Source organism: Streptomyces sp. NPDC006384 (assembly GCF_042870695.1).
Taxonomy (GTDB): domain Bacteria; phylum Actinomycetota; class Actinomycetes; order Streptomycetales; family Streptomycetaceae; genus Streptomyces.
The window spans coordinates 13,984-69,679 of sequence record NZ_JBIAHR010000020.1 but is presented as its reverse complement, the minus strand read 5'-3'; the positions used below and the strand labels follow the sequence as shown (position 1 = coordinate 69,679).

Annotated in this window: 49 protein-coding genes and 1 riboswitch (1 of these 50 cut by a window edge); of the genes, 20 read left to right on the top strand and 29 right to left on the bottom strand. The window is 72.2% G+C overall.

All coding sequences use genetic code 11. The features are described 5' to 3' along the window. Both ACFYOJ_RS25365 and ACFYOJ_RS25360 read right to left on the bottom strand, forming a co-directional pair. Positions 1–327, bottom strand: partial view of a GNAT family N-acetyltransferase gene (locus tag ACFYOJ_RS25365; RefSeq protein WP_356554192.1) — the 5' portion only. It extends 126 nt beyond the left edge of the window; only the first 327 of its 453 coding nucleotides appear in the window; its start codon is at positions 325–327; its stop codon lies off the left edge, out of view. A 54-nt stretch (positions 328–381) separates the two neighbouring features. Further along, positions 382–846: a MarR family transcriptional regulator gene (locus tag ACFYOJ_RS25360; RefSeq protein WP_356554190.1), complete on the bottom strand. Its 465-nt coding sequence runs from the start codon at positions 844–846 to the stop codon at positions 382–384. 137 nt (positions 847–983) lie between these two features. Here ACFYOJ_RS25360 and ACFYOJ_RS25355 point away from each other — a divergent pair, with 137 nt between their 5' ends. Both ACFYOJ_RS25355 and ACFYOJ_RS25350 read left to right on the top strand, forming a co-directional pair. Beyond that, positions 984–2,192, top strand: a complete 1,209-nt coding sequence (locus ACFYOJ_RS25355; RefSeq protein ID WP_356554189.1) for an MFS transporter — start codon at positions 984–986, stop codon at positions 2,190–2,192. Between the two features lie 154 nt (positions 2,193–2,346). Then, positions 2,347–2,769 carry a heme-binding protein gene (locus ACFYOJ_RS25350; RefSeq protein WP_356554187.1) on the top strand — a complete coding sequence of 141 codons (423 nt, stop codon included), beginning with the start codon at positions 2,347–2,349 and terminating at the stop codon, positions 2,767–2,769. 76 nt (positions 2,770–2,845) lie between these two features. On the opposite strand, the gene ACFYOJ_RS25345 is transcribed toward ACFYOJ_RS25350, so the two are convergent. The 6 genes from ACFYOJ_RS25345 to ACFYOJ_RS25320 form a co-directional block, all read right to left on the bottom strand. Next, entirely contained in the window at positions 2,846–3,712 is an 867-nt protein-coding gene (locus tag ACFYOJ_RS25345; protein WP_356554185.1) for a GNAT family N-acetyltransferase, read from the bottom strand. A gap of 148 nt (positions 3,713–3,860) precedes the next feature. Further along, positions 3,861–4,343 carry an NUDIX hydrolase gene (locus tag ACFYOJ_RS25340; RefSeq protein ID WP_356554183.1) on the bottom strand — a complete coding sequence of 161 codons (483 nt, stop codon included), beginning with the start codon at positions 4,341–4,343 and terminating at the stop codon, positions 3,861–3,863. A 57-nt stretch (positions 4,344–4,400) separates the two neighbouring features. Further along, positions 4,401–5,306, bottom strand: a complete 906-nt coding sequence (locus ACFYOJ_RS25335; RefSeq protein WP_356554181.1) for a LysR family transcriptional regulator — start codon at positions 5,304–5,306, stop codon at positions 4,401–4,403. 229 nt (positions 5,307–5,535) lie between these two features. Beyond that, a complete protein-coding gene (locus tag ACFYOJ_RS25330; protein ID WP_356554179.1) occupies positions 5,536–6,711 on the bottom strand; it encodes a cystathionine gamma-lyase in 1,176 nt (391 codons plus the stop codon). Beyond that, positions 6,708–7,202: a low molecular weight protein-tyrosine-phosphatase gene (locus tag ACFYOJ_RS25325; RefSeq protein ID WP_356554177.1), complete on the bottom strand. Its 495-nt coding sequence runs from the start codon at positions 7,200–7,202 to the stop codon at positions 6,708–6,710. Before ACFYOJ_RS25325 ends, ACFYOJ_RS25330 begins: the two co-directional genes overlap by 4 nt. After that, a complete protein-coding gene (locus tag ACFYOJ_RS25320) occupies positions 7,199–7,585 on the bottom strand; it encodes a phage holin family protein (protein ID WP_356554175.1) in 387 nt (128 codons plus the stop codon). Before ACFYOJ_RS25320 ends, ACFYOJ_RS25325 begins: the two co-directional genes overlap by 4 nt. Before the next feature lie 59 nt (positions 7,586–7,644). Between ACFYOJ_RS25320 and ACFYOJ_RS25315 the strand changes: the two genes are divergently transcribed. From ACFYOJ_RS25315 to ACFYOJ_RS25300, 4 genes are all read left to right on the top strand, one after another. Further along, a complete protein-coding gene (locus ACFYOJ_RS25315) occupies positions 7,645–7,962 on the top strand; it encodes a cupin domain-containing protein (RefSeq protein WP_356198997.1) in 318 nt (105 codons plus the stop codon). Positions 7,963–8,137: 175 nt separating this feature from the next. Continuing rightward, entirely contained in the window at positions 8,138–8,350 is a 213-nt protein-coding gene (locus ACFYOJ_RS25310) for a DUF5326 family protein (protein ID WP_356554173.1), read from the top strand. A 328-nt stretch (positions 8,351–8,678) separates the two neighbouring features. Further along, entirely contained in the window at positions 8,679–9,404 is a 726-nt protein-coding gene (locus ACFYOJ_RS25305) for a helix-turn-helix domain-containing protein (RefSeq protein WP_356554316.1), read from the top strand. Positions 9,405–9,503: 99 nt separating this feature from the next. Beyond that, entirely contained in the window at positions 9,504–9,941 is a 438-nt protein-coding gene (locus tag ACFYOJ_RS25300) for an SsgA family sporulation/cell division regulator (protein ID WP_356554171.1), read from the top strand. 136 nt (positions 9,942–10,077) lie between these two features. On the opposite strand, the gene ACFYOJ_RS25295 is transcribed toward ACFYOJ_RS25300, so the two are convergent. After that, positions 10,078–11,625, bottom strand: coding sequence for a YibE/F family protein (locus ACFYOJ_RS25295; RefSeq protein ID WP_356554169.1), 1,548 nt, complete (start codon positions 11,623–11,625; stop codon positions 10,078–10,080). Between the two features lie 71 nt (positions 11,626–11,696). Beyond that, positions 11,697–11,886: riboswitch (TPP riboswitch) on the top strand. Here ACFYOJ_RS25295 and thiC point away from each other — a divergent pair. Beyond that, positions 11,879–13,699 carry a phosphomethylpyrimidine synthase ThiC gene (thiC, locus tag ACFYOJ_RS25290; protein WP_356554167.1) on the top strand — a complete coding sequence of 607 codons (1,821 nt, stop codon included), beginning with the start codon at positions 11,879–11,881 and terminating at the stop codon, positions 13,697–13,699. It overlaps the preceding riboswitch by 8 nt. A gap of 72 nt (positions 13,700–13,771) precedes the next feature. Here the strand turns inward: thiC and ACFYOJ_RS25285 are convergent, their stop codons facing one another. The 3 genes from ACFYOJ_RS25285 to ACFYOJ_RS25275 all read right to left on the bottom strand — a co-directional run bounded on the left by ACFYOJ_RS25285 (position 13,772) and on the right by ACFYOJ_RS25275 (position 17,287). Beyond that, positions 13,772–14,632 (bottom strand): hypothetical protein, encoded by an 861-nt coding sequence (locus ACFYOJ_RS25285; protein ID WP_356554165.1) that lies wholly within the window; start codon positions 14,630–14,632, stop codon positions 13,772–13,774. A gap of 182 nt (positions 14,633–14,814) precedes the next feature. Further along, positions 14,815–15,915, bottom strand: a complete 1,101-nt coding sequence (locus tag ACFYOJ_RS25280) for a metallophosphoesterase (protein WP_356554164.1) — start codon at positions 15,913–15,915, stop codon at positions 14,815–14,817. Positions 15,916–16,174: 259 nt separating this feature from the next. Next, positions 16,175–17,287 (bottom strand): LacI family DNA-binding transcriptional regulator, encoded by a 1,113-nt coding sequence (locus ACFYOJ_RS25275; protein WP_356554163.1) that lies wholly within the window; start codon positions 17,285–17,287, stop codon positions 16,175–16,177. 411 nt (positions 17,288–17,698) lie between these two features. Here ACFYOJ_RS25275 and hisC point away from each other — a divergent pair, with 411 nt between their 5' ends. From hisC to ACFYOJ_RS25245, 6 genes are all read left to right on the top strand, one after another. Then, positions 17,699–18,778, top strand: coding sequence for a histidinol-phosphate transaminase (gene hisC, locus ACFYOJ_RS25270; protein WP_356554161.1), 1,080 nt, complete (start codon positions 17,699–17,701; stop codon positions 18,776–18,778). 225 nt (positions 18,779–19,003) lie between these two features. Beyond that, the gene (locus ACFYOJ_RS25265) at positions 19,004–20,509 is read left to right on the top strand and encodes a cytochrome ubiquinol oxidase subunit I (RefSeq protein ID WP_356554160.1); all 1,506 of its coding nucleotides are present in this window, start codon (positions 19,004–19,006) and stop codon (positions 20,507–20,509) included. Between the two features lie 20 nt (positions 20,510–20,529). Beyond that, positions 20,530–21,534, top strand: a complete 1,005-nt coding sequence (gene cydB, locus ACFYOJ_RS25260; protein ID WP_356554158.1) for a cytochrome d ubiquinol oxidase subunit II — start codon at positions 20,530–20,532, stop codon at positions 21,532–21,534. Positions 21,535–21,554: 20 nt separating this feature from the next. Beyond that, positions 21,555–25,064, top strand: a complete 3,510-nt coding sequence (gene cydD, locus ACFYOJ_RS25255; RefSeq protein ID WP_356554156.1) for a thiol reductant ABC exporter subunit CydD — start codon at positions 21,555–21,557, stop codon at positions 25,062–25,064. 75 nt (positions 25,065–25,139) lie between these two features. Further along, a complete protein-coding gene (locus tag ACFYOJ_RS25250) occupies positions 25,140–26,819 on the top strand; it encodes a GAF domain-containing protein (RefSeq protein ID WP_356554155.1) in 1,680 nt (559 codons plus the stop codon). 123 nt (positions 26,820–26,942) lie between these two features. Then, entirely contained in the window at positions 26,943–27,989 is a 1,047-nt protein-coding gene (locus ACFYOJ_RS25245) for a peptidoglycan DD-metalloendopeptidase family protein (RefSeq protein WP_356554153.1), read from the top strand. A gap of 55 nt (positions 27,990–28,044) precedes the next feature. On the opposite strand, the gene ACFYOJ_RS25240 is transcribed toward ACFYOJ_RS25245, so the two are convergent. The 3 genes from ACFYOJ_RS25240 to ACFYOJ_RS25230 form a co-directional block, all read right to left on the bottom strand. Next, positions 28,045–28,932: a Cof-type HAD-IIB family hydrolase gene (locus ACFYOJ_RS25240; protein ID WP_356554151.1), complete on the bottom strand. Its 888-nt coding sequence runs from the start codon at positions 28,930–28,932 to the stop codon at positions 28,045–28,047. A 93-nt stretch (positions 28,933–29,025) separates the two neighbouring features. Next, a complete protein-coding gene (locus ACFYOJ_RS25235; RefSeq protein WP_356554149.1) occupies positions 29,026–29,928 on the bottom strand; it encodes an LLM class flavin-dependent oxidoreductase in 903 nt (300 codons plus the stop codon). A gap of 99 nt (positions 29,929–30,027) precedes the next feature. Continuing rightward, positions 30,028–31,803, bottom strand: coding sequence for an SDR family oxidoreductase (locus ACFYOJ_RS25230; RefSeq protein ID WP_356554148.1), 1,776 nt, complete (start codon positions 31,801–31,803; stop codon positions 30,028–30,030). 202 nt (positions 31,804–32,005) lie between these two features. Between ACFYOJ_RS25230 and ACFYOJ_RS25225 the strand changes: the two genes are divergently transcribed. From ACFYOJ_RS25225 to ACFYOJ_RS25210, 4 genes are read left to right on the top strand one after another with little or no spacing between them, the layout of a single operon-like run. Further along, positions 32,006–32,968 carry an ABC transporter ATP-binding protein gene (locus ACFYOJ_RS25225; RefSeq protein ID WP_356554315.1) on the top strand — a complete coding sequence of 321 codons (963 nt, stop codon included), beginning with the start codon at positions 32,006–32,008 and terminating at the stop codon, positions 32,966–32,968. Beyond that, positions 32,958–33,875: an ABC transporter permease gene (locus ACFYOJ_RS25220; protein WP_356554146.1), complete on the top strand. Its 918-nt coding sequence runs from the start codon at positions 32,958–32,960 to the stop codon at positions 33,873–33,875. Before ACFYOJ_RS25225 ends, ACFYOJ_RS25220 begins: the two co-directional genes overlap by 11 nt. Positions 33,876–33,927: 52 nt before the next feature. After that, positions 33,928–34,839 carry an ABC transporter ATP-binding protein gene (locus ACFYOJ_RS25215; protein WP_356554145.1) on the top strand — a complete coding sequence of 304 codons (912 nt, stop codon included), beginning with the start codon at positions 33,928–33,930 and terminating at the stop codon, positions 34,837–34,839. Positions 34,840–34,850: 11 nt separating this feature from the next. Continuing rightward, entirely contained in the window at positions 34,851–35,570 is a 720-nt protein-coding gene (locus tag ACFYOJ_RS25210; protein WP_356554143.1) for an ABC transporter permease, read from the top strand. A 235-nt stretch (positions 35,571–35,805) separates the two neighbouring features. Here the strand turns inward: ACFYOJ_RS25210 and ACFYOJ_RS25205 are convergent, their stop codons facing one another. The 9 genes from ACFYOJ_RS25205 to ACFYOJ_RS25165 all read right to left on the bottom strand — a co-directional run bounded on the left by ACFYOJ_RS25205 (position 35,806) and on the right by ACFYOJ_RS25165 (position 45,749). Continuing rightward, positions 35,806–36,648 (bottom strand): HAD family hydrolase, encoded by an 843-nt coding sequence (locus ACFYOJ_RS25205; protein ID WP_356554141.1) that lies wholly within the window; start codon positions 36,646–36,648, stop codon positions 35,806–35,808. Next, positions 36,645–37,922, bottom strand: a complete 1,278-nt coding sequence (gene serS / locus ACFYOJ_RS25200; protein WP_356554140.1) for a serine--tRNA ligase — start codon at positions 37,920–37,922, stop codon at positions 36,645–36,647. Before serS ends, ACFYOJ_RS25205 begins: the two co-directional genes overlap by 4 nt. A 570-nt stretch (positions 37,923–38,492) precedes the next feature. Continuing rightward, the gene (gene pheA, locus ACFYOJ_RS25195; RefSeq protein WP_356554138.1) at positions 38,493–39,425 is read right to left on the bottom strand and encodes a prephenate dehydratase; all 933 of its coding nucleotides are present in this window, start codon (positions 39,423–39,425) and stop codon (positions 38,493–38,495) included. A gap of 123 nt (positions 39,426–39,548) precedes the next feature. Then, on the bottom strand, positions 39,549–40,862 hold the full coding sequence (gene efeB, locus ACFYOJ_RS25190; protein WP_356554136.1) for an iron uptake transporter deferrochelatase/peroxidase subunit: 1,314 nt from the start codon (positions 40,860–40,862) through the stop codon (positions 39,549–39,551). Between the two features lie 8 nt (positions 40,863–40,870). Next, a complete protein-coding gene (locus ACFYOJ_RS25185) occupies positions 40,871–42,799 on the bottom strand; it encodes a copper resistance protein CopC (RefSeq protein WP_356554135.1) in 1,929 nt (642 codons plus the stop codon). Positions 42,800–42,812: 13 nt separating this feature from the next. Next, a complete protein-coding gene (locus ACFYOJ_RS25180) occupies positions 42,813–43,283 on the bottom strand; it encodes a copper chaperone PCu(A)C (RefSeq protein ID WP_356554133.1) in 471 nt (156 codons plus the stop codon). After that, positions 43,280–43,930, bottom strand: a complete 651-nt coding sequence (locus tag ACFYOJ_RS25175; RefSeq protein WP_356554131.1) for an SCO family protein — start codon at positions 43,928–43,930, stop codon at positions 43,280–43,282. Before ACFYOJ_RS25175 ends, ACFYOJ_RS25180 begins: the two co-directional genes overlap by 4 nt. Before the next feature lie 81 nt (positions 43,931–44,011). Further along, complete coding sequence (locus tag ACFYOJ_RS25170; RefSeq protein WP_356554130.1) at positions 44,012–44,761, bottom strand: YcnI family protein; 750 nt, start codon at positions 44,759–44,761, stop codon at positions 44,012–44,014. A 151-nt stretch (positions 44,762–44,912) separates the two neighbouring features. Then, positions 44,913–45,749 (bottom strand): hypothetical protein, encoded by an 837-nt coding sequence (locus tag ACFYOJ_RS25165; RefSeq protein WP_356554128.1) that lies wholly within the window; start codon positions 45,747–45,749, stop codon positions 44,913–44,915. 281 nt (positions 45,750–46,030) lie between these two features. Here ACFYOJ_RS25165 and ACFYOJ_RS25160 point away from each other — a divergent pair, with 281 nt between their 5' ends. Next, positions 46,031–46,495: an ATP-binding protein gene (locus ACFYOJ_RS25160; protein ID WP_356554126.1), complete on the top strand. Its 465-nt coding sequence runs from the start codon at positions 46,031–46,033 to the stop codon at positions 46,493–46,495. 86 nt (positions 46,496–46,581) lie between these two features. Here the strand turns inward: ACFYOJ_RS25160 and ACFYOJ_RS25155 are convergent, their stop codons facing one another. Then, positions 46,582–48,069 carry an aminopeptidase P family protein gene (locus ACFYOJ_RS25155; protein WP_356554124.1) on the bottom strand — a complete coding sequence of 496 codons (1,488 nt, stop codon included), beginning with the start codon at positions 48,067–48,069 and terminating at the stop codon, positions 46,582–46,584. Positions 48,070–48,168: 99 nt separating this feature from the next. Beyond that, entirely contained in the window at positions 48,169–49,572 is a 1,404-nt protein-coding gene (locus ACFYOJ_RS25150) for a PP2C family protein-serine/threonine phosphatase (RefSeq protein ID WP_356554123.1), read from the bottom strand. A 617-nt stretch (positions 49,573–50,189) separates the two neighbouring features. Here ACFYOJ_RS25150 and ACFYOJ_RS25145 point away from each other — a divergent pair. After that, a complete protein-coding gene (locus ACFYOJ_RS25145) occupies positions 50,190–50,855 on the top strand; it encodes a bifunctional DNA primase/polymerase (RefSeq protein ID WP_356554121.1) in 666 nt (221 codons plus the stop codon). A 321-nt stretch (positions 50,856–51,176) separates the two neighbouring features. Here ACFYOJ_RS25145 and ACFYOJ_RS25140 read toward each other — a convergent pair whose 3' ends face one another. The 3 genes from ACFYOJ_RS25140 to ACFYOJ_RS25130 all read right to left on the bottom strand — a co-directional run bounded on the left by ACFYOJ_RS25140 (position 51,177) and on the right by ACFYOJ_RS25130 (position 53,966). After that, positions 51,177–52,166: a DUF5926 family protein gene (locus ACFYOJ_RS25140; RefSeq protein ID WP_356554120.1), complete on the bottom strand. Its 990-nt coding sequence runs from the start codon at positions 52,164–52,166 to the stop codon at positions 51,177–51,179. 207 nt (positions 52,167–52,373) lie between these two features. Beyond that, positions 52,374–52,925 carry an ATP-binding protein gene (locus tag ACFYOJ_RS25135; RefSeq protein ID WP_356554118.1) on the bottom strand — a complete coding sequence of 184 codons (552 nt, stop codon included), beginning with the start codon at positions 52,923–52,925 and terminating at the stop codon, positions 52,374–52,376. A gap of 213 nt (positions 52,926–53,138) precedes the next feature. Beyond that, complete coding sequence (locus ACFYOJ_RS25130; protein ID WP_356554116.1) at positions 53,139–53,966, bottom strand: glycerophosphodiester phosphodiesterase; 828 nt, start codon at positions 53,964–53,966, stop codon at positions 53,139–53,141. Positions 53,967–54,262: 296 nt separating this feature from the next. Between ACFYOJ_RS25130 and ACFYOJ_RS25125 the strand changes: the two genes are divergently transcribed. Next, on the top strand, positions 54,263–55,609 hold the full coding sequence (locus ACFYOJ_RS25125; protein ID WP_356554114.1) for a trypsin-like peptidase domain-containing protein: 1,347 nt from the start codon (positions 54,263–54,265) through the stop codon (positions 55,607–55,609). Positions 55,610–55,696 lie beyond the last annotated feature (87 nt).

Here is a 55,696-nt window from a genome sequence, read left to right as displayed (position 1 = left end):
GGCGACGGCCCATTCGATGAGCCGGGTGCCCAGGCCGCTGCCGCGCTCGTCGGCGTGGATGCGGACGCCTTCGATGACGGACCGCGTCGCCCCGCGCCGGGAGAGTCCGGGAACGACCGTCAGCTGAAGCGTGCCGACGACACGGTCCTCGCGGACGACGACGACCAGGTGCTGGTTCGGGTCGTTCCGGATGTCTTCGAAGGCGGACATGTAGGGGCTCATGTCCTCCAATGACTCGCGCTGTGCGCCCAGCGGGTCGTCGGCCAGCATCGCGACGACGGCGGGTATGTCGGCAACGGTGGCCGGGCGTATCTCAAGATCTTCCATGGCACGCACCCTACGCAGCCGGGAGCGGTGCGCATGGGGTCCGCACCGGCTCGGTCATGCCGGGACCGGTGCCTTGAGCGTCTCCACGGCCCGTACCAGCGGGGCCAGTTCGGGATTCCGGGCCGCCTCGTCGAGAGCCTCGCGCAGGGCCGCGTCATTGGTGGGGCGCGCTTCGTCCAGCAACTTCAGGCCGGCGGCCGTGACGTTGGTGTAGATGCCGCGCCGGTCCGTGGGGCACAGGTAACGCTCGAGCAGCCCGCGGTCCTCGAGACGGGTGACCAGGCGGGTGGTGGCGCTCTGGCTCAGGACGACGGCATCGGCGACCTGCTTCATCTGCAGGTGGCCGCCCTCACCGTCGTGCTGCCGGCTGAGCACGTCCAGCAGGGAGTACTCGCGCACGCTCAGGTCGTGCCCGGACTGCAGGGCGCGCTCGATGTGGGCCTCGATCCTTCCGTGCAGAAGGGAGAGGGCGCACCAGCCCTGGGAGAGGGCGGTGAGCGCGGGGTCCGTCGCTGTCATGTGGTTCCTCCGTCCCGGAGCGGCTGTCCCCAGGGTAGACCAGTGCCGCGATTGTCAGCGGTTGCATATAACCCGCGTGTGCAACTATTGTCAGTGACGGAAAAGCGCTCCTGCAATCGTCTGGGAAGGTTCACCCCATGCCTCTCGCGCTTCTGGCCCTCGCGATCGGGGCCTTCGGAATCGGGACGACCGAGTTCGTGATCATGGGCTTGCTGCCCGAGGTCGCGGGAGACTACGGGGTCTCCATCCCCACGGCCGGCTACCTCGTGACCGGCTACGCGCTCGGCGTGATGTTCGGCGCCCCGCTGATGACCGTGCTCGGCACCAGGGTCCCGCGCAAGCGGATGCTGATGCTGCTGATGGGCCTCTTCATCGCCGGCAACCTGCTCTCCGCCCTGGCCCCCGCGTTCTCCGTCATGCTGATCGGACGTGTGGTCGCGTCCCTCGCCCACGGCGCCTTCTTCGGCATCGGCTCGGTCGTCGCGGCCGATCTGGTCGCCCCGCACAAGAAGGCCGGGGCGATCGCGATGATGTTCACCGGTCTCACCGTCGCGAACGTCGTGGGCGTTCCGCTGGGCACGCTGGTCGGGCAGTCGGTCGGCTGGCGTGTCACCTTCGCCCTGGTCGCCGCGCTCGGTGTCGTCGGACTGGCAGGTGTCGCCAAGCTGGTCCCCGACATGCCCAAGCCGGAGGGCGTGCGGCTGCGGCACGAACTGGCCGCGTTCAAGAACGTCCAGGTGCTTCTCGCGATGGCGATGACCGTCCTCGGCTTCGGCGGCGTCTTCGCGGCCATCACCTACATCGCCCCGATGATGACGCACGTCGCGGGCTTCGCCGACGGCTCGGTCACCTGGCTGCTGGTCCTCTTCGGTCTCGGCATGGTCGGCGGGAACCTCGTCGGCGGCCGGTTCGCCGACCGCGCAGTGATGCCCATGCTGTACGTCTCTCTGGGCGCCCTGGCCGTGGTGCTCGCCCTGTTCACGCTCACCGCGCACAACAAGATCGCGGCGTCCGTGACGATCGTCCTGATCGGCGCCCTGGGCTTCGCCACCGTCCCGCCCCTGCAGAAGCGCGTCCTGGACCACGCGCACGGCGCCCCGACGCTGGCCTCTGCCGTGAACATCGGCGCCTTCAACCTGGGCAACGCGCTGTCCGCCTGGCTCGGCGGCATCGTCATCGCCGCGGGCCTCGGTTACACCGCGCCCAACTGGGTCGGCGCCGCTCTCGCCGCCGCGGCGCTGGTCCTCGCACTCCTCTCGGCCGCGCTCGAAAGGCGCGAGAGTACGCCGAGCACGGTCGTCGCGGGCTCCGCGCCCACCGAGCAGCGGACCGCCGTGTCCCACTGAGCCGTCGCCCCCGCCGCGCTCCGGGGCAACGACCCCGGAGCGCCGGCCCCCGGCAGTGAGTCACGAGGACGGGGACGGCCCCGCACACGCAGCCCCTCCCGCCTCGGCCACCCGAGGCACAGCACCATCAGTTGTCGCAGCAAGGAGAATTTCCATGAGCACCACCGCCGTCGCCCCCCTGTCCGTCCAGGACGCCGAAAAGCTCGTCACGGCAGCCCGCCTCGCCGCCGAGGCCGAGGGGGTAGCCGTCAGCGTCACCGTCCTCGACGCCGGCGGCCACCTGCTCGCCTTCCGACGGGACGACCGCGCCGTGCTGATCTCCGGCGAGACCAGCACCCGCAAGGCCTACACGGCGCTGCAACTGAACGCCCCCACCGCCGGCCTCGTGGACGCCGTGCAGCCCGGGGGCGTCTTCCACACCCTGCCCACCGCGCTCGACCGGCCGCTGCTGTTCATCGCGGGCGGGATCCCGGTGCACCGGGACGGCCGGCTCGTCGGCGCTGTCGGAGTCGGTGGCGGGGCGCCGGAGCAGGACCACGCCTTCGCAACCGCCGCCCTGGAGGCCCTTGCCGCCTGAGAACAGGCACGGCCCGTACGACGACGCCGGCCCCCGGGAGTCCCGGGGGCCGGCGTCGTCGTACGCCACGCAGGGGTCAGCCCGCGGCCACGGTCAGGGGTGCGAACCGCCGGGTCCGGTCCCCGGGCAGCTCCGTGATCCCGTACGTCATGACCGTGTTGGCGGCGAGCGGGGCGAGGCCATGCTCCTTCGCCCAGGTCAGCAACTCTTCGTGCCGGACGTCGATGTCGGTGCGCAGCGGCCGGTCGGTACGGGTGGCGAGCGAGGCGACGAGTGCCTTGGCCGTCTCGGTGTCGCGGGCGATCAACGGGCCCACGACATGGGTGTCCATGTTGGGCCAGGCGGCGGCGTACCCGATGAGACGGCCGTTCTCCTCGGCCACGCGCAGCTGGTCGGCGAAGGCGGGCAGCCGTGTGATGACGGGGGTGCGGTCGACGCCGAACACCTCCTCGTCGAGCCCGACGATCGCGGGGAGGTCCTCGGCGGTGGCCGCCCGTGTCGCGACCCGGGACTCGGCCCCGTCCGGGACGAACCGCCCGCGCACCATCTCCGCCCGGCCCGTGGCCTTGAAGCCGAGTGCTTCGTAGAGCGGCCGGCCGTGGGGTGTGGCGTGCAGGGTGAGGGGCGTGGTGCCCTGCGCCGCGACGACGTGACGCATCAGCCGGCGCCCGACACCCCGGCGGGCGTGCCGCTCGGCGACCAGCACCATGCCGATGGCCGCGAGGGAGGGCCGTTCGCGGGGGCCGTACGCGGTGACGGTGCAGGCGCCGACGAGGCCGCCGGCGGGGTCGTCGATGCCATACCCCGTGCCGGCCGTGAGGAGGAGACCCCACTTGTGCTCTTCACGCGGCCACCCCCGGTCCTCGGACAAGTCGGCGCAGGCGGTGAGGTCGCGCAGCGTCAGACGGCGGATCGGCAAAGAGGAGAGGGAGAGAGTCGACACGCAGGTCAGGCTGGCCGACAGGGGCCGCCCGCGTCCACCTCTTTGTGACAGGAGGCACGGTCTTTCGGACAGTGCCGCGGTGGGGCACACGGACAGCGGGCCCTGACGGGCGGTCGTATCGCCACCGTCGTTCCCGCCGCGGTGGGCGTCAACCGAGGTCGGGGGCGTGCAGTGCGAGAACGCCCTCGATGTTGCCGTCGAGGTAGTGCCGCAACGACAGGGGGACGAGATGGACGGAGGCGATGCCGACCCGGGTGAACGGCACCCGGACGATCTCGTACTCGCCGGCGGGCTCGTCGACCTCGGGGCCGTGCCGCAGGGCCGGGTCCATCGACTCCAGACGGCAGACGAAGAAGTGCTGCACCTTCACGCCGGTGGCGCCGTCCTCCTCGCCGATGTGCTCCATGGTGTCCACGAAGCACGGAACCACGTCGGTGATCTTGGCGCCCAGCTCCTCGTGCACCTCGCGGTGCAGGGCGTCGACCACGGTCGTGTCATCGGGCTCGACCCCGCCTCCGGGGGTGACCCAGTAGGGATCGACACCGGGCTTGGTGCGCTTGATCAGGATCAGGTCGTCGCCGTCCAGGAGGACGGCGCGGGCAGTGCGCTTGACCACGGGGCGGACGGTCATGGGGGAAATGTGGCCCGGCTGGTTCCACGTGAAACATCGCCGCCCGACCGCGCGGCCTCAGTTCCAGTCCCCCGCCGCGTGCAGGAGCCACTCATGGGCCCTGGCGATGTGCGGCATCGCCAGGGCGCCGGTGCGGACCACCAGGAAGTACGTCCGCAGCGGCGGCACCGCCGGCTCGTGCAGGGCGACGACGTCCCCGCGTGCCAGGGCATCGGCGCACAGGTAGCGCGGCAGTACGGCGAGCCCGGCGCCCGCGACCGCGCACGCGAGCACGGCGCGCAGGTCGGGAACGACGACGGTGCCCGGGACGGTCGGGCAGGTGTCGAACACGGAAGCCCAGTACCGGGTGACGAAAGGCAGGGACTCGTGCACCTCGACCACGGGCACATGTGCCAGGTCGGGCGCCGGAGAGCGCAGGGATGTGCCCGCGCCGGTCTGCGCGGCCCAGCGGGGCGCGGCCACGAGGACGTGCTCTTCGTCGCAGAGCGGAGTCGCCGTGAGCAGGGCGCCACGCGGCCGGGCGGTGCCCATGGCCAGGTCATGATGCCCGGCGGCCAGTCCTTCGAGGACCTCCTCGGCGTTGCCGAAGGTGGCGCGCAGCGCGAATCCCTGTCCGTCCTTGCCGGTGAGCTCCGTGAGCGCGGGCAGCGCCCGCTCGGCGGTGAACTCGGGCGGTCCCGCCAGATGCAGCGTCCGTACCGAGGAGTCCTCGTCCATCCCGGTCTCGGCGATCTCCACCAGGGCATCGAGGTGCGGGGCGGCCTTGTGGGCGAGTTCGTCGCCGATGGTCGTCGGCGTCACCCCGCGGGCCTGCCGCAGGAACAGGGGACGGCCGAGCTGCCGTTCGAGGGTACGGATCTGGGAGGTGACGGCCGGCTGGGAGAGGCCGAGCAGTGCTGCGGCACGGGTGAAGGAGCCGGCCCGGTGCACGGTCACGAAGGTGCGCAGCAAGGCCAGATCCACGGAAGGCCTCCCCTCTCCGCCGTTTCCCACGCCTCCGGCCGCGCCCAACTATAAATATGTCGATAGGTCGCTGTCGTCAGGGTGATTGGACACTGACGCCCGGTCAACTAGCCTTGGTGCCGCGGTTCTTCGCGCGCAGAGCCGGAAGGGCGGTCCGAGCCACGAGGGGGGAGGTTCGGACCGCCCTTCGCCGTACGGGCGGAAGTCACCCCGTACGGGGCGGCGGAGCTCAGCGGGCGGACTGATCCAGCGCACGCAGCAGATCCGCGATCAGGTCCGCGGGGTCCTCCGCACCGACCGAGAGGCGGACGAAGCCCTCCGGCACCGCGTCACCGCCCCAGCGTCCGCGCCGCTCGGCCGTGGACCGCACCCCGCCGAAGCTCGTCGCGTCGTCCACGAGCCGCAGGGCGTCGAGAAAGCGGTCGGCACGCGCGCGGGTGGGCAGCGTGAAGGAGACGACGCACCCGTAGCGCCGCATCTGCCGCGAGGCCACCTCGTGTGCGGGGTCGTCGGGCAGGCCCGGGTAGCGCAGCCCGGTCACCTCGGGCCGTTCCCGGAGGGCCTCGGCGACCTTCAGCGCGGTGGCGTTCTGCCGTTCGGCCCGCAACTGGAGGGTCGCGAGGGAACGGTGCGCGAGCCAGGCCTCCATGGGGCCGGGAATCGCGCCGACGATCTTCCGCCACCGGCGCACGGCGGCCATGGCCTCGGCGTCGCGGCCCGTGACGTATCCCAGAAGGATGTCGCCGTGGCCGGTCAGCTGCTTGGTCCCGCTGGCCACGGAGAAGTCGGCGCCCAGTTCCAGCGGCCGCTGCCCGAGCGGAGTGGCGAGCGTGTTGTCGACGGCCACCAGGGCTCCACGCGCGTGTGCCGCTTCGACGAGCCGCCGCACGTCGCACACGTCGAGCCCCGGATTGGAGGGCGTCTCGATCCACAGCAGCTTCGCCCCGTCCAGGGCCCCGAGCTGGGCGTCCCCGGCGGTCGGCGCGGTGCGCACCTCGATCCCGTACGTATCCAGCTGGGCACGCACCAGCGGCAGCGCCTGATAGCCGTCGTCGGGCAGCACGGCCACGTCCCCGGCGCGCAGCTGGGAGAAGAGCACCGAGGAGATCGCGGCCATGCCCGAGGCGAAGACGAGCGTCTCCGCTTCGCTCCGCCCGGGTGCCTCCAGCTCACCGATGGCACGCTCGAGGTGGGTCCACGTCGGGTTCTCGTCACGGCCGTAGGTGTACGGGCCGGTGGGATCACCGGGAAGATGGAAGTGCGCGGCGAACACGGGGCCGGGCAGGGTCGGCTCGTGCTTGACCGGCTCGGGCAGTCCGGCGCGCACCGCGCGCGTACCGTCGCCGATGCCGTCGGGGGCGTCCGCGCCCGGTGTGCCCCCGCCGTCGACAGCGGAATCGTTCATGCCGCCCGTACCTCCAAGTCCTCGCGCACGGCGGCGAGCAGTCCGGCGCTCGCCGCCTCCACCCTCTCAAGGCATTCCTCGAAACCGTCCACGCCTCCGTAATAGGGGTCCGGCACGTCGGGGTCCCCGCCGTCGGCAGCGGGGTCGTACGACCGCAGCAGTCGCACCCTGGCCGCGTCCCGGTCCGTGGGCGCGAGGCGCCGCAGGGCCCTGAGGTGGCTCCGGTCGAGGGCGACGACGAGGTCGAGTCGCGCGAACCAGGCCGGCCGGAAGCGGCGGGCCGTGTGGTCGAGGACGTATCCGTTCCTCCCGAGCACGGCCACCGTGCGGGGGTCGGCGTCCTCGCCCTCGTGCCGGCCGTCGGTGCCGGCGCTGCAGGCCTCGACGACGGCCGCGAGCCCGGCCTCCGCCACGCGCGCGCGGAAGACGGCCTCGGCCATCGGGGAGCGGCAGATGTTGCCCGTGCACACGAAACAGACGCGGTAGGTCATCGGCCTCGGTCCTGGTCGGGCAGGAAGGCGTTGAGGGCCCAGGAGACGACCGAGACGATCAGTCCGCCCAGGACGGCCGTCCAGAATCCCTCGACGTGGAAACTCAGGTCGGCCTTGTCGGCCAGCCATGAGGTGAGCAACAGCATCAGCGCGTTGACCACCAGTGTGAACAGGCCGAGCGTGAGGATGAACAGCGGGAACGTCAGCACCTGCACGATCGGCTTGACCAGCATGTTCACCAAGCCGAACACCAGGGCGACGACGATCAGCGTCGCGGCCTTCTCGCCGGTGCTGCCCCCGGACAGGGTGATCCTGTCGAGCAGCCAGACGGCGACCGCGAGGGCGCCTGCGTTGGCGACCGTCTTGACTAGGAAATTCTTCATGTGTCTGATCGTGGCAGACACGATCGGCAACGAACGGTGAGGCAGGGGCGGACAAGGCGATGAAGGCATTCCGGCTGGACGAACTGGAGGCGGAGCGCGCCGCCAACGACGGTGCCTATCTGCAGTTCCTGCGTGAGCGGAACATGTCGGTCGGTCTGTACGCCCTCGACGCGGGCACGGCGGATCCGCAGAAGCCGCACGAGCAGGACGAGGTGTACTTCGTGGTCAGCGGCCGGGCCTCGATCACCGTGGGCATGGAGACCACCGAGGTCGCCCGCGGCAGCGTGGTGTACGTGCCGGCCGGAGTCGCCCACAAGTTCCACCACATCAGCGAGGACCTGAGGGTGCTCGTCGTGTTCTCTCCGCCCGAGAGCTGACTGTCGTCCTCCGGGTTCCCTAGGGGATCGGTCAGGGGGAGACAAGGGATGCCGGGTCCCTGCCGGGGCCCTCGCGGTCCTAGCATCGGGTGCAGGACATCAGGAGACTTCCGGTCCGGCTCCCGGTCCTTCGGGGACCGGGGCCCGGACGGACGGAAAGACAAGGACGAGGGCGATGCGAGAGATCTTCACGGGAATGCCGTGGTGGGTGAAGTGGATCGCGGTGCCCGCCATCGCTCTGGTCGTGTTCGGCGGGCTGATCGCCAGCGTGGTCGGCTTCGTGATCGGACTGCTCTTCAAGGTGCTGGTGTTCGTGGCGCTCGTCGGCGGACTGATCTACGTCGTGCGCAAGTTCATGACGAGCTCGTCGTCGCGCAGCGACTGGTGAGATCGGTGGGGTACCGGTGGTGGTAACAGGAACCACCGGTTCCCTCGCGCGAGGGAAGTTTCCCGGACGGGCAGTCGGCGAGTGGTGACCGGCGGTTAGAGTCCGGAATTCCACGCGGGGGCGACCCCGCGAGTGGCGTACACCCCACCCGTGTTCCCCCCGCACGGGCTGCCCCCTCGCGTTCCGGGAGTGCTCCTTGGCCACGGCTGACACCACGTTCGTACCGCTGCACACCTTGCCCGTGCAGCCCCGTTCGGCACCCAGGACCCCGCCCGTACCCGGCGAACCGCCGGCCGCGGGACCGCCCGCGGCGACCCTCATCGGCTCGGTGCAGCGAGCGATGCGCCTTCTGGAATGCGTCGCGGAACACGAGCACGGAGCCCCCGCCAAGCAACTGGCCCGCGAGACGCGGCTGGCGCTGCCCACGGCCTACCACCTCCTGCGCACCCTCGTGCACGAGGGATACCTGCGCCGTGAGAGAGGCCTGTTCTTCCTCGGCGAGGCGGCCGAAAGGCTGAGCAGCAGCGGAGCCGAGAAGAAACGTCGCACCACGGTCGTCGACACGCTGGCGCGCTGGCGCGACGCGATCGGCGCGCCCGTGTATTACGCCATGTACCGCGAGGGCGAGATCGATCTGGTGTGCGTCTCCGACAGTCCGAGCACTCCGGCCGTGGAGGCGAGGGCGGATCTCCGCGAGACCGGGCACGCGCACGCCATCGGGCAGTGCCTCCTGGCCCAGCTGGACGAGGCCGCTCGCCGCGACCACCTCGGCCGCTACCCGGTACGGCCGGTGACCCCGTACACCGTGCGGGACGGCGACAGCCTGATGAGGCGGCTGGAGCGTACGCGCCGGATGGAACCGGTGACCGAACACCAGGAGTACGCCGTGGGGACGGTGTGTGCGGCGATTCCGGTCACCGTGGGCGCGACGGCCGCTACGGTGGCCTTCTCCCTGCCTGCCCATCAGGCCGACCGGCTGCTTCCCACGGCGCGGCGGCTGCAGGCCGAGATGGGGCGTCTCCTGGGGTCGTTCGCGCTCTCTATCAGTATCTGAAAACTCACTCCTTGTGATCTGGTGTGTACGTTGAGCAAGATGCCACCAGTGTTAGAGGTTTGATTCCCGGACAGTCGACGGCGAATGACGGGGTAGGCGATGGGCGAGTCCGTACAGGCAGAGGTCATGATGAGCTTTCTCGTGTCCGAGGAGCTCTCCTTCCGCATTCCGGTGGAGTTGCGCTACCAGACCTGTGATCCCTATGCGGTGCGGCTGACGTTCCATCTGCCGGGAGACGCCCCGGTCACCTGGGCATTCGGCCGGGAGCTGCTCGTCGACGGGGTGGGCATGCCGTGTGGTGACGGTGACGTGCGCATCGCTCCCGTCGAGCCCGAGCCGCTGGCCGAAGTGCTGATCCGTCTGCAGGTCGGCAGCGACCAGGCGCTGTTCCGTTCCTCGGCGGCGCCCCTCGTGGCGTTCCTCGACCGGACCGACAAGCTGGTGCCGCTGGGGCAGGAAGGCGCGCTCGCCGACTTCGACGCCCATCTCGACGAGGCACTGGACCGCATTCTGGCGGAGGAACAGAGCGCGGGCTGACCCGCCGGGCGGCCCTGTGCTGCCGGGCAGCGCTGTGGCAGCGACACCGGCTTGTGCAGGAACGGTTCTTCGCGGTGTCGGCCACCTGCGGCACCCGGGCCCGCCCGTACCGGCCAGCACTTGCGACGAGTACCGGTCAGCGCTTGCGACGACGGCCCCGTCCTCCGCGCGCGGGAGCCGGCCCGCTCCCCGGCGCCGCCGCGGAGTTCCGCGCCACCGGCCGGTCGGCCGAGACCACCAGCGCCGCGAGAGCCGTGGTGACCGGCACGGAGGCCACCAGACCGATCGAGCCCACCAGCGTGCGCACGATCTCCTCCGCGACCAGCTCGCTGTTCGCCACCGTTCCCACGCCGCTCTGCGCGATCGAGAAGAGCAGCAGCAGCGGCAGCGCGGCGCCCGCATAGGCGAGGACGAGCGTGTTGACGACCGAGGCGATGTGGTCGCGCCCGATGCGGATGCCGGCCCGGTACAGGCCGCGCCAGCCCATCGTCGGGTTGGCCTCGTGCAACTCCCACACCGCGGAGGTCTGGGTCACCGTCACGTCGTCGAGGACGCCGAGCGAACCGATGATGACCCCGGCGAGCAACAGACCGCTCATGTCGATCGACGGGTACAGGCCGTGGATCAGACCGGTGTTGTCGTCGGTGTTGCCGGTGAGCGCCGCCCAGCCGATGAACAGTGAGCCGAGGACACCGATCAGCAGCAGCGAGACCAGGGTGCCGAGCACCGCCACCGACGTCCGCGCCGACAGACCATGGCACAGATACAGAGCGATCAGCATGATCGCGCTCGAGCCGATCACCGCTACGAGCAGGGGGTTGGAGCCCTGCAGGACGGCGGGCAGGATGAAGAAGTTGAGCAGGAGGAAGCTGATGGCCAGTGAGACCAGGGCCATGAGACCCCGCAGCCGTCCGACGGCCACGACGGCGAGCGCGAAGATGCCGGCGAGCAGACCCAGGGGCAGCCGGCGGTTGATGTCGGCCACCGAGTACTGCAGGTCCTCGGGAGCGGAGGGCTCGTAGGCGACCACGACCTTCTGGCCCTCGTGCAACTGCCGTGTCTGGTCCGGCTGCACGATCTCCTCGAACGTGCGGCCCTTGTCCTTGCCGGTGTCGACGCGGATCGTCGCCCGCTTGCAGTCACCGTTCGCCTGCTGCACGGCGGAGGAGCCCTCGGCGGTGGAGGTGTCGCCGGTCGGAGGAACGCCCGAGGCGTTGACGGACTTGCAGCTCAGCCTCACCACCTCGGTGACCGTCGCCTGCTGCGTCTGCCGGTCGAAACCGACCCCGGTCCGTTCGTGCGGGGGTGCGCCGCCCGGCCAGAGCACGGCGAGCCCGACGACCACCGCCGCGGCGAACGGGATGAGGACGGCCGCGATCACCTTCCGCAGATGCTGGGACACGGGTGTCGCGGGCCCGTGGCCGTGGCCGTGCGAATGCGCGTGCCCGCCACCGCCGCCGTGTCCGCCACCGCCACCGTGCCCTCTGTGCCCACCGTTTCCGCCGGGGCCGAGCCCGGGGCCGTGTCCGTCGGCAGGGCTGTACGCGTGATCCGTTTCCTGTCTTTCCTCCGCTCCGTGTGCGCCGCCGGGGCCCTGGGCGCGCACCCGGCCGTCGCCTGTCGCGGCGCCCGGGCCACGAGGGGGTTCGTGCGGTGGGTAGGGAGGATGCTGGGTCGTGGTCACCGCCCGATCATCGCAAGAACGTGAGGGGCCCTCTGTTCACCGCGCCCGAATTGACGCTAGCGTGGAGGCACCTTTGTACACGCGGGAGCTCGGAGCACCGGGCTGAGAGGGCGCTGACCTCCGTCCCAGCGATGTTTCACGGGAAACATCACCACAGCAGGGTGATCTTTCCCACGAAGCGTCGGCGGACGGAAACCGCTGCGTCGACCGCCGAACCTGTTACCGGGTAATGCCGGCGTAGGGAGTAGGTCTCATGACCATCGAGGACGCACGCATGTCTGCCTCCACGCAGGACGCCGCCGAGGCGGAAACCGCGGAAACCGCGGAGGCCGGGAAGTCCATCGGCTGGCACAAGGCGTACGTCGAGGGATCGCGCCCCGGCCTGCGGGTGCCGGTCCGTCAGGTGCATCTCACCAACGGGAAGTCGGTCACCCTCTACGACACGTCGGGCCCGTACACGGACCCGCTCGTCGAGACCGACGTCCGCAGGGGACTGCCGCCGCTGCGGGAGAACTGGATCATCGCCCGCGGCGACACGGAGGAGTACGCGGGCCGGCCCGTCCGCCCCGAGGACGACGGCATCAAGCACACCTCTCCGCGCGGCGGACTGCGCAATCTGGACGCGGTCTTCCCCGGGCGCCCGCGCCAGCCGCGCCGGAGCCGGAGCGGCGCGGCGGTGACACAGCTCGCGTACGCGCGCCGGGGCGAGATCACGCCCGAGATGGAGTACGTGGCCATCCGGGAGAACGTCGCGCCGGAGGTGGTCCGCGAGGAGATCGCCGCGGGGCGGGCCGTCCTGCCCGCCAACGTCAACCATCCGGAGACCGAGCCGATGATCATCGGCAAGCGGTTCCTGGTGAAGGTCAACGCCAACATCGGCAACTCGGCCGTGACGTCCTCCATCGAGGAGGAGGTCGAGAAGATGACCTGGGCGACCCGCTGGGGCGCCGACACGGTCATGGACCTGTCCACCGGCCGCAACATCCACACCACCCGCGAGTGGGTGCTGCGCAACTCCCCCGTCCCCATCGGCACCGTGCCGCTCTACCAGGCCCTGGAGAAGGTCGACGGCAAGGCCGAGGAACTGACCTGGGAGATCTACAAGGACACGGTCATCGAGCAGGCCGAGCAGGGCGTGGACTACATGACGGTCCACGCCGGCGTGCGCCTGGCCCATGTGCCGCTGACCGCGAACCGCAAGACCGGCATCGTCTCGCGCGGCGGATCGATCATGGCGGCGTGGTGCCTGGCGCACCACAAGGAGTCGTTCCTCTACGAGAACTTCGAGGAGCTCTGCGAGATCCTCGCCGCCTACGACGTCACGTACTCCCTCGGAGACGGTCTGCGGCCGGGGTCGATCGCGGACGCCAACGACGAGGCGCAGTTCGCCGAGTTGCGCACGCTCGGAGAACTGAACCGGATCGCCAGGCGTTTCGATGTGCAGACCATGATCGAGGGCCCGGGCCATGTCCCGATGCACAAGATCAAGGAGAACATCGACCTTCAGCAGGAGATCTGCGACGAAGCCCCGTTCTATACGCTCGGCCCGCTGACGACGGACGTCGCCCCGGCGTACGACCACATCACCTCCGGCATCGGAGCCGCGATGATCGCTTGGTGGGGTACGGCGATGCTCTGCTACGTCACGCCCAAGGAGCACCTGGGCCTGCCCAACCGCGACGACGTGAAGACCGGCGTCATCACCTACAAGATCGCCGCGCACGCCGCCGATCTCGCCAAGGGACATCCGGGGGCGCAGGAGTGGGACGACGCCTTGTCGGACGCCCGTTTCGAGTTCCGGTGGGAGGACCAGTTCAACCTGGCCCTCGACCCGGACACGGCCCGGGAGTTCCATGACGAGACGCTGCCGGCCGAGCCCGCCAAGACGGCCCACTTCTGCTCGATGTGCGGGCCGAAGTTCTGCTCGATGAAGATCAGCCAGGACATCAACGAGCGGTTCGGCGGCGCGGCGGCCGAGGGAGCGACACCCGAGGAGATCGCCGAGGGGATGCTCCAGAAGTCGCGGGAGTTCGCCGAGAGCGGCAACCGGGTGTATCTCCCGCTGGCCGACTGACCCTCGGCCCGGATGCCCGCCGCCGGCCGGGCGGGCATCCTCCGGGTCGTGGACGCCCGCCCGGTCCGCCGGCTATTCGGGCCGGTGCTCCGGGCCGCCGAAATCCGGGCTGCTGTAGTCCGGACGCGAGTAGCTCGGGCGCGCACCGGGCCGGCCGTCGTCGGGGCTCGTGAATCCCGGGCGGCCGTAGCCGAGGTGCGGCATCCGGCCGGCCGGGGCCGAGGGACCGGCCCGGCGCAGGCCGGCCGCCGCGTCCGGGTCGGCCAGCGCCTCCCGCAGAAAGGGCAGGACTCCGCGCTCGAGCAGGGCGTGGTGCCAGGCCTCCCTGGCCCGGACCACCTCGTCGTCGAGTTCGTCGTGACGGCCGGACTCGGCGGAGGGACGGTTGCGCAGCGCGGTGAGCAGCAACCCCACCGTGGCGACGAGGACGGCGACCGCGGCCAGACCGCCGAACAGCCAGCCCGTGGTGAGCATGGTCTGCGCGAAGCTCTGGCCGGGGTCGAGCATCCTCAGGACGTAGCCGACGAGGAGGAAGATCGCCGCGGCGGTGCCGGCCAGAACGGGGGTCAGGACGGCGGCGACGGCGACGGCACCCGCGCCCTCGGCGGCCTCCCCCATGGTGGCGGCGAGGCCCACCGCGCCCGTGCCCGAGTCGGCGGGGCCGGAATCACGGGCGGACGACGGGGCGGACGGTGCCGGGTGGCGCAGTTCCTCGCGGACCTTCACGTAGTGCTGGTACTCCGTCGTGGCCGCCGCCGTGATCAGCGCGGTGGCGTTGAGCGCCATGGTGCGCAGCTGTTCGGTGTTGAGCCGCTGCCCGACAGCGGCCAGCTCCGGGCGGTGCGGCGCGGAGCGCAGCGCCTCGTCGAGGATCCGTTCGTAGTCCTGGCGGTCCTCGTTCGACAGGTGCTGCGGAAGGCTGTTCATGTGCATCCCCCGATGCTCCGTAGGGCTTGGGGCTCGCATGCCAACGAGCCGTCGGGCAGAAACGGAGGGGAGCCTGCTACGGATAAGGCGATGGTAGAGCGGTGACGGCGTGCCGTGACAGGGGGTTTCCAGAAATTGGGTGCCGGTTCTGCGGGGAGGCCGGCGGGGAAGGACCGTCCCGCGAACGCTCAGGCGTCGAGCGGCAGTTGCTGGACCAGCAGCTTTCCGGCCATGGTCACACCACCGTCCATGGCGATGGCCAGCCCGTCCGCGTAGACGTGAGGTCCCTCGACCGCTGTACGGGTGTCGTCCTCGCCGTCCTCGGAACCCACCTCGCCCAGCAGATAGGGGATGGGGCTGTGCCCGTGGACGATCCGGGAGCCGCCGTACGTGTCCAGCAGCGAGCGCACGGCGTCGGCGCCGCCCTCGTCGCGGAAGGAGAAGCGCTTGGTGAGCTTGCGGAACAGGTCCCACACCTCTTCCGCGTCGTTGCGCGTGAGCGTCTCGCGGACGGTGTCGTTGACCTCCTCGATGGAACGGCCGTAGTCGAGGTAGGTGGTGGTGTCGGAGTGGACCAGGAGGTGGCCGTCGACCTCTTCGAGGGCGTCGAGGCGTGCCATCCACTGCAGGTGGTGGTCCTGCAGGCGGTCCATGTCGGTCTTCTGGCCGCCGTTCAGCAGCCAGGCTGCCTGGAAGGTGGCGGTGCCCGCGCCGGAGTTGATGGGGGTGTCGCCGAACCGCTTGGCGCCGAGCAGCAGCAGCTCGTGGTTGCCCATCAGGGCCTTGCAGTAGCCGCCGGCGGCGGCGGCTTCGGCGGACAGCCGCATGACCAGGTCGATGACGCCGATGCCGTCGGGGCCGCGGTCCGTGAAGTCGCCGAGGAACCACAGCCGGGACGTGCCCGCGCACCACTGGCCGGAGGAGTCGACGAGGCCCTTCTCCTGCAGTGCGGCCACCAGTTCGTCGAGGTAGCCGTGGACGTCCCCGACGACGAACAGCGGGCCCTGTCCCGTGACGGGCTGTGCCGCCGGAGCGGGGGCGGGGTCGACGGTCACCTGGACCGTGTCACCCCGACGGATGACGGGAAGATCACGCTGCGTGGGTGTGTAACCCTCCGGAGCGGACTCCTCGTACCCGTGCGGTGGCACGGAGCCGCCCGCGTACGTGCCGGGGGCGGCGTACGGAGCGGGCTCGTGGACGTACGCGGGTACCCGGAAGTCGCGCACCGTCGCCGTCCGCTCCACCTCGGGTCCCTGACCGGCCCCCTGAGTCATCGACCCCTCCACCATCGCGCCGCATCTGCACCGCTTCGGACTGCCTGGTCGCAGCGGCCCGCGGTGTGTGGGCCCATCATAGGAATGCGGATCGCGCTGTGTGATGACCCAGGGGTGGTGAATCGGAACAGGACTCCGGCTCACCGCTGCTTTCGCCCCGGTTGGACCGGGATTCGCCCATCTGCGGCATCGATGTGTTCTCTCCCTGCCGATTCCACGGCCCGGGCGGCTCCCGGCCACCGGGCCGTCGCCCCGGCCTCGGGGCGCTGGTGCGCTAGCCGCCCTCGGGCGACCGCGGCGGGCTGACCGTCGTACGGGGCGGGCGACGCTGCGACGACGTCCGCACGATCAGTTCTGTCGGTATCACCTGTTCGACCGGCTGGTCGGAGTCGAGCCCCTCGATGGCGTCGATGAGGAGCTGGATGACCGCCGTGCCGATGCGCCGGGGCTTCAGCGAGAGGGTGGTGATGGGCGGCTCGGTGCTGGCGTACACCGTGGACTCGCTGCAGCAGACCAGCAGCAGGTCCTCCGGGACGCGCAGACCGTAGCGCCGGGCGGCGGCGAGCAGATCGGTGCCGTTCGGGTCGAACAGGCCGTACACGGCGTCGGGCCGGTCGGGCCGGGCCAGCAGCCGGTCGGCGGCCACCGCGCCCGCGCACGGGTCGTGCGCCGGATACGCCTCGTAGACCGGGTCCTGCCCGACCCGCTCGCACCAGCGCAGGTACGCGGTGGTCGACAGGTGGGTGTACGTGTCGGTCGTGGTGCCGGTGAGCAGGCCGATCCGGCGTGCGCCGGCGTCGGCGAGGTGGTCGAGGATGCCGAGTACGGCGGCCTCGTGGTCGTTGTCGACCCAGGCGGTGACGGGAAGCGCGCCGGCCGGACGGCCGTCGGAGACGACGGGTAAGCCCTGGCGGACCAGTTCGCTGACGACCTGGTCCTGGTCGGACGGGTCGACGACGACCGTGCCGTCCAGGGCGACGTTGGACCACAGGTCGTGCCGGGAGGTCGCCGGGAGGATGACGAGGGCGTAGCCGCGGGCCAGCGCCGCCGAGGTGGCGGCGCGCGCCATCTCGGCGAAGTACGCGAACTCGGTGAAGGTGAAAGGTTCATCCCCGTACGTGGTCACGGTCAGGCCGATGAGTCCCGACTTGCCGGTACGGAGCGTGCGTGCGGCCGCCGACGGCCGGTAACCGAGCCGGTCGGCGACCTCGCGGACATGACGCCGGGTGGCATCCGGGAGACGGCCCTTGCCGTTGAGGGCGTCGGAGACGGTCGTGATGGATACGCCGGCGGCGGCGGCCACGTCCCTGATGCCCGCCCGGCCCGGCCGGCTGCCTCGACGTGAGGTTTCCGCGCGGCTCACCTGATGCTTCCCTGCTGCTGTCATGGCGAGCCGATAGTAGGGCTCATGCGGTGGGGTAGGGCGGACGCATATGCACACGTTGACAGGCACGTTTCTGCATGATCATAAGACGTCAATGGCCTTGGAAGCAAAGGAAGTTGACTGTCTGTTGCCCAGTACCTGGCGTATCGGTGAGTAAGCGCCTGGCGAGTGGTGGATGTTGCGAAGAGGTCTCAACTCACCTGCACGAGGGATGCGCGCCACGGCGTGAGCCACCGGCGCGTAGATATATGTGCAGCGCGCCCCCCGAGTCATGCGCCTTCGTCCGCCGTTGCCCCCGATGCGCCGGTGCCGGCTGTGGTTCCACCGCGTCCTGCCGGGCCTGTACGCAGGGACGCCGAATCCTCATAAGGTGAGAAGTATTCGATGTCGGCGGTGATCACGAGGAGGACTGCGGTGAGCGAGACGAGCCCCAGGCTGCGCCCCGAGCTGGAGGGTATTCCCACCTACAGGCCGGGCAGGCCCGCCGCGGCGGACGGCCCCGTGGCCTACAAGCTGTCCTCCAACGAGAACCCGTATCCGCCGCTGCCCGGGGTGATGGAGACGGTGACGGCCGCGGCCTCCTCCTTCAACCGGTACCCGGACATGGCGTGCACGGCCCTGATGAACGAGTTGTCGGAACGTTTCGGCGTCCCGCTCTCCCACCTGGCCACCGGTACCGGCTCGGTCGGGGTCGCCCAGCAGCTGGTCCAGGCGACCTCGGGCCCCGGGGACGAGGTGATCTACGCCTGGCGCTCCTTCGAGGCGTACCCGATCATCACGCAGATCAGCGGTGCGACGTCCGTGCAGGTGCCGCTGACACCGGACGACGTGCACGACCTGGACGCCATGGCCGAGGCGATCACCGGCCGGACCCGGCTGATCTTCGTCTGCAACCCGAACAACCCGACGGGCACGGTGGTGCGGCGGGCCGAGCTGGAGCGGTTCCTCGACCGGGTGCCGGGCGACGTGCTCGTCGTTCTCGACGAGGCCTACCGTGAGTTCATCCGCGACGCCGAGGTGCCCGACGGTGTCGAGCTCTACCGTGAGCGGCCCAACGTCTGCGTCCTGCGGACCTTCTCCAAGGCGTACGGCCTCGCCGGTCTGCGGGTCGGCTTCGCTATCGCCCATGAGCCGGTGGCGGCCGCGCTGCGCAAGACGGCGGTGCCCTTCGGGGTGAGCCAGATCGCACAGGAGGCGGCGATCGCCTCGCTGCGTGCCGAGGACGAGCTGATCGGCCGGGTCGGTTCGCTGGTCTGCGAGCGCACCCGGGTCGCCGAGGGCCTGCGGGAACAGGGCTGGACGGTGCCGGAGACCCAGGCCAATTTCGTGTGGCTGCGGCTGGGGGAGCGCACGGTCGCCTTCGCCGAGGCGTGCGAGCGGGCCGGCGTGGTCGTACGGCCGTTCCCGGGGGAGGGCGTGCGGGTGACCGTCGGGGAGAGCGAGGCGAACGACATCTTCCTGAAGGTGGCGGAGGAGTTCCGCAAGGAGGTCTGAGAGGCGGCAGGGCCGGTGGGCGTCCGGGCGGGAGCGGCGGGCGCCCACCGGCCTTCCCGTTGTCTGCGATGTCACAGGGGACCCCCTGTCCCGCGTCGAAAAGCTGTACGTCATAATTGCTTGTGAATGTGAACGCGTTCACAAGCGTGTCTGGTTGCTCCCGAGATAGGTGGCACATACACGCACAAACTGCCGGAACCGCGGCGATGCAAGGAGGCCGAGGACGTGGACATGGCTCTGGCGCCGGAGACACTGGCGCGATGGCAGTTCGGCATCACGACCGTCTACCACTTTCTCTTCGTGCCGCTGACGATCTCGCTGGCCGCGCTCACGGCCGGGCTGCAGACCGCCTGGGTCCGCACGGAGAAGGAGAAGTACCTCAGGGCGACCAAGTTCTGGGGCAAGCTCTTCCTGATCAACATCGCCATGGGCGTCGTCACCGGCATCGTGCAGGAGTTCCAGTTCGGCATGAACTGGTCCGACTACTCCCGCTTCGTCGGTGACGTCTTCGGCGCGCCGCTCGCCTTCGAGGCGCTGATCGCGTTCTTCTTCGAGTCGACCTTCATCGGCCTGTGGATCTTCGGCTGGGACAAGCTGCCCAAGAAGATCCACCTGGCCTGCATCTGGATGGTGTCGATCGGCACGCTGCTGTCGGCGTACTTCATCCTCGCCGCCAACTCCTGGATGCAGCACCCCGTCGGCTACCGCATCAACGAGGAGAAGGGCCGTGCCGAACTCACCGACTTCTGGCAGGTCCTGACCCAGAACACCACCCTCAACCAGGTCTTCCACAGCTTCTCCGCGGCCTTCCTCACCGGCGGGGCCTTCATGGTGGGCATCGCCGCCTTCCACCTGATGCGCAAGAAGCACGTCCCCGTGATGCGGACCTCGCTGCGGCTCGGCCTGGTCACCCTCGCGGTCGGCGGCCTGTTCACCGCCGTCAGCGGCGACACCCTCGGCAAGGTCATGTACGAGCAGCAGCCGATGAAGATGGCCGCCGCCGAGGCCCTGTGGGACGGCGAGGAGCCGGCGCCCTTCTCCGTCTTCGCCTACGGGGACGTCGACGAGGGGCACAACAAGGTCGCCCTGGAGATCCCCGGCCTGCTGTCCTTCCTCGCGCACAGCGACTTCGAGTCGTACGTGCCCGGCATCCACGACACCAACAAGGCCCTGCAGGAGAAGTTCGGCCCCGGCGACTACAAGCCCATCGTCCCCGTCGCCTACTGGGGCTTCCGCTGGATGATCGGCTTCGGCATGGCCTCCTTCTCCCTCGGCCTGCTGGGCCTGTGGCTGACCCGGAAGAAGTTCCTGCTGCCGCCCGCCCTGCGGACGGGGGAGGACGAGGTCCCGCACCTGGTGCTGCTCAAGAAGCCCCTCGGGACGCGGCTCACCCGGCTGTACTGGCTCCTGGCCCTGTGGACGATGGGCTTCCCGCTGATCGCCAACTCCTGGGGCTGGATCTTCACCGAGATGGGCCGCCAGCCCTGGGTCGTCTACGGCGTGATGCAGACCCGCGACGCGGTCTCCCCCGGCGTCTCCACGGCCGAGGTCGTCACCTCGATGACCGTCTTCACCCTGCTGTACGCCGTCCTGGCCGTCATCGAGGTCAGGCTGCTCGCCAAGTACGTCAAGGCGGGCCCGCCCGAGCTCACCGCGGCCGACCTCAACCCGCCCACGAAGATCGGCGGCGACGCCCGTGACGCCGACAAGCCGATGGCCTTCTCGTACTAGGCCGAGGGAGCTGCACAGTCATGGAACTGCACGACGTCTGGTTCGTCCTGATCGCCGTCCTGTGGACCGGCTACTTCTTCCTGGAGGGCTTCGACTTCGGGGTCGGCGTGCTCACCAGGCTGCTCGCCCGCGACCGGGCCGAGAAGCGGGTGCTGATCAACACCATCGGCCCCGTGTGGGACGGCAACGAGGTGTGGCTGCTCACGGCCGGCGGCGCCACCTTCGCGGCCTTCCCGGAGTGGTACGCCACGCTCTTCTCCGGCTTCTACCTCCCCCTGCTGGCCATCCTGGTCTGCCTGATCGTCCGGGGCGTCGCCTTCGAGTACCGGGTGAAGCGGCCCGAGGAGCGCTGGCAGCGCAACTGGGAGACCGCGATCTTCTGGACCTCGCTGATCCCGGCCTTCCTGTGGGGAGTCGCCTTCGGCAACATCGTCCGCGGGGTGAAGATCGACCGCGATCTGGAGTACGCCGGCACCGTCTGGGACCTGCTGAACCCGTACGCCCTCCTCGGCGGCCTCGTCACGCTGACCCTGTTCACCTTCCACGGGACGGTGTTCACGGCCCTCAAGACCGTGGGCGACATCCGCGAACGGGCGCGGAGGCTGGCCTCGCGCCTCGGTCTCCTCACCGCCGTCCTGGCCCTCGCCTTCCTGCTGTGGACGCAGGCCGACAACGGTGACGGCAAGAGCCTGGTCGCGCTGGTGGTGGCGGTCGCCGCCCTGGCCGCCGCCCTGGCGGCGAACCGGGCCGGGCGCGAGGGCTGGGCGTTCGCCCTGTCCGGGGTCACCATCGTGGCCGCCGTGGCGATGCTCTTCCTGACGCTCTTCCCGAACGTCATGCCCTCCACGCTCGACGCGGACTGGAGCCTCACCGTCACCAACGCCTCGTCCAGCCCGTACACCCTGAAGATCATGACGTGGCTGGCCGCGGTCGCCACGCCGGTCGTCCTGCTCTACCAGGGGTGGACGTACTGGGTGTTCCGCAAGCGGATCGGCACCCAGCACATCGCCGAGTCCGCACACTAGCCGGGCGGGGGCTGTTTCACGTGAAACCGATCGATCCACGTCTGCTGCGGTACGCCCGTGCCACCCGGCTGTTCCTCGTGGCGGTCGTCGTCCTGGGCGCCGTCGGAGCCGGGCTGGTCGTCGCCCAGGCGATGCTCGTCGCCGAGCTGGTGGTGGGCGCCTTCCAGCACGGCACGGACGCGGCCGGACTCCGCACGCCCCTGGTGCTGCTGGCGGCCGTCGCCTGCGGCCGCGGACTGGTCGGCTGGCTCACCGAGCTGGCCGCGCACCGGGCCGGCGCGGCCGTGAAGTCGGAGCTGCGGGGCCGGCTGCTGGAACGGGCGTCCGCGCTCGGCCCCGGCCGGCCGGGCGGACAGCGCACCGGGGCGCTCGTCGCCCTCGCCACCCGCGGGGTCGACGCCCTCGACGACTACTTCTCGCGCTACCTGCCGCAGTTGGGGCTCGCGGTCGTCGTACCGGTGGCGGTGCTGGCGCGCATCGTCACCGAGGACTGGGTCTCGGCGGCCATCATCGTCGCCACCCTGCCGCTCATCCCGGTCTTCATGATGCTGATCGGCTGGGCCACGCAGTCCCGCATGGACCGGCAGTGGCGGCTGCTGTCGCGGCTGTCCGGCCACTTCCTGGACGTGGTCGCCGGACTGCCCACGCTCAAGGTGTTCGGGCGGGCCAGGGCCCAGGCCGAGTCGATCAGGCGCATCACCGGCGAGTACCGGCAGGCGACCATGAGGACCCTGCGGATCGCCTTCCTGTCGTCCTTCGCCCTGGAACTGCTCGCCACCCTCTCGGTGGCCCTCGTCGCCGTGACCATCGGCATGCGGCTCGTCCACGGTGACATGGCGCTCTACGACGGCCTGGTCGTCCTCGTGCTCGCCCCCGAGGCCTACCTGCCGCTGCGGCAGGTGGGAACGCAGTACCACGCGGCCGCCGAGGGGCTCGCCGCCGCCGAGGAGATCTTCTCGGTGCTGGAGACACCCGCGCCGGAACGGGGGAGCCTGCCGGTCCCGGCCGACGGCGCCCTGTCCTTCGACGGCGTGAGCGTGCGCTATCCCGGGCGGTCCGCGGACGCGGTGTCGGACGTGAACCTCACCGTCGAACCGGGGGAGACGGTCGCGCTCGTCGGACCGAGCGGAGCGGGCAAGTCGACGCTTCTGCACGCCCTCCTGGGATTCGTGCGCCCCCGCGAGGGACGGATACGCATCGGCGGAGCCGACCTCACCGGCCTCGACCCGGCGCAGTGGCACGCCCGTGTCGCCTGGGTGCCGCAGCATCCGCACCTGTACGCGGGCACCATCGCCGAGAACGTCCGGCTGGCCCGTCCCGGGGCGGACGACACCGCCGTACGGCGCGCACTGCGCGACGCCGGGGCGCTGGAGTTCGTGGACGCGCTGCCCGCCGGGGCGGACACCGTGCTCGGCGAGGACGGTGCCGGACTGTCCGCCGGACAGCGGCAGCGGCTCGCGCTGGCCCGGGCGTTCCTCGCGGACCGGCCGGTGCTGCTGCTCGACGAGCCGACGGCCGCCCTGGACGGGGCGACCGAGGCCGAGATCGTGGCCGCCGTGCGCAGGCTGGCGGCGGGCCGGACCGTTCTGCTCGTGGTGCACCGGCCGGCCCTGCTGGAGATCGCCGACCGCGTGGTGCGGCTGACGCAACCGGCCGCCCCCGTGGCGGCGGGCGACGTCCCGGCACCGGCGGACGGCCGCCCGGCCCGGGAGACGCGGGGAACCGCCGCGCCGGATCCGGCCGGCGGCGCGGGCGGAACGGAACCGGTGCCGGGCCCGGCGGGCGGCGTCCTCGCCCGGGTGCGTGCGATGTCCGGTGCCCGGCGGGGTCGTCTCGCCCTCGCGCTGCTCCTCGGCAGCCTCGCCCTCGGCAGCGCCGTGGGCCTCATGGCCACCTCGGGCTGGCTGATCTCGCGGGCGTCGCAGCAGCCGCCGGTGCTGTATCTGATGGTGGCGGTGACGGCGACGCGCGCCTTCGGGATCGGGCGGGCCGTGTTCCGCTACGCCGAGCGGCTCGTCTCGCACGACGCCGTGCTGCGCATGCTGGCCGACACCCGGGTCGCCGTGTACCGGCGGCTGGAGCGGCTCGCACCGGCCGGTCTGCACCACCGCCGGCGGGGTGACCTGCTCTCCCGGCTCGTCTCCGACGTCGACGCGTTGCAGGACTACTGGCTGCGCTGGCTGCTGCCCGCCGGCACGGCGGTGGCCGTCTTTGCGGCGTCGGTCGGCTTCACCGCCTGGCTCCTGCCGGAGGCCGGGGCCGTACTCGCCGCCGGACTGCTGGCGGCCGGTGCCGGCGTGCCGCTGGTCACCGGGGCCGTGGCACGGCGGGCCGAGCGCCGGCTGGCCCCCGCCCGCGGTGCCCTGGCCACCCGGGTGACCGACCTGCTCACCGGGACCGCCGAACTGACCGTCGCCGGCGCCCTGCCCGCGCGCACCGCCGCGGCACGCCGGGCCGACGCCGTGCTCACCGCGATCGCCTCGCGCGCGGCCACGGCCACCGCCCTGGGAGACGGGCTGGTCGCGCTGATCTCCGGCCTCACCGTCACCGGTGCCGCGCTCACCGGGGTGCAGGCGGTCGCCGACGGCCGGCTCGCCGGAGTGGCCGTGGCCGTCGTCGTCCTCACTCCGCTGGCCGCCTTCGAGGCGGTGCTCGGGCTTCCCACGGCCGTGCAGTACCGGCAGCGCGTGCGCAGAAGCGCCGAGCGGGTGTACGAGGTGCTCGACGCGCCCGAGCCCGTGCGCGAGCCCGCACAGCCGCGGCCCGCGCCCGCGTCGCCGTTCCCGGTCGTCCTCGAAGGACTGACCGCGCGCCACCCCGGACAGGACCGGGACGCCCTCGCGGGGTTCGGTCTGACCCTGACGGAAGGCCGCCGCATCGCCGTGGTCGGCCCCTCCGGAGCCGGCAAGACGACGCTGGCGCAGGTGCTGCTGCGCTTCCTGGACCCGGACGGGGGTTCCTACACGGTGGCCGGCGTGGACGCCCGCACCCTGGCCGGAGACGATGTGCGGCGGCTCGTCGGACTGTGCGCGCAGGACGCGCACCTCTTCGACAGCTCGGTGCGCGAGAACCTGCTCCTGGCCAGGAAGGACGCCACCGAATCCGAGCTGCGCGACGCGCTGGCGCGGGCCCGGCTGCTCGAGTGGTGCGAGAGCCTGCCGGACGGCCTGGACACGCTGGTCGGGGAGCACGGGGCCCGGCTGTCCGGCGGCCAGCGGCAGCGGCTGGCCCTCGCCCGTGCGCTCCTCGCCGATTTCCCCGTCCTCGTGCTCGACGAGCCGGCCGAGCATCTCGACCTGCCGACCGCCGACGCGCTCACCGCCGACCTGCTGGCGGCCACCGAGGGCCGTACGACCCTGCTGATCACGCACCGGCTGGCCGGACTCGAGGCGGTGGACGAGATCGTCGTGCTGGACGGGGGCCGTGCCGTGCAGCGGGGCCCGTACGCGGAGCTGGCCGTCGCCGAGGGACCGCTGCGGACGATGATCGAACGCGAAGCGGCGACGGAACCGCTGGTGGGAGCGAGGTGACGACGGGGGCAGCGGCAGGGCGGCCAGGTACTGCTCCGGCTTTCCCGGACAAACACTGCTCATTAGGCTCATTCCATGTCCGCCTCCCCGCCTTCCGGCCCCCGTCCGTCCCGTGAGGGGGTGCCGGCCGAGCTTCTGGCACGGATGCCGAAGCTACTGGAGGCGATGCGGTCGGTCGGCAGCGGACTGGAACTGCGCTCCACGCTGAACCGGATCTGCGAGACCGCGGCCGGCCTCGCGGACGCGCGCTACGCGGCGATCGGTGTCGTCGCGGAGGACGGCGGCGGTCTCACCGAGTTCGTCCACCACGGAACCGGCGCGGCCACCGTCCACCGGACCGGGCGTCCTTGTGACGGCCGCCGGGACCTGCTGGAGGCCCTCGTCCGCGATCCGGAGCCGGCCGGGCTCAGGAACCCGGCCGACGACCCGCGCGCGTGCGGCCTCCCCGAGGACCAGCCGCCGGGCACCTTCCTGGGGGTGCCCGTCCGTGTGCAGGGCGCTGTCTTCGGCATCCTCGTCGTCACCGGCAAGCGGGACGGCGAGCGGTTCGACGACCACGACCTCGCCATGGTCCGCGTGCTGGCGGCCGAGGCGGGCATCGCCATCGGCAACGCGCGGCTCTACGAGTCGGCGCAGCAGCGGGAGCGCTGGATCGACGGGTCGGTCGCCGTCACCACCGCCCTGCTGTCCGGCGACGACACCGACGACGCCCTCCAGGTCGTCGCCGAACAGGCCCGACGGCTCTCCGGGGCAGCCGCGGGGATCGTGCTGCTGCCCGCCGAAGGAGGGGGCCTGGAGGTCGCCGCCGTCGCGTCCCCGCGGCCCACGGACGCCCTGGGCACGGTCGTTCCGCAGGACAACGGCGTGATAGCCGAACTGCTCGCCGGAAGGGCCGTGTTCGTCGACGACGCCGCCGCCGACCCGCGCCTCGAGGCCGGCCCGTTGCGTGCCTACGGACCGGTCATGCTGCTTCCGCTCTCCCGTGACGGGCGCGTGCTCGGGAGCCTGGTCATGCCCCGCGCGCGGGGCGGACGCGCCTTCACCCGGACGGAGCGCGCGCTCGGCGGACAGTTCGCCTCCCAGGCCGCGCTGGCCCTGATGGTGGCCGACGCGCAGCGGGACCGGGAACGGCTCGCCGTGTACGAGGACCGCGACCGCATCGCCCGGGACCTGCACGACCTCGTCATCCAGCGGCTGTTCGCCACGGGCACGATGCTGGAGGACGCCCGGCACGGCGCGCTCACGCCCGAGGTGCGCGAGGGGGTGGAGCGAGCCGCCGACGAACTCGGCGTGACCGTCCAGGAGATCCGCTCCGCGGTCTTCGCGCTCCGGCAGCCCGCCGATGTCCCAAAGGGGCTGCGTGCCCGGGTGCTGCGCGAGATCTCCATGGCGGCCGTGCCGCTGGGCTTCACGCCCTCGCACCGGTTCGTCGGCCCTGTCGACGACGCGGTCGGCGATCTGACCGGCAAGAACCTCGTCGCCGCTCTGCGCGAGGCCCTGTCGAACGCCTTCCGGCACGCCCGGGCCAGCCGGATCGACGTGGTCGTCGACGCGCAGGCGACCCTGCCCGACGGCCGGCCGGGCGTGCGGCTGACCGTGGCGGACGACGGCGTCGGCCTCCCCGAGGGCGGCCGGCGCAGCGGCCTGCGCAATCTCGAACGGCGTGCCGAGGCGCTCGGCGGCGCCAGCCGGACCGGACCGGGAACCGGCGTGGACGGCGGCGGGACGACGGTGCTGTGGGAAGCACCCCGCTGAGACGCCGTCACCGGCTCGGTGCCCCGGGTGCAGCAGCCGCGCTGGGCCGTGTGCAGCAACCGGTCCCCCGCCCGTACGACACGGACAGGACCGTGCCCCCGGGCGCGGGCCACGATCACTGGCATGCGCTCACCCCGCCGCCGCTCGCTGTCCGTCCCCGTGCTGCTGTGCGCGCTCGCCGTGCTCGCCGCCCGCCCCACCGGCGCCACGGACGAGGACGGCGGCTCCGGCGCCGCCTCCTCGCAGGTGGCACGGCTCTACGAGGAGGCGGCCAGGGCGACCGAGCAGTACGAGGAGGGCCGGCGCCTGGCCGAGGCGCAGCGGTCGGAGGCCGAGCGCCACGAGCGGCTGCTCGGCCTGCGGCGGCAGGAGACCGCCGCCCTCCGCGAGGACCTGGGCCGCATCGCCCGGGCCCAGTACCGTGACGGCGGCGGCCTGCCGCTCGCCGCGCGGCTGATCCTCGCGGACGACCCGGACGAGCTGATGCGGAGCCGGCACGCCCTCGGCCGCGCCGACACGGCGGTGAACACCGCCGTCGGCAGGAGTCTGCGGGCCGAGGCCCGGCTCGCCGCCGAACGGGTCCGGGCCGATGCGGCCCGGCAGGCACTGGAGAAACGCAACGATGAGCTCGCGGCCCTGAAGAAGAGGATCGAGAAGAAGCTGGCCGAGGCCCGCTCACGGCTTCAGGGGCAGGCCGACGCCTCGGTGGCGGCCGGCTCCTGCCCCGGCGCGGTCCGCCTGGAGCAGCCGGAGCCGAAGCCCTCGCGGGCATGGGTCACGCCGGTGGAGTCCTACGAGCTCTCGGCGTCCTTCGGCAGCGGCGGGGCACGGTGGACCAACCGTCACACCGGGCAGGACTTCGCGGTACCGGTCGGGACACCGGTGCGCGCGGTCGGTGCGGGCCGGGTGGAGAAGGTGTCGTGCGGGGGCGCCTTCGGTGTCCAGGTCGTCCTCCGGCACCCGGGCGGTTACTACACGCAGTACGCCCACCTCGCCGCCGTCGCCGTCGACCAGGGGGACCGGGTCGGCCCGGGGCAGTGGATCGGGCAGTCGGGCAGCACCGGCAATTCGACCGGACCGCACCTGCACTTCGAGGTGCGGGTCACTCCGGAGACGGGGTCGGCCCTGGACCCGGTGCCGTGGCTGGAACGGCGCGGGGCGCCGCTCTGACCGGAGCGGGAAGCGGACCGGGCCCCGGAAGCGGACCGGGCTCCGGAAGCAGCGGCTACGGGGTCTCCGCCAGGATGCGCTCGATCACGACCGCCACCCCGTCGTCGTTGTTGGCGACCGTCCGCCCCGACGCGGCGGCGATCACGTCCGCGTGCGCGTTGCCCATGGCGTACGACCGGCCCGCCCAGGTGAGCATCTCGATGTCGTTCGGCATGTCGCCGAAGGCGACGACCTCCTCGTGCGAGATGCCGCGCTCGGCGCAGCACAGCGCGAGGGTGCTGGCCTTGGACACCTCCGGGCCGCTGATCTCCAGAAGGGCGCTGGGACTGGACCGGGTGACGTTGGCGCGGTCGCCGATGGCGATGCGGGCCAGCGCGAGGAAGGCGTCGGGATCGAGGTCGGGGTGGAAGGCGAGGACCTTGAGGACCGGCTCGTCGGCGGCGCGGGCGTCCGGGGCCAGCAGCTCCTCGGCGGACGCGAGGGTGTCGGGGACCTCCATGTGCATCTTCGGGTACGCCGGTTCCTGCCGGAAGCCGTAGGTCTGCTCGACCGCGTACACCGTGCCGGGAGCCGCGTCACGCAGCAGGCGTACGGCGTCCAGCGCGTTCTCGCGGGCCAGCTCGCGGACCTTGACGAAGCGGTGGGCGCCCGGGCCGCCGTGCAGGTCGACCACGGCGGCGCCGTTGCCGCAGATGGCGAGCCCGTGTCCGTGGACGTGCTCGCTGACCACGTCCATCCAGCGCGCGGGGCGGCCGGTGACGAAGAAGACCTCGATCCCCGCCTGCTCGGCGGCGGCCAGGGCGGCGATCGTGCGCGGGGAGACCGACTTGTCGTCACGCAGCAGCGTGCCGTCGAGGTCGGTGGCGATCAGTCGCGGGCGTACGGCGGCGGCCGGGGGCTGGGGCTGTCGGGTCGCTGAGGTCACCCGGCCATTGTCACGCATATGCCCGCACGCCCGTGCGGGAGTCCGCACATCTGTGAGACACGGCTCTCCCGGGGCCCACCGACCGCCCTGCCGCAGCCCCCGGCACGCCGGTCACCGCAGCTGCGACGGGGCCTCCATGGCGATCTCCTCGAAGACCTTCTCGTCCGCCGTGAAGTCCGAGCCGGGGATCGGCCAGTGCACGACGATCTCGGTGAAACCCAGCTCCCGGTGCCGGCCCGCGAAGTCCACGAACGCGTCCACGGACTCCAGCGGCCGGCCGCGGTCCGGGGTGAAGCCGGTGAGCAGCACCTTGTCCAGCTCCCCCGCGTCACGGCCGATCGCGGCGCAGGCGTCGGCCAGTTTCTCGGCCTGCCCGCGCAGCGCCCGGAGGGACTGCTCCGGGGTGCCGTCCTCGAAGAGCTTCGGGTCACCGGTGGTCACCCACGCCTGCCCGTACCGCGCGGCCAGCCGCATCCCGCGCGGACCGGTGGCGGCCACCGCGAACGGCAGCCGGGGCCGCTGCACGCAGCCGGGGACGTTGCGGGCCTCGTGCGCCGCGTAGAAGTCACCCTGGTACGACACCGCCTCCTCCGTGAGCAGCCGGTCGAGCAGCTGGAGGAACTCGGCGAACCGGTCGGCCCGCTCGCGCGGCGTCCACGGCTCCTGGCCGAGCGCGGTGGCGTCGAAGCCGGTGCCCCCCGCTCCTATGCCGAGGGTGATCCGGCCGCCGGAGATGTCGTCGAGGGAGATCAGTTCCTTGGCGAGGGTCACCGGATGCCGGAAGTTCGGCGAGGTCACCAGGGTGCCCAGGCGCATCCGGTCGGTCGCCGCCGCGGCGGCGGTGAGCGTCGGCACGGCACCGAACCACGGACCGTCCCGGAAGCTGCGCCAGGAAAGATGGTCGTAGGTGTAGGCGGCGTGGAAGCCGAGCTGCTCCGCGCGGGTCCAGGCCGAACGACCGCCGTCGTGCCAGCGGAGGTACGGGAGGATCACGGTGCTCAGTCGCAGACTCATGCCGGCGAGCCTATGCGGCCGCTCCGGTTCCCCGTGAAACACCGCCGCGGGTTTCACGTGAAACATCCGCCGCCACCGGCGTGCCGGTGCCTCTGCCGGTCACTCGCGCTTCGGGGACCGGAGCGGCGGTGACACCCGGGCGAGCCGGCGCGACGCCCGCGGGAGGAAACGGGACATGAGGTGGGCGCCGCGTGCCTCGGGGGTGACGGGCACGACGGCGCGGTCGTGCACCACCGCCTCCAGGATCGCGCCGGCGACCTTCTCCGCCGGGTAGTTGCGCATCCCGTACAGCAGGGCGGCGCGCCGCCGCATCCGCTTCTCCTCGTCCGCGCCGACCCCCACGAACCGCGCCGTCGAGGTGATGCCGGTGTCGACGGGACCGGGGCAGACCGCCGTGACGCCGATCCCCTGGCCGGCCAGTTCCGCGCGCAGGCACTCGCTGAGCATCAGCACGGCCGCTTTGGAGGAACTGTAGGCGGGCAGCGCCCGGGAGGGCTGGAAGGCCGCCGCCGACGCGACGTTGACGATGTGGCCCCCCTGCCCGCGCTCGGTCATCCGCCGGCCGAAGAGGCGGCAGCCGTGGATCACCCCCCAGAGATTGACGTCGAGGACCTTCTTCCAGTCGTCCGGGGTGGTGTCGAAGAAGGAGCCCGACAGCGCGATCCCCGCGTTGTTCACGAGGACGTCCACCACGCCGTACTCCGCGGTGACCTTGTCCGCGAGCTCCTCCATGGCCCGCCCGTCGGAGACGTCCACGGTCTCGGCCCAGGCCTCGGGGGCACCGGCCAGCCGGGACAGCTCCGCGGTGCGGGCCGCCGCTCCCGCGTCCCGGTCGGCGGCCACCACCCGCGCACCGGCCTCGGCGAAGGCCAGCGCCGTCGCCCGGCCGATACCGCCGCCGGCGCCGGTGACCAGGACCAGTTGTCCCCCGAAGCGGTCGGCGTGCCTGCCGGTCGCCGCCACCTCGGTGCCGCCGCTCTCGACGGTGGTGACGAACTCCGTGATCCAGTCCGCCAGCCGGTCGGGCCGGGTGCGCGGCACCCAGTGCCTGGCGGGCAGCGTGCGGCGGGTCAGCCGCGGCACCCACCGCTCCAGCCCGTCGTAGAGGTGCTCCGACAGGAACGCGTCGCCGAGCGGCGTGATGAGCTGGACGGGAGCGTGCGCGTGGGCGTCGTCGCGCGGGTGGCGCAGCCGGGACCGGACGTTGTCCCGGTACAGCCAGGCCCCGTGCGCGGCGTCCCTCGGCAGGGACGGGGTCGGATAGCCGTCGTCCGGCACCTTCTCGGCCCGGCGCAGGATCCCGGGCCAGAGCCTGCCGAGCGGACCGCGCCAGGCCAGTTCCGGCAGTACCGGGGTGTGCAGCAGGTACACGTACCAGGACTTGGCGCCCTGGCCGAGGAGCTGGCCCACCCGGCGCGGGGTGGGCTTCTTGACGCGTTCGCCGATCCAGTGACCGAAGTGGTCGAGGGACGGACCGGACAGCGAGGTGAAGGAGGCGATCCGGCCCTCGGTGCGCCCGACCGTGACGAACTCCCAGGACTGCACCGACCCCCAGTCGTGACCGACCAGGTGCACGGGACGCCCGGGGCTGACCGCGTCCACCACGGCCAGGAAGTCGTCCGTCAGCTTCGCCAGGGTGAACCCGCCGCGCAGCGGGCTCGGCGCACTGGACCGGCCGTGGCCGCGGACGTCGTAGAGCACCACGTGGAACCGGTCGGCGAGGCGGGCCGCCACCTTCGACCAGACCTCCTTGCTGTCCGGATAGCCGTGCACCAGGACGACCACCGGCCGCCCCGTCTCGCCCAGTTCGGCCACGCACAGCTCGACCCCGTCCGTGCGCACCCGGCGTTCCCGAGCACCGTCCAGCACCGTCATCCGCTCCTCCGCCGCCCGCCCGGACCGTGACGCCGCCGAATCTCCCAGTTGTTAGACCCGCCGTCAACACCGGGGCGCGGCGCTCCCGAAGCCCTCGGGTACGGCGCCCCCTACGGGCCCCTACTACTCGAGTCTGACGCCAAGACGGCTCTCCGGTCTGACGACCGCGGTGGCGGGCGTCACTACTGTCGTGCGGGTGACTGTGATCGCGACCGAAAGCCTGAGCAAGCGGTACCCCCGGGTGACCGCGCTCGACCGGCTCTCCGTGGACATCGGACCCGGTGTGACCGGACTCGTCGGCGCCAACGGCGCCGGCAAGTCGACTCTGATCAAGATCCTGCTGGGTCTGTCCCCCGCCACCGAGGGCCGGGCCGAGGTGCTCGGGCTCGACGTCGCCACCAAGGGCGCCGACATCCGCGAGCGGGTCGGCTACATGCCGGAGCACGACTGCCTGCCACCCGACGTCTCGGCCACCGAGTTCGTCGTCCACATGGCACGCATGTCCGGCCTGCCGCCCACCGCCGCCCGCGAACGCACCGCCGACACCCTGCGCCACGTCGGTCTGCACGAGGAGCGCTACCGCCCCATCGGCGGCTACTCGACCGGCATGAAGCAGCGGGTGAAACTCGCGCAGGCCCTCGTCCACGACCCGCAACTGGTCTTCCTCGACGAGCCGACCAACGGCCTCGACCCGGTGGGCCGTGACGAGATGCTCGGCCTCATCCGCCGCGTCCACACCGACTTCGGCATCTCCGTCCTGGTCACCTCCCACCTGCTCGGCGAGCTGGAACGCACCTGCGACCACGTGGTCGTCGTCGACGGCGGAAAGCTGCTGCGCTCCAGCTCCACCACCGACTTCACCCAGAACACGACGACCCTCGCCATCGAGGTCACCGACACCGACGAGCACCCCGACGGCACCCGCGCGGTGCGCGACGCGCTCCACGCGCGCGGAGTGACCGTCCAGGACGGCAGCGGCCTGCCCGGCGCCGGCCACGTCCTGCTGCTCAGCGCATCGGGCGACGAGACGTACGACCTGGTCCGGGACGTCATCGCGGACCTCGGCCTCGGCCTGGTGCGCATGGAGCAGCGACGGCACCACATCGCGGAGGTCTTCAAGGACAGCGACGCAGCGCAGAAGGAGGCGGTCGGCCATGGCGACTGAACAGCCCCTGCCGGCACCGGCCACGACGCCGGGCGACCGGGCCCGCATCCACGACATCGGCTACCGCGGCTACGACGGCCCCCGCCTCGGCCGCGCCTACGCCCGCCGCTCCCTCTACTCGCAGTCCCTGCGCGGTTCCTACGGCCTCGGCCGCTCGGTCAGGTCCAAGGTCCTGCCCATGCTGCTCCTCGTGGTGATGTGCCTGCCCGCGGGCATCATGGTCGCCGTCGCGGTGGCCACCAAGGCGGACGAACTGCCCCTGGACTACACGCGCTACGCGATCGTCATGCAAGCCGTCATCAGTCTCTACGTCGCCTCGCAGGCACCCCAGTCCGTCTCGCGCGACCTGCGCTTCAAGACCGTGCCGCTCTACTTCTCACGGCCCATCGAGACGTCCGACTACGTCCGCGCCAAGTACGCGGCACTGGCCTCGGCGCTGTTCCTCCTCACCGCCGCGCCCCTGCTCGTGCTCTACACGGGCGCGCTGCTCGCCAAGCTCGACTTCGCCGACCAGACAGAAGGATTCGCACAGGGACTCGTCTCCGTGGCACTGCTCTCACTGCTCTTCGCCGGCATCGGCCTCGTCATCGCCTCGGTCACCCCCCGCCGCGGCTTCGGCATCGCGGCCGTCATCGCGGTCCTGACCATCAGCTACGGCGCGGTCTCCACGCTCCAGGCCATCGCGGACGTCCAGGACAGCTCCGGATCCATCGCCTGGATCGGCCTGTTCTCCCCGATCACCCTCATCGACGGGGTGCAGTCCGCCTTCCTGGGCGCCACGTCCGCCTTCCCCGGCGGGACCGGCCCGAGCAACGCGGAGGGCGTCGTGTACGTCCTCGTCACCCTGGGCCTGATCACCGGCGCCTACGGCCTGCTCCTGCGCCGCTACAAGAAGGTGGGACTGTGACCACGCCGGACCTGTCGCCCGCCACCACCCTCCCGAGGAACGGGCTGCGCCCATGAGCACTCTCTCCCTCGACCACGTCTCCCGCTGGTTCGGCAACGTGGTCGCCGTCAACGACATCACCATGACGATCGGCCCCGGCGTCACCGGCCTCCTCGGCCCCAACGGCGCCGGCAAGTCCACCCTCATCAACATGATGGGCGGCTTCCTCGCCCCCTCCACCGGCTCGGTCACCCTCGACGGACAGCCGGTCTGGCGCAACGAGGCCGTCTACAGGCACATCGGCATCGTCCCCGAACGCGAGGCGATGTACGACTTCCTCACCGGCCGCGAGTTCGTCCTCGCCAACGCCGAACTGCACGGCCTCGGCACCAGAGCGGCCCAGCAGGCCCTCGCCACCGTCGAGATGGAGTACGCGCAGGACCGCAGGATCGCCACCTACTCCAAGGGCATGCGGCAGCGCGTGAAGATGGCGAGCGCCCTCGTCCACAACCCCTCCCTCCTCCTGCTCGACGAGCCGTTCAACGGCATGGACCCGCGCCAGCGCATGCAGCTGATGGACCTGCTGCGCCGCATGGGCGACGAGGGCCGCACGGTGCTGTTCTCCTCCCACATCCTCGAAGAGGTCGAACAGCTCGCCCGGCACATCGAGGTCGTCGTCGCCGGACGCCACGCGGCCAGCGGAGACTTCCGCAGGATCCGCCGCCTGATGACCGACCGGCCGCACCGCTACCTGGTGCGCTCCAGCGACGACCGGGCGCTCGCGGCCGCGCTGATCGCCGACCCGTCGACGTCCGGCATCGAGGTCGACCTCGCCGAGGGGGCGCTGCGCATCCAGGCGGTCGACTTCGGCCGGTTCACGGCGCTGTTGCCCAGGGTCGCCCGCGACCACGGCATCCGGCTGCTCACGGTCTCGCCGTCCGACGAGTCCCTCGAGTCCGTCTTCTCGTATCTCGTCGCGGCGTAGGAGGCCGAAGAATGTACGACCCCACAGTCGCCCGGCTCACCTACCGGGCCCTGCTCGGCCGCCGCCGGGCCCTCATCCTCGGCGCGCTCCCCCTGCTGCTGCTCGTCATCGCCGGGGCGGTGCGGTTCCTCACCGGTGCCGACGACCAGACGGCGGCCGACGTGCTCGGCGGTTTCGCGCTCGCCACCATGGTGCCGATCATCGGAGTCATCGCCGGCACCGGGGCCATCGGCCCCGAGATCGACGACGGCTCGGTCGTGTACCTGCTCTCCAAGCCCGTCAAGCGCCCGGCGATCATCTTCACCAAGCTGATCGTCGCCATCGCCGTGACCATGGTCTTCTCGGCCGTGCCCACGCTGCTCGCCGGACTGATCCTCAACGGCAACGGCCAGCAGGTCGCCGTCGCCTACACGATCGCCGCGCTGGTCGCCTCCATCGCCTACGCCGCGCTCTTCCTGCTGCTGGGCACGGTCTCCCGGCACGCGGTGGTCCTCGGACTGGTCTACGCCCTCGTCTGGGAGGCCCTGTTCGGCTCCCTGGTGCCCGGCGCCCGCACCCTGAGCGTCCAGCAGTGGTCGCTGGCCGTGGCCCAGAAGGTCGCCGACGGCAACCTGGTGACCTCCGACGTGGGCCTGCCGACCGCGACGGTGCTGCTGGTCGCGGCCACGGTGCTCGCGACCTGGTTCGCGGGCCGGAAACTGCGGACACTCACGCTCGCCGGGGAGGAGTGAGCCGCAAGAGGGCCGTCGGCGGGGTGCCGTACGTCCGCTTTTAATCGGTGGCGTCCGGCTTGCCGTACCGGCACTGTGGGGGATGCACGAGGCCGGGCGGCGCCGGCGGATCGGCGGCCGCTTCGAGCACGCGGGATCCCTCGCGTGGGCCGACCGACGGGGACGCCGGCGCCGCCCGGACCGTGACACGCGACCGCCGCCCCCGGCACACGTACCCGGGGGCGGCGTCCGTGTGTCAGACCGCCAGCCGCTCCAGCACCACGGCGATGCCGTCCTCGTCGTTCGAGGACGTCACCTCGTCGGCCACGGCCTTCAGCTCCTCGTGGGCGTTGGCCATCGCCACGCCCCGGGCGGCCCAGCCGAACATCGGGATGTCGTTGGGCATGTCGCCGAAGGCGATCGTGTCCGCGGCCTTCAGCCCGAGACGGCGGGCCGCCAGCGACAGCCCCGTGGCCTTCGACAGGCCGAGGGGGAGCAGCTCGACGATGCCCGCGCCGGCCATGGTGACCGTGACGAAGCCGCCCGCGGTCTGCCGGGCCACCTCGGCCAGCTCGTCGTCCGAGAGGGTCGGATGCTGAATGTAGATCTTGTTCAGCGGCGCCGACCACAGGTCGGAGGCGTCGGTGAACGGGAGCGCCGGGAGGTCGCCCCCGACCTCGTAGCCCGGACCGACCAGGACGTCGCCGTCCAGGCCGTCCCGGCTCGCCGCCAGGTACAGCGGGCCGGTCTCCGCCTCGATCTTCGCCAGCGCCACCCCGGCCAGCTGCCGGTCCAGCGTGACCGAGGTCAGCAGCCGGTGCTCGCCGGCGTGGTAGACCTGCGCGCCCTGCCCACAGACCGCCAGCCCCTCGTAGCCGAGTTCGTCCAGGATGTGCCGGGTCCACGGCACCGCGCGCCCGGTGACCACGATGTGGGTCGCGCCCGCCGCGGTGGCCGCGGTGAGCGCCTCACGGGTGCGCGACGAGACCGTGTCGTCGCTGCGCAGCAGCGTGCCGTCCAGGTCGGTCGCGATCAGCCGGTACGGGAAGCCCCCGGCGGACGCGGCGCCGGACCCCTCGGCGGAACCGGCGGCACTCACTTCGCCACCGGCTCCAGGACCTCCCGGCCGCCGAGGTAGGGGCGCAGCACCTCGGGCACGCGCACCGACCCGTCGGCCTGCTGGTGGTTCTCCAGGAGCGCCACGATGGTGCGCGGTACGGCGCACAGCGTGCCGTTGAGCGTCGCCAGCGGGCGCACCTTCTTGTCCTCGCGCACGCGGATCGACAGGCGGCGGGACTGGAACTCGGTGCAGTCCGACGTCGAGGTCAGCTCGCGGTACTTGCCCTGCGTCGGGATCCACGCCTCGCAGTCGAACTTGCGCGAGGCGGAGGCGCCGAGGTCGGCGGAGGCGACGTCGATGACGCGGAACGGCAGCTCCAGCGACGTCAGCCACTGCTTCTCCCACTCCAGCAGGCGCTGGTGCTCGGCCTGCGAGTCCTCGGGGAGGACGTAGGAGAACATCTCGACCTTGTCGAACTGGTGCACGCGGAAGATGCCCCGGGTGTCCTTGCCGTGCGAGCCGGCCTCGCGGCGGAAGCAGGGCGAGAAACCGGCGTAGCGCAGCGGCAGCCGGTCGGCGTCGATGATCTCGTCCATGTGGTACGCGGCGAGCGGCACCTCGGACGTGCCGACGAGGTACAGGTCGTCCTTGTCGAGGTGGTAGACGTCCTGGGCGGCCTGGCCGAGGAAGCCGGTGCCGGCCATGGACTGCGGGCGCACCAGCGCCGGGGTCAGCATCGGCGTGAAGCCGGCCGCCGTGGCCTGGGCGATCGCCGCGTTGACGAGGGCGAGCTCCAGCAGCGCGCCGACGCCGGTCAGGAAGTAGAAGCGCGAGCCGGAGACCTTGGCGCCGCGCTCGACGTCGATGGCGCCGAGCAGCTGGCCCAGTTCGAGGTGGTCGCGGGGCTCGAAGCCCTCGGCGGCGAAGTCGCGGTGCGTGCCGTGCGTCTCCAGCGTGACGAAGTCCTCCTCGCCGCCGACGGGGACGTCGGGGTGGACGAGGTTGCCGAGCCGCTGGAGCAGCTCCTGGGTCTCGGCGTCGGCGGCGTCACGCTCGGCGTCGGCGGCCTTGACGTCGGCGGCGAGCCGGCTCGCGCGCTTCAGCAGCTCGGCCTTCTCGTCCCCGGTGGCCTTGCCGATGAGCTTGCCGAGGCCCTTCTGCTCGGCGCGCAGCTCGTCGAAGCGGACGCCGGACGACCTGCGCCGCTCGTCGGCGGACAGGAGGGAGTCGACGAGCGCGACGTCCTCTCCACGGGCGCGCTGCGACGCGCGCACACGGTCGGGGTCCTCACGGAGCAGGCGAAGGTCAATCACGTGGTCAAGGCTACCGGTGCGCGGTGACGGCTCACGACTCACTATTCGCCTGCCGCGTCCCGCGGGCCCGCTATGGGAGGAATAGCACCTTCTGTTCCGGCTCGTCTCCGGCCTGCCTCCGGCTCGTCCCCGTTTCTCGGGGAAAAGCCGGGCCCGTCCTGGAGCGGTTCGGGATCCGGTGCCGGATGGCCGGACTTCCTTGTGGATGACGGCACTTGGGCGGCCGGTTGTCCACAGGGGCTCATGGTTCGGGAAAGTTATCCACAGGCTGTGCGAAAGTTCTGTGGACTCAGGAACGGGCATGCCAAATGGGGCGCCAAGGGGTATGTAGGACGAAGAATTCCCGCCCTAAACCCCCGCGCCGCCCACTTTCGAGTGGAAACGGGTCACTCCGGAGGATGGGGGGTGAGAAGCGAGTGGACGGAGGGTGACCTGGGGGCCTGTGGGCGAAGAAGGCGACTGTAGGCGGATTTGTCGATCGAATACGCTTCGATGTCGACTTGTCCCCAGGTCGAGAAGCTGACCTGTGGATAACTTCTGTGGATAACTGACGTCAGCAGATATGGCTGGTCAGAACCGGCCGTCCTGGCATCGCGCGACCCAGTCGGCCGCAGCGGTGAAGGCCTCGTCGGAGGTGCCCCGCAGGGGCGCGTCCACGTCCGAGGGATCGACCCCCGCGCGCGGGTACGACCCCAGGAAGCGCACCTGGGGACAGATCCGCTTCAGACCCATCAGGGCCTCGGCCACCCGCCGGTCGGAGATGTGGCCCTCGGCGTCGATGCAGAAGCAGTAGTTGCCGATGCCGGCTCCGGTGGGCCGGGACTGGAGCAGCATCAGGTTGATGCCCCGGGTGGCGAACTCGCCGAGCAGATCGCGCAGCGCGCCGGGGTGGTCGTCCCGCTGCCACAGCACGACGGACGTCTTGTCCGCGCCGGTCGGCGCCGCGGGCCGGGCGGGGCGGCCCACGAGCACGAATCGCGTCTGGGCGTTCTCGGCGTCGTGGATCCCGGCCTCCAGCACCTCCAGCCCGTACCGTTCGGCGGCGAACTCGCCGGCGAAGGCGGCGTCGTAGCGGCCCTCCTGCACGAGGCGGGCGCCGTCCGCGTTGGAGGCGGACGACTCCCAGACGGCGTCGGGCAGGTGTGTCCTGAGCCAGTTGCGTACCTGGGGCTGGGCGACGGGGTGGGCGGTGACCGTCTTGATGTCCGACAGCGCGGTGCCGGGGCGGACCAGCAGCGCGAAGGTGATCGACAGCAGCACCTCGCGGTAGATCATCAGCGGCTGGCCGGCGACCAGTTCGTCCAGGGTGGTGGTGACACCGCCCTCGACCGAGTTCTCGATCGGCACGAAGGCGGCCTCGGCCTCGCCGACGCGCACCGCGTCGAGCGCGGACTGGACGGACACGTAGGGGACGAGTTCCCTGGTGGCCGCCTCCGGCAGGGTGCGCAGGGCGACTTCGGTGAACGTGCCTTCGGGGCCGAGATACGCGTAACTGGCGGGCATGGGATCACCCTAATGGGCCCCGTCCGGCCCGGCGCACGCCTTCGCGGACCACCACTCCACGGGGTGGGCGCGCCACGGAGTACCGCGCCACGGGGCGACGCGGGCGGTGGCGGGAGGCCGGGGTCATCCCTCCAGCAGCCGCTGTCCCACGTACTCCCCCTTCGCCGCGCCGCCCGGCACGGCGAACAGGCCGCTGGCCTCGTGCCGGATGAACGGCGACAGCGCGTCCCCGCGGTCCAGTTTCCGCTGCACCGGCACGAAGCCGCGCAGGGGGTCGGCCTGCCAGCAGACGAACAGGAGCCCCGCGTCGGGGACGCCGTCGGCGTCGAAGCCGTCGTGGTAGGAGAACGGGCGGCGCAGCAGGGTGGCGCCGCCGTTCTGGTCGGGGCGGGTGATGCGGGCGTGCGCGTTGAGCGGGACGACGAGTTTCCCGGCGCGGTCCGTCTTCTCCAGGTCCATCTCGGTGGTCTCGGTGCCCCCGGTCAGGGGGGCGCCGTCGGACTTGCGGCGTCCGATGACGGCCTCCTGGGCCTTGACGGAGAGTTTCTCCCAGTCGTCCAGGAGCATGCGGATGCGGCGTACGACGACGTAGGAGCCGTTCGCCATCCAGGCGGGCTCGCCCTGCTCGGGGACGAAGACGTGCCGGTCGAAGCCGGGGTCGGCAGGCTTGGGGTTGCGGGTGCCGTCGACCTGGCCCATGAGGTTGCGGGTGGTCATGGGGTGGGCGGTGGCGCCCGGTGAACGGTTGAAGCCGTTCATCTGCCAGCGGATGCGGGCGGCCGCGCCGGCGTCCCGCTGGATCGCGCGCAGGGCGTGGAAGGCGACCAGGGCGTCGTCGGCGCCGATCTGCACCCACAGGTCGCCGTTGCTGCGGTTCTTGTCGAGGTGGTCGGAGGAGAAGTCGGGCAGGGGGTCGAGGGCGGCCGGGCGCTGTTTCTCCAGCCCGGTCCGGCCGAAGAAGCTGTGTCCGAGGCCGAAGGTGACGGTGAGGGAGGAGGGTCCCGCGTCCCGGGCCACGTCCGTGTCACCGGTTCCGGCCGGTTCGCCCGCCATCAGGCGGCGTGCGGTGTCGGACCAGCGGCGCAGCAGCGCGGCGGCCTCCTTGCGTCCGGCGCCGGGCTTGAGGTCGAAGGCGACGAGGTGGCCGCGGGCCTGCATCGGGGTGGTGATGCCGGGCTGGTGTTTCCCGTGGAACATCACCTGCCCGCTGCCCAGCGAGGTGAGTGGTGCGGCCGTGGAGGAGGGTGCGGCGGTGTATCCCGCGGCGGCGCCGGCCGCGCCGAGCACGAGCCCGGTGGCGCCGGCGGTGCCGAGGAGCCGGCGCCGTGAGACGCCTTCGCGCGGGGCGGCGTCGCCGGTGTCGTGCGGGCCGGTTCCGGCGGGTGCCCCGGGCGTCGTTCCGTGGGTGCGGGCCTCCGGGATGGACTGGTCAGCCATGGTGCGGTTCAGCCGATCTGCGCGTTCTTGGAGAGGGTCACCTGGTCGATGTCGGAGGTGCGCACGGTGACGGCGATCTTCCAGTCGCCGGCCATCGGGAGCTGCACCCCGCTCGCCGACCAGTGTCCGGTGGAGAGGTGTTCGGGGATCACGGGCAGGGGGCCGAGGTCCTTGGCCTCCAGGGTGAAGGCGATCTTGACCTCGGGGATATCGAAGGCGCGGCCGTCCGGGTCCTCGACGTAGAGGTGCAGGTCGTTGTCGCCGGTGCGGGCGGGGTCGAGTTCGATCCGTACGGTGCCCCTGCCGTTCGCGCTCCCGGTGTCGAAGGGCATGTCGAGGGCCAGGGGTCCGGACGCCGCGGGGGAGGCGGCGGTCCGGCCGGCGGCGCGGGCCTCCTGCTCGGTGCGTCCCGGTTCGGTCTGGGTCAGTACGGTGGTGACGGCGAGCAGGACGACGGCGACGCCCGCCTCGGCGAGGACGGAGCGGCGCAGTCCGAGACGGTGGGGGTCGGCGTCCCGCAGCCGTTTCTGCCGGGCGGTGTCCATGGCGGCCCGCTGGCGGGCGAGCTGGGCGGCGCGCCGGGAGTCGCCGGTCCCCTCCGCCTGGGCCGTCGACGTCTTTGACGCGGCCCGGGAAGCCCCCACGGTCTCCTTCTCACCGCCGTCGGCCCGCTGCTTCTCCTCCTGAGGGGCGGTGGCCGGCACCGGCCGGGAGGCCAGCCGCGCGGTCCAGCGCCGGGAGAGGTGGGCGACGCCGACCAGCACGGCCACGAGGGCGATCTTGACGAGGAGGAGCTGTCCGTAGCGGGTGTCGGTGAACGCCGTCCAGGAGCCGAGCTGGCGCCAGGACTGGTAGACGCCGGTCACGACGAGCGCGACCACGCTGCCGAAGGCGAGGCGGGAGAAGCGGCGCACGGCACGGGCGGGTACGGGGGTGTCGGCGGGTGCCCGGTACAGCGCGACGAGCAGGGCGGCGAGTCCGCCGAGCCAGCCGACGACGGCCAGCAGGTGGACGACGTCGACCGGCATGGCGAGACCCGCCTGGAGGCCGACGGAGGCGTGCTCGGCCATGGCCCAGGTCGCGGCCAGCCCGGTCGCCACGACGGCCCCGCCGACCGCGAGCCCGAAGGTGAGGTCCCGCTTCTCCTCGTCCTCGCGTCTGTCATGGGTGCCGAAGAGTACGGCGATGAACAGGGCCGCCGCGGCGAGCAGCAGCAGCCGGGAGACGAGCGCGGCGCCGGCCTTGGTCTGCAGGACCTGTCCGAGCAGGCCCAGGTCGAAGACGTCGGCGAGTTTCCCGGATCCGGTGTAGGAGCCGCGCAGCAGGAGCAGCAGCAGGGTCGCGGAGGTCAGCGCGAGCCATCCGGAGACGACGAGCCGCTGCAGCGGCCGTACGCCGGAGCCGCGCGGCCAGCAGGCCAGGACGAAGGCGGCGCCGCCGGCCAGGACGACGAAACCGGCGTAGGACACGTACCGTCCGAAGCCGTACAGCCCGCCGACCAGGCCGCCCCCCGCCTCCTGGACGTCGACGGCGGCGGAGGTCCTGGACGGGGCGCCGACGGAGAAGGTGTAGGCGCCGGAGACCGGGTGGCTGTCGGCGGAGACGACCTGGTAGGCCACGGTGTACGTGCCGTCGGGCAGCCCGGGGCGGAGCTTCACGGTGTACGTCGTGCCGCCGGTGCCCGCGGGTTGTCCGGTGTCGACGCGGGCGCCCTTGGGGTCGAGGACGCGCAGGGAGTCGTCGTCCAGGGAGACGGCCTCGGAGAAGGTGAGCGTCACCTGGGCGGGGGCCTTGTCGACCACCGCCCCCTGCCGGGGATCGCTGCCGGTCAGCGCGGCGTGCGCGGAGGCCGGTCCGGCGCCGGCGAGCAGCGCGCAGGCCGTGGCCAGGAGCAGCAGCACCAGGATCCGGACGCGTGGGGCGGTGGTCTGCGTCAAGGTGGTCCCTCCCTCAGTGTCCGGAGTGTTCGCCGGCGGGCCGGTACGTGGCGGCCTTCACCGGCATCTCGACCGTGACGGGGCCGGAGCGGGCGAAGTGCAGCTCGACGGAGACCGTCTCACCCTCTTCGAGCCGGCGCGTCAGCTTTTCGAACATCAGGTGGTTGCCGCCGCTCTCGAGCACGAGTTCGCCGTGCGCGGGCACGGGCAGGCGGCCGGCCTTCCTCATCGCGCCGCCGACGGTCTCGTGCACGGAGACCGGGCCGGCCGTGCTGGTGACGGAGGTCAGTTCGTCCTTGCCGTCGCCCTTGTTGGTGATAGTGAGGAAGCCGGCGGCCATGGTGGCGGAGACCGGTCGCGGTATGTAGGCGGCGCCGACGGAGAGGTCGGCGGCCGGGGAGCCGTCGGAACCGGAGCCGCCGCAGCCCGTGAGGGCCAGGGCGCCGAGGAGCGTGACGGCGGCCAGCGCGGGGCGGCCGGTCACGGGTTCTCCCCCTTGACGATCTTGGGGAGGTCCTTGGTGAAGTCCTCGACGCCGGCGTCCTTGTTGTAGAGGACGTAGCCGGCGTCGGTCTTCGGGGAGAAGGCGATGACCTGGGTGCCGTGGGTCGAGACGATGGTGCCGTCCTTGTCCTTGGTCGGCGGGTCGATGGAGATGCCGAGGGTGCGGGCGCCGGCCTGGACGGTGGCGAAGTCGCCGGTCAGGCCGATGATCTGGGGGTCGATGCCCTTGAGCCAGGTGCCGAGGGCGGCGGGGGTGTCCCGTTCCGGGTCGGTGGTGACGAACACGACGCGCAGCTGCTGCTGCTCGGCCGGGGACAGCTGCTTCTTGGCCACCGCGATGTTGTTCATGGTGAGCGGGCACACGTCGGGGCAGTGGGTGTAGCCGAAGTAGATCAGGGTGGGCTTGCCGGCGGTCTGCTCGCGGAAGTCGTACTTCTTGCCCTGGGTGTCGGTGAGGACCAGGTCCGGCTTCTCGAAGGGCTTGTCGAGGACGGTGGCCGCCTGCTGGGTGGTGTCCTCGGAGACCATGGTGACGGGCTTGTCGCTGTCGCCGTTGCCGCCGCAGGCGGTAAGGGTCAGGGATGCGGCGGCGAGCAGTGCGGCCGCGGCGAATGTCTTCTTGCGCATGGAGAGATGTCCCGGGTGTGAGGTGCGCCGGTGTGCGCCGGGCCCCGAGCGGGGCCCGGCGCACACCGGGGATGGGTGCGGTTACGCCGACGCGCCGGTGTTCCGGCGGCGGCCGGCGAGGACGCCGTACGCGACGCCCGCGGCGCCGACGACGATGCCGGTGACGCCGAGTACGCGGGCGGTGGTGTCGCTGCTGTCGCCGGAGCCGGAGTCGGCGGTGCCGGCCGCGGTGTTCTGCGCGGTGGAACCGGCGCCGGTGCCGGTCTTCGCGCCCGCCGCGCCGTGGGCGTCGCCCTCGGCGTCGGTCAGTTCGAGTACGGGCGCCGGGTTGTCGGGCTCGTCCTGGCCCTCCTGCGGCACCTCGATCCAGCGCACGACCTCCTTGTCGGAGTACGTCTGGATCGCCTTGAAGACCAGCCGGTCGGTGTCCTCGGGCAGGGCGCCGACGGACAGCGGGAACTTCTGGAAGTAGCCCGGCTCGATGCCCTTGCCCTCGGCGGTCCAGGTCACCTTGGTGACGGCCTCGGTGAGCTTCTCACCGTGCGACTCCAGCGGCTTGTCCAGCGCGGACCTGGTGACGTCGGCCTTCCAGCCGGGGACCGGCTGCGGCATCACGGACGCCAGCGGGTGGTCGGCGGGGAGGGTGATCTCCAGCTTGGTGGTGGAGGTGTTGTCGCGCTCGTTGGGGACCTTGAAGCCGATGACCGCGTAGCCGCCCTTGGCGGCCTTGCCCTCCGGCTGCACGCTGACGTGCGCGAAGGCCGGGGCGGACAGGGCGAGGACGGCGATGCCGGCCGCGGTGCCGGCGGCGGCGATACGGGAAACCTTCATGGACGGAGTGCTCCGCTTCTGTGGTGACCGGCGAGGAGCCGGTGCCAGGGGTGTCAGGAGGGATGCGCGCGTGCGCGCGCGTGCCGCACGACGGCGGCCCCCTGCGCACCCGGCCGGGAGGCCGAAGCGGGTGGTGGGTGGGCGCGTCGTGTCAGGCGGCGAGGGCGAAGCCGGCCGGCGGTCCGCGCCTGATCACCGTGTGCTGGAGGGCGGTGGTGCGCAGCCGCGCCGGCACGAGCAGTGCGGTGAGCGGCGGGCGCGGGCCCGTGCGGGGAGCGTCCGCGAGGCCGCGGTGCAGGGCGCGTACCAGCGCCAGCGCCCCGCGCAGGGCGCGTACGAGCGCTGCCTCGGCCACTGCCTGGGCCGAGTGCGCGGAGAGGGCCATGAGCCGTGTGACGGCCAGGTCCCCGCGCCGCAGCAGCCAGCCGGCGGCGAGTGCCGCGAGGACGTGGCCGAGCAGCATCGGCAGGGAGGGCAGCAGTGAGGCGGGGGAACCGGCCACGGTGGACAGGGCGTCCGCCGGGTGGTGTGCCGCGCCGGTGCGGGCGCCGGAGCCCGGCGCGATCCGGGCGTCGGTGAGGATCCGCTGGGCCTGGGCCGGGCTGATCGCCGCCGCGGTGGTCCCGCACACCAGCCGTGCGGCCTGCTGGACGAGCGAGGCGTCGGACAGCGGCCCGCCGCCGGGGGAGGCGGGGGCGGCGGTCGCGGTGCCGTGCTGTCCCAGTCCGAAGAGTGCGTGCAGGGCGGTCTGTCCGGCCGCCAGCAGCACCGCGATTCCGGGCAGTGAGCGTTCACGCCCGGCGAGGGGTGCCGCGACCAGGACCGCCCCGAGGAATCCCGCGCCCAGTGACCACAGGGGAACCGTGGCGCAGGAGGCCAGGGTGTGCCCCGCCGCGGACAGCACGACGCAGACCGCGGCGAACACCGCGGCCCGCAGGATCCGGAGGTCGTTCCCGGAGCGCGCCGAAGGCGGGTGGGGGGCAGTCATGGCGGCCCCATCATCCCACCGGCGGCCCCCGCCCCGTACGGCAGGTCCGCAAGATGCCCTACGACCGGGATGGTCACCCTCTGGTGCCCGCCGCCCCACATGCGCCGGTCGCCGCGTTCCCCCGTTTCGGCCGGGAACGGTGCATACCGGTCGTCGCATACACCGGTCACCCTGACGGCCGCATCCGCCGTACGGGCGGTCCGCGGCGGACATCGCGCTTACGCCCGGGGACGAGGGGCAATACGTAACGGTATGTCGAGCCGCGGCCGGGAGGCTGGAGCATGAGCATCTGGTGGTCACTCCATCTGCGGCGCGAGGCTGCGAGCGTGCCCCTGGCCCGCCGCCTGCTGCTCGGCACCATGGAGACCGCGGGCGTGGACCCCGACATCTCCTTCGACCTCTCCGTCGCCCTCAGCGAGGCCTGTGCCAACGCCGTCGAGCACGGTGGGGACGACGTGCCCGGCGGGCCGTCGCAGGCGTACCGCGTCACGGCCTATCTCGACGGGGAGCGGTGCCGCATCGAGGTCGCCGACACCGGTCCCGGTTTCGGTGCCGGTGCGCCCGGCCGGCCGGAGGCGGCGCCCCGCACGGCGGCCGCCGACGCCGAGCACGGCCGGGGCCTGTGTCTCATCCGGGAACTCGCCGACCACGTCCACATCGGCAGCGCGCCGGGCCGGACGGGAGCCGTGGTGAGCTTCGACAAGATCCTCAAGTGGCGGGAGGACGCCCCGCTCGTGGCCGTGTGACCGGCGCCGGGCCCGGCCCCCGCCGGGCTCCGCGCACACGCCGACGGCCGGGCACCGCACGCGGTGCCCGGCCGTCGGCGTGCGGGTCAGCCCTTCAGCGCGGCCATCCACGCCTCGACCTCGTCCGACCGGCGCGGCAGCCCGGCGGACAGGTTCCGGTTGCCGTCCTCGGTGACGAGGATGTCGTCCTCGATGCGGACGCCGATGCCCCGGTACTCCTCGGGCACGGTCAGGTCGTCGGCCTGGAAGTACAGGCCGGGTTCGACGGTGAGGACCATGCCGGGCTCCAGCGTGCCGTCGACGTAGGTCTCGGTGCGCGCGGCGGCGCAGTCGTGGACGTCCATGCCGAGCATGTGGCCGGTGCCGTGCAGGGTCCAGCGGCGCTGCAGGCCCAGCTCCAGCACGCGCTCGACCGGGCCCTCGACCAGACCCCACTCGACGAGCCGCTCGGCCAGCACCCGCTGGGCGGCGTCGTGGAAGTCGCGGTACTTGGCGCCCGGCTTCACCGCCGCGATGCCCGCCTCCTGGGCGTCGTACACGGCGTCGTAGATCTTCTTCTGCAGCTCGCTGTAGCGGCCGTTGACCGGCAGGGTGCGGGTGACGTCGGCCGTGTAGTACGTGTGCGTCTCCACGCCCGCGTCGAGCAGCAGCAGGTCGCCGGAGCGGACCGGGCCGTCGTTGCGGACCCAGTGCAGGGTGCAGGCGTGCGGGCCGGCGGCGGCGATGGTGCCGTAGCCGACGTCGTTGCCCTCCACGCGGGCGCGCAGGAAGAACGTTCCCTCGATGTAGCGCTCGCTGGTCGCCTCGGCCTTGTCGAGGACCTTCACGACGTCCTCGAAGCCGCGCACGGTGGAGTCGACGGCCTTCTGCAGCTCGCCGATCTCGAAGTCGTCCTTGACCAGGCGGGCCTCGGAGAGGAAGACGCGCAGCTCCTCGTCGCGCTCGGCGGTGACCTTGTCGGTCAGGGCCGCCTCGATGCCGGCGTCGTGGCCGCGCACGACGCGCACCGGTCCGGTGGCCTCGCGCAGCTTGCCGGTCAGTTCGCGCACGTCGGAGGCGGGGATGCCGTACAGCTTCTCGGCCTCGGTGAGGGAGTGGCGGCGGCCGACCCACAGCTCGCCCTGGCCGTCCAGCCAGAACTCGCCGTTCTCGCGGTCGGAGCGGGGCAGCAGGTAGATGGTGGCCTTGTGGCCCTCGCCCTCGGGCTCCATGACCAGGACGCCGTCCTCGGTCTGGTTGCCGGTGAGGTACGCGTACTCGACGGAGGCGCGGAAGGCGTACTCCGTGTCGTTCGAGCGGGTCTTCAGGTTGCCCGCGGGGATCACCAGGCGCTCACCGGGGAAGCGCGCGGAGAGCGCGGCGCGGCGGGCGGCGGTCTCGGCGGCCTGGGCGATCGGCTCCAGGTCGCGCAGCTCCGTGTCGGCCCAGCCGGACTTCATGTTCTCGGCGAGCTCGTCGGACACGCCCGGGTACAGGCCGTTCTTGCGCTGCTTGATCGGCTCTTCGGGCTCGGTCTCCGGGCCCGCTGCGTCAGCAGCAAGATCGGTTGCTGCCGGGGTGAGCTCCTCCGCCACGGTCATCCTCCTTGATACGGCACTGGACCACCCCCCATCGTACGGTCGTACGGAAAGGGGCCCAGGGCCGAAGGACCCGTCATACCGTGCGGTGGTGCGTCACCGGTCGAAGCGGACCGCCAGCAGCACCACGTCCTCCTCGGAGTCCGCCTCGGCCGCGCCGTCCGGCAGCATCGTGCGCAGCACGTGGCCGGCGACGGCGTCCGGGTCGTGGCGCTTGGCGCGCGGCACGCCGGCCGCCGCGGCGTGCAGCCGGGCGAAGGCGCGGTCGACCGGTTCGCCGGTGCGGCGCAGCAGGCCGTCGGTGTAGAGCAGGACCGTCTCGCCGGGTTCGGCCCGGAGTTCCACGCTGGGCGCCTCCCAGCAGGCGAGCATGCCGAGCGGCGCGGAGACGGAGGTCTCCACGAACTCCGTGCGCCGCTCGCCGGTGAGCAGCGGCGGGCTGTGGCCGGCGCCGGCCAGGGTGATCCGGCGCAGCGCGGGCTCGCAGTAGGCGAACAGGGCGGTGGCCGAGCGGGCGGGCTCGGTGAGCCGCAGCAGCAGTTCCAGGTCGGACAGGACCGCGACCGGGTCCTCGCCCTCCATCACCGCGTACGCCCGCAGGGAGGCGCGCAGCCGGCCGGTGGCGGCGACCGCGCTGGGCCCGCAGCCGGTGACGGAGCCGACGGCCAGCCCGAGCGCGGCGTCGGGCAGCGGCAGGGCGTCGTACCAGTCGCCGCCGCCGCGCGGGCCGGTGAGGCGGCGGGCGGCGAGCCGCACGCCGGGCACCCGCGGCAGCCGTGCGGGCAGCAGCTCCTCCGTCATGGTCGCCATGTCCGCGCGCGTGCGCTCGACCTCCAGGAGCCGGGCCAGGTGCTCGGCGGCGTACCGGGCGTACAGCCCCACGAGGTGGCGTTGCCGCTCGCGCGGCTCGGCGGGTTCGTCGTAGAGCCAGACGGCGGCGCCGAGGCGGCCGGTGCCGTCGGCGGACAGGGGCAGGGCGTAGCTGGCGGCATAGCCGAGGCGGGCGGCGACCTCGCGGTGGCGGGGGTCGAGGCCCTCCTCGGCGAACAGGTCGGGCTCGGCGATGCCGCCCTCGGCGACCGGCAGGCCTTCCAGGATCCGCCCGTACGCCAGTGAACTGCGCGGCACCGTCTCGATGTGACCGAGGTCGGCGCGGGCCAGGCCCAGGCCGGTGGTGGTGTCCGGGCCCCGGCCGTCGGCCGGTTCCAGCACGACGAGACCGCGCCGGGCGCCCACCAGGGCGGCGCCGGCGCGCAGCAGTTCCTGGAGCGCTTCGGACAGGGAGCCCGTACGGGCGAGGCGCTCGGTGAGCTCGTGCAGGGTCGTCAGGTCCGACACCCAGCCGGCGAGCCGGTCCTGGAGGAGGACGCCCGGAGCGCCTGCGGAGCCCGGGGTGTTCGGCGGGACCGGAGGGATACCCGTGGCGGACGTGACAGTGTGTGCGGGAGAGGGCACGGTCGAATCGATTCCGGCCACTTTCGCAGAGTGCGGGGCGTTCATGGTGTCCGGCTTTCCGACCGGTGCTTACTGCTCAAAAGCATCGCAAACCCCCATGTCGTTCTGCGCCGCCGGCAGTGTCTCCACATGTACACGCACTCGTGAGGAGATGTCCAGCATTGTCCTGCGGGGATTCCTGGTGTCCGAGGGGCGGAAGCGGCTTTATCCCGATCCCCTTGTGGAAGAACGAAGTTGGCTTGAAACTGCCCTGGAGGATGTCTTGTTGCGGTCTTCTGGGGGTGCTCCACGGCGCGTCACAGCGGCCGCGATGGGTACGTACTCGGTGAAGGCCAGGGGTGGCCGGACGTCACCCGGAACCTGGCGGCGGACCCGGGCGTCCTATCCACCGACGACCGTGCCCCATCCTCCCGTGGCGGAGGCGGAGAGAAATACGCGGAACGGCAAACGCCAGACTTCGCCACCCCGCGCCACGCCCATGCTCCTGATGGGCGCAGCAGGACGCAGCCGCCGCGGACGCAGTCAGAGCCGGAGTCACAGGGGTTCCCCTTGCCCGCGGCAGGGGTGTGATGCGCCACCAGCTACGCACAGCGAAGAGATCGACTCATGGTGTGAGACGACCACGGTGTTGCCAGGCGTGCAACGGAAAGGAACGAGCGCTCATGCGCGAGATCCTCGGAAGGCGACGCAGGCTCCTGTCCCGTCGAGGCGGCGGGCGGCCTGAGCTGATCGGCGCGGCCCTGACCTACGCGACGCAGTGGCGGTGGCCCGTGCTCCCCGGTGTGGCGGCGGACCCGCAGGCGCACTCGCGCTGCGCGTGCCCCGATCCCGAGTGCACGGTGCCGGGCGCGCATCCCTTCGATCCCGGCCTCCTCGCCGCGACCACCGACGAGCGGATGGTGCGCTGGTGGTGGACCAACCGGCCATCGGCGCCGATCGTCCTGGCCACCGGGGGCGGTGCCCCGTGCGCCGTCTCCCTGCCCGCCCTGCCGGCCGCCCGTGCGCTGGCCGCCCTGGACCGCGCCGGTCTGCGGACCGGCCCGGTCGTCGCCTCGCCCACCCGCTGGGCGCTGCTCGTACGGCCGTACTCCCTGGAGCAGTTGGGCGAGCTGCTCCACGCCAAGGACTTCGTTCCCGGCTCCCTGCGCTTCCACGGCGAGGGCGGTTACCTCGCCCTGCCTCCGTCCGGGACCGGCCGGGGGGCCGTCCGCTGGGAGCGGGCGCCGCTGCCCGGATCCGCCTCGCCCTGGCTGCCCGACGTGGAGGCCGTGGTGGACGCGGTGGTCGACGCCCTCACCCGTACGGGCGTGAGCGCGCCCGAGCTGTGAGGTACGGATGCCGGCGGTAGCCGGCGTGTGCCGGGCCGGGCGCGGGGCGGGATCAACTCGCTCCGGAGCGCGCCCTGTTGGCGCACGGATGCGGTGCGTGAGCGGCGGGGCGCATGGAAAGACCCGGTTGCTGGCGACGGGGGATGCACCAGCAACCGGGCTACTCGAACGGTAACAAGAGATCGGCGGTTAGCAAATTCGATCTCCTGTTTTCCGGTCACCGACTGGCGCGATATCAGCGGGAGTTGTGACTGGAGTCACCCGCTCCGCGTCCCGGTGGCCCGGCCGGGCCACCGCGACGCGATGTGCGCCGGCCGCGGGTCAGCTGAGGGTGACCTGCCGGTTGGTCAGGCCGCCGCGGGCCCGGCGCTCGTCGGGGGTGAGCGGCGCGTCGGTGGCCAGTGCCCCGGCGAGCCGCTCGGCGAACTCGGCCGCCGGCTTCTCCACGTCCTCGGCGGTGATCCCGCTCGGCAGGTCCCAGACCGGGACGGTGAGCCCGTGGGCGCGGAAGGAGCCCACGAGCCGGGTGCCCTCACCGAGGCTCGACCGGCCCGCCGCGTGCAGCCGGGCGAGAGCGTCCAGAAGGCGCTCCTCCTCGTGCGGCATGACCCAGCGCAGGTGGTTCTTGTCCGGCGTCTCGCACCAGTACGCGGCGTCCACGCCCTGGAGCCGGACGGTCGGGATGGCCGCGGCGTTGGCCCGCTCCAGGGAGGCGGCCACCTCCGGCGTGGCGTTCTCCGCGTCCGGGACCCAGAACTCGAAGCCCTCGTGCACCACCGGCTCGAACGCCCCCTCGGCGGCGAGCAGGTCCTGCAGCCGCGGACCGTCGGCCGGCACGCGACGGCCCTGCACCGGCGTGCCCGGCGGCGCGGTCAGGGCCCGCTGGAGGGTGTCGGCGAGGTCGCGGCTGATGTCGCCCGACGCCGTGTCGTTCTGCAGGCCGAGCAGCACCGAGCCGTCGTCGCGGCGCAGGGCCGGCCAGGCCATCGGCAGCACCGTGGCCAGCGTGACCGAGGGGACGCCCTCGGGCAGGCCGTCCCTCAGCGTCAGCTCGGCCGTGGCAGCCGGGACCAGTTCGCGCAGCGCCACCCAGTCGCACTCGCCGGGCAGCCCCTCGAAGGGGCGCTGCACCAGCTCGGTGGTGGCCTGCGCGGCGGCCCGGCCGTGGCAGGCCTTGTAGCGGCGGCCGCTGCCGCAGGGGCAGGGCTCGCGGGCACCGACGACCGGGAAGTCCCCGTCGGCGCCTGCGGCGCGGGCTCCGCCGGTGGTCTGGGGCCGCCTGGCCTTCGTCTGGGGTCGCTTCTTGGCCATCGTGGGTGTCTCCCGGTTACGGCTCTACTCGTACGGGCGCGAGCCTAGCCGTTCACCACCCGGCCGACCGGCCCCTGTGGACGACGGGCCGTCCATGGACACCGCCCCCGCCCTTCCGGGGGAAGGGGCACCGCGCACGGCGCGGCGCATGCGCGCAGTCGGCCCTCCGCGCCGGCCCGGCGCCCCGCGCGGCGGCACGCGGACGGGTCAGCCCAGGTCGTCGAAGGCATCCGCGAAGTCCAGTCCGGGAATCTCCGACACCGCCGGCGCCGCGACGCGCGAGGCGAAGTCGTCACGCCGGTGCGCGGCGTCCGTGTCGTGCACGTCCTCGTGGACGACGACCCAGACCGTGACCTCGCCGCACGCCCCGTCCCGTACACCCCAGTCCTCGGAGAGCGCCGTGATGATGTTCAGCCCGCGGCCGCCGTGCGCGGTGACCGAAGGGGTCGCCGGAGCCGGGCGGGTCGGGCCGCCGCCGTCCGTGACCTCCACGACGAGCCGGCCCGCCGCGTCCACCCGCCACGCGGCGAGGACGTCACCGTCCCCGGCCGGCGCGTCGCCCAGCGGACGGCCGTGCTTGCACGCGTTGCTCAACAGCTCGGAGAGAACCAGCACGGCGTCGTCGATGACCGATTCCGCCACACCGCCTCCGCGGAGCTGCTCCCGCATCCGGCGCCTTGCCTTCCCCACGCCCGCAGGGCCATGAGGAACGGCCATGCTCGACGACGTGGGCACCTCCTGTGCCACCACCAACGCCACCCCCGAGACCTCCTTCGCCCCACGCCACGGAGTGGATGCCCTTCTGACCTGAGCCGGAAACCGGCAGGTCGCCGCCCAGTGACGCATTCGTCATGCACGGACACGCACCGAACGCGCCGGAGCACTCCCCGTCACCGGGTGGCCGGAACCCGCCGGTGCGGCCGGGGCCGTGGAAGAGGCGCCCGGACCGCCGGGGCAAGGCCTGCGGACGCGTCACCGGCCGAGGTGGTCCAGGACGGCGCGTGGCCGGTTGGTGATGACGGCGTCGACGCCCAGCCGGGCGCAGAGATCCACGTCCGCGGTCTCGTTCACCGTCCACACGTGCACCGGGTGTCCCGCCCGTTTCAGCCGCTCGACGTACGCGGGGTGGTTGCGCACGATGCGCAGCGAGGGGCCCGCGATCCGGGCACCCGCCGGCAGCCGTCCGTCGCGCAGCCGGGGCGGGACGAACTGCATGAGGTAGACCGTCGGCAGGGCCGGCGACGCGGTCCGCACCCGGTGCAGCGAGCGCGCCGAGAAGCTCATCACACGCACCGGCGACTCCTCGGCCGAGGCGGGGGCGTCCAGCCCGAACCGCTTCAGGAGCTGGAGCAGCCGCTCCTCCACCTGCCCCGCCCAGCGCGTGGGGTGCTTGGTCTCGATGGCCAGCTCCACTCGCCGGCCCGCGTCCGACACCAGCTCCAGCAGCCGCTCCAGGGTGAGGACGGACGTCTCCTCCCGGTCCTCGGGCCGGTGCTCCCAGTCGGGCTGCTCGTCGCGCGTGCGCCAGAACTCCCGGGTCCTGCGGACACCGAAGTCCAGCGCCGCCAGGTCGGCGAGCTCCAGCGCCGAGACCGCGCCCCGGCCGTTGGAGGTGCGGTCGACGCGCCAGTCGTGGACGCAGACGAGGTGGCCGTCGGCGGTCAGGCGCACATCGCACTCCAGAGCGTCCGCCCCGTCCTCGATCGCCTTCCGGTACGCGGCCAGGGTGTGCTCGGGCGCCTCCTCCGAGGCCCCCCGGTGGGCGACGACCTGGATGCGGTGCTGTCGTGGCTGGGTCACCGCGTCATGGTGCCACCGCCCACCGGCGGACGCGCCGCCGGAGTCGTCACCGCCGTGCCCGTTTAGTCTTGGATGGCCTGTACAGATGACTTGTACAGGGACGACCGCGGGCCCACAGCATCCGCTTACGGTGCTCTGACGGCTCGTGGGAAAAGCTGTTGGCATACGAAACCCCTGCACCGACGCATGCGCAGCCGCTGCGCGCCGGGCCGTGGACCAGCACGCGTGAGCGTGGCCGGGCGCGACCGGTACGGCCCGTGCGGACCGGCGGCAGTCGTGGATCGAGGAGAGAAGCTGTGAGCACCGAGAACGAGGGCACCGCGGTACCCCCGGCCCCGCCCGCACCTCCCGTGCCGGCGGATTCTCCCGCAGCCTCCCGGCCGGCCGAGCCGCCCCGGTCGCCGTCCGCCCCCGACGCCTCCTGGCCCCCGCCCCCGCCCCCGGCGGTCCCCTCGTACGGCGGCGGGGAGGGCTCCGGCGGCGGCTGGGGCGCCTCGTACCAGCCACCCGCGCCGAAGGCCGGCCGCGGCCGCGGCGGACTGGTCGCCGCGGTCCTGGTCGCCGCTCTGGTCGCGGGCGGCCTGGGCGGCGGACTCGGCTACACCCTGGCCAGGAACAACGACGAGAACGGTTCCACGACGGTCTCCGCCTCCGACACCGGCGGCTCCCTCAAGCGCGACGCGGGCACCGTCGCGGGCGTGGCCGCCAGGGCGCTGCCCAGCACGGTCACCATCCAGGCCGAGGGAAGCAACGGCGAGGGCGGCACCGGCACGGGCTTCGTCTTCGACAAGCAGGGCCACATCGTCACCAACAACCACGTGGTGGCGGAGGCGGTCGACGGCGGCAGGCTCAGCGCCACCTTCCCCGACGGCAAGAAGTACGACGCCCAGGTGGTCGGCAACGCGCAGGGCTACGACGTGGCGGTCATCAAGCTCGAGGACGCCCCCTCCGACCTGAAGCCGCTGCCGCTCGGCGACTCGGACAAGGTGGCCGTGGGCGACTCGACGATCGCGATCGGTGCCCCCTTCGGCCTGTCCGACACGGTGACCACGGGCATCATCAGCGCCAAGAACCGTCCCGTGGCCTCCAGCGACGGCAGCGCGAGCAGCAAGGCCTCCTACATGAGCGCCCTGCAGACCGACGCCTCGATCAACCCGGGCAACTCCGGCGGCCCGCTGCTGGACGCGCGGGGCAACGTGATCGGGATCAACTCGGCGATCCAGTCCACGAGCAACGGCGGCTTCGGCGGCAGCGGCCAGGCGGGCTCGATCGGCCTGGGCTTCGCCATCCCGATCAACCAGGCGGAGTTCGTCGCCAAGGAGCTGATCAGGACCGGCAAGCCGGTGTACGCCAGGATCGGCGCCTCCGTCTCCCTGGAGGAGACGACGGACGGCGCGAAGATCACCGAGCAGGGCGTCGGCGGCTCCGAACCCGTCGAGCCGGGCGGCCCCGCGGCGGCCGCGGGTCTCAAGCCGGGCGACGTCATCACCAAGCTCGACGACACGGTGATCGACAGCGGCCCGACCCTGATCGGCGAGATCTGGACCCACAGGCCCGGCGACAAGGTCACGATCACCTACGAGCGCGGCGGCAAGCAGCACACCACCGAGCTCACCCTCGGCTCCAAGACCGGCGACGACTGACCCGTGGGGGGGGGGGGGGGGGGGGGGGGGGGCGCCCCCCCCCCCCCGGCGGGGGGGGGGCCCGCCGCCGCCCCCCGGGCGGGCGGG

What these genes read in the sequence shown, in the direction of transcription:
- ACFYOJ_RS25360 (WP_356554190.1), bottom strand. Translation starts at nt 846, where the DNA reads ATGACAGCGACGGACCCCGCGCTCACCGCCCTCTCCCAGGGCTGGTGC.
- ACFYOJ_RS25355 (WP_356554189.1), top strand. Translation starts at nt 984, where the DNA reads ATGCCTCTCGCGCTTCTGGCCCTCGCGATCGGGGCCTTCGGAATCGGG.
- ACFYOJ_RS25350 (WP_356554187.1), top strand. Translation starts at nt 2,347, where the DNA reads ATGAGCACCACCGCCGTCGCCCCCCTGTCCGTCCAGGACGCCGAAAAG.
- ACFYOJ_RS25340 (WP_356554183.1), bottom strand. Translation starts at nt 4,343, where the DNA reads ATGACCGTCCGCCCCGTGGTCAAGCGCACTGCCCGCGCCGTCCTCCTG.
- ACFYOJ_RS25330 (WP_356554179.1), bottom strand. Translation starts at nt 6,711, where the DNA reads ATGAACGATTCCGCTGTCGACGGCGGGGGCACACCGGGCGCGGACGCC.
- ACFYOJ_RS25325 (WP_356554177.1), bottom strand. Translation starts at nt 7,202, where the DNA reads ATGACCTACCGCGTCTGTTTCGTGTGCACGGGCAACATCTGCCGCTCC.
- ACFYOJ_RS25320 (WP_356554175.1), bottom strand. Translation starts at nt 7,585, where the DNA reads ATGAAGAATTTCCTAGTCAAGACGGTCGCCAACGCAGGCGCCCTCGCG.
- ACFYOJ_RS25315 (WP_356198997.1), top strand. Translation starts at nt 7,645, where the DNA reads ATGAAGGCATTCCGGCTGGACGAACTGGAGGCGGAGCGCGCCGCCAAC.
- ACFYOJ_RS25310 (WP_356554173.1), top strand. Translation starts at nt 8,138, where the DNA reads ATGCGAGAGATCTTCACGGGAATGCCGTGGTGGGTGAAGTGGATCGCG.
- ACFYOJ_RS25300 (WP_356554171.1), top strand. Translation starts at nt 9,504, where the DNA reads ATGGGCGAGTCCGTACAGGCAGAGGTCATGATGAGCTTTCTCGTGTCC.
- thiC (WP_356554167.1), top strand. Translation starts at nt 11,879, where the DNA reads ATGACCATCGAGGACGCACGCATGTCTGCCTCCACGCAGGACGCCGCC.
- ACFYOJ_RS25285 (WP_356554165.1), bottom strand. Translation starts at nt 14,632, where the DNA reads ATGCACATGAACAGCCTTCCGCAGCACCTGTCGAACGAGGACCGCCAG.
- ACFYOJ_RS25280 (WP_356554164.1), bottom strand. Translation starts at nt 15,915, where the DNA reads ATGGTGGAGGGGTCGATGACTCAGGGGGCCGGTCAGGGACCCGAGGTG.
- ACFYOJ_RS25275 (WP_356554163.1), bottom strand. Translation starts at nt 17,287, where the DNA reads ATGACAGCAGCAGGGAAGCATCAGGTGAGCCGCGCGGAAACCTCACGT.
- cydB (WP_356554158.1), top strand. Translation starts at nt 20,530, where the DNA reads ATGGAACTGCACGACGTCTGGTTCGTCCTGATCGCCGTCCTGTGGACC.
- ACFYOJ_RS25250 (WP_356554155.1), top strand. Translation starts at nt 25,140, where the DNA reads ATGTCCGCCTCCCCGCCTTCCGGCCCCCGTCCGTCCCGTGAGGGGGTG.
- ACFYOJ_RS25245 (WP_356554153.1), top strand. Translation starts at nt 26,943, where the DNA reads ATGCGCTCACCCCGCCGCCGCTCGCTGTCCGTCCCCGTGCTGCTGTGC.
- ACFYOJ_RS25240 (WP_356554151.1), bottom strand. Translation starts at nt 28,932, where the DNA reads ATGCGTGACAATGGCCGGGTGACCTCAGCGACCCGACAGCCCCAGCCC.
- ACFYOJ_RS25235 (WP_356554149.1), bottom strand. Translation starts at nt 29,928, where the DNA reads ATGAGTCTGCGACTGAGCACCGTGATCCTCCCGTACCTCCGCTGGCAC.
- ACFYOJ_RS25230 (WP_356554148.1), bottom strand. Translation starts at nt 31,803, where the DNA reads ATGACGGTGCTGGACGGTGCTCGGGAACGCCGGGTGCGCACGGACGGG.
- ACFYOJ_RS25220 (WP_356554146.1), top strand. Translation starts at nt 32,958, where the DNA reads ATGGCGACTGAACAGCCCCTGCCGGCACCGGCCACGACGCCGGGCGAC.
- ACFYOJ_RS25215 (WP_356554145.1), top strand. Translation starts at nt 33,928, where the DNA reads ATGAGCACTCTCTCCCTCGACCACGTCTCCCGCTGGTTCGGCAACGTG.
- ACFYOJ_RS25210 (WP_356554143.1), top strand. Translation starts at nt 34,851, where the DNA reads ATGTACGACCCCACAGTCGCCCGGCTCACCTACCGGGCCCTGCTCGGC.
- pheA (WP_356554138.1), bottom strand. Translation starts at nt 39,425, where the DNA reads ATGCCCGCCAGTTACGCGTATCTCGGCCCCGAAGGCACGTTCACCGAA.
- efeB (WP_356554136.1), bottom strand. Translation starts at nt 40,862, where the DNA reads ATGGCTGACCAGTCCATCCCGGAGGCCCGCACCCACGGAACGACGCCC.
- ACFYOJ_RS25175 (WP_356554131.1), bottom strand. Translation starts at nt 43,930, where the DNA reads ATGCGCAAGAAGACATTCGCCGCGGCCGCACTGCTCGCCGCCGCATCC.
- ACFYOJ_RS25170 (WP_356554130.1), bottom strand. Translation starts at nt 44,761, where the DNA reads ATGAAGGTTTCCCGTATCGCCGCCGCCGGCACCGCGGCCGGCATCGCC.
- ACFYOJ_RS25165 (WP_356554128.1), bottom strand. Translation starts at nt 45,749, where the DNA reads ATGACTGCCCCCCACCCGCCTTCGGCGCGCTCCGGGAACGACCTCCGG.
- ACFYOJ_RS25160 (WP_356554126.1), top strand. Translation starts at nt 46,031, where the DNA reads ATGAGCATCTGGTGGTCACTCCATCTGCGGCGCGAGGCTGCGAGCGTG.
- ACFYOJ_RS25150 (WP_356554123.1), bottom strand. Translation starts at nt 49,572, where the DNA reads ATGAACGCCCCGCACTCTGCGAAAGTGGCCGGAATCGATTCGACCGTG.
- ACFYOJ_RS25145 (WP_356554121.1), top strand. Translation starts at nt 50,190, where the DNA reads ATGCGCGAGATCCTCGGAAGGCGACGCAGGCTCCTGTCCCGTCGAGGC.
- ACFYOJ_RS25140 (WP_356554120.1), bottom strand. Translation starts at nt 52,166, where the DNA reads ATGGCCAAGAAGCGACCCCAGACGAAGGCCAGGCGGCCCCAGACCACC.